Here is a 51,672-nt window from a genome sequence, read left to right on the forward strand (position 1 = left end):
GCTGATAGAAACAGAAGCCACTGGAGCACCTCAAAAACACCATCATACACTAAATCAGTAAGTTGGCAGCATCACCATGCCTAAGCCAATAAATCCCAGTTTCATAATTAACCTCTTTTAAATTTCGCTTTTCCTGAATTCAGACAACACGATCCCCTGCCAACTTAGCGGCCTAAAAAAGCATTGTCTGAATAGCGTTACGTTTTAACGGTACGGATCCATCCAGCGTAAACCGGCTTCCGTGGTGGTTTGGGGTTTATATTCACACCCAACCCAACCGTTGTAGTCAGAATTTTCGATTACCTTAAAGAGATAATCATAATTAATTTCTCCGGTTCCCGGTTCGCCGCGATGCGGATTATCGGCAATTTGCAGGTGACCAATTTTATCAGCCCACTGAGTCATGGTGTTGGTTAATTCACCTTCCATCCGCTGCATGTGATAAATGTCATACTGAATTTTCAAATTGCAGCAACCAACATCATCAATCAATTTCAGCGCCTGCCGAGTTCCGGTGAGATGGAAACCAGGAATATCAAAATGGTTAATAGGTTCAATCAGTAATAAAATATCTTCTTTCATCAGCATATTCGCGGCATAACGCAGGTTTTCTACAAGCGTTGCGTGAATCTGTTCACTGCTGAAACCAGCCGGCGTTTTACCGACCAGACAGTTAATTTTTTTATTACCCAGCGCACGGGCATAACGAATCGCTGCTGCTACGCCATCCCGAAACTCTTCTTCACGGCCAGGAATACAGGCAATACCGCGCTCCCCCGCCGCCCAGTCACCCGCCGGTAAATTGTGCAGCGTATGTTCGAGTTTATTACTCGCCAGCACATGTTTTAATTCTTCAATGTCGTAGTCATAAGGAAACATAAATTCAACGCCGCGAAAACCACACTGCGCAGCTTTCTCAAAACGGGCGAGAAAATCATATTCTCCAAATAACATCGATAAATTAGCAGAGAAACGTAACATTATTTATCTCCCTTATTCATAGTGCATGAAGCAGGTTTCAGTCGGTGCGTCCGCTGCGTTATCGGCGATATCTTCAAATTCCATGACGTTATCCAGTTCGCTGCCCATCGAAATATTGGTCACACGCTCGAGAATAACTTCCACGACTACCGGTACCCGATATTGCGCCATTAAGGCTTTCGCCTGTTCAAAGGCTGGCGCAATATCTTCCGGTTTGAAGACCCGAATAGCTTTACAACCTAAACCTTCCGCTACTTTTACGTGGTCAACACCGTAGCCATTCACTTCACTGGAGTTGATATTCTCGAAAGCGAGTTGCACGCAGTAGTCCATGTCAAAAGCGCGTTGTGACTGACGAATCAGGCCGAGATAGGCGTTATTCACCAGCACATGGATGTACGGAATGTTGAACTGCGCGCCAACGGCTAACTCTTCAATCAGGAACTGGAAGTCAAAGTCGCCAGAAATCGCCACCACATTGCGTTTCGGATCAGCGGCACAAACCCCCAGCGCCGCCGGAATCGTCCAGCCTAACGGACCAGCCTGACCACAGTTGATCCAGTGGCGGTCTTTAAAGACATGCAGCATTTGTGCCGCAGCGATTTGTGACAGACCAATGGTGGTGACATAGCAAACATCGCGACCAAAGGCTTTGTTCATCTCTTCATACACGCGCTGCGGTTTCACCGGCACGTTGTCGAAATGGGTTTTGCGCAGCAAAGTGCGTTTGCGCTGCTGGCAGTCGGCGACCCATTCTTTACGACACGGCAGACGACCCGCTTTTTGCATCTCCTGCGCCACTTCAACCAGCAGTGTCAGCGCCGCTTTAGCATCAGAGACAATGCCGAGATCCGGACACAGCACGCGACCAATTTGCGTCGGCTCAATATCGATATGAACGATTTTGCGCCCTTCGGTGTATTTCTCTACCGAACCGGTATGACGGTTAGCAAAACGGTTACCGATACCAAACACCATGTCGGACGCCAGCAACGTTGCGTTACCGTAACGATGCGCGGTTTGCAGACCCACCATCCCGGCCATCAGTTCATGATCGTCCGGGATACAGCCCCAGCCCATCAGCGTTGGGATCACCGGAACGCTGGTCAGTTCAGCAAACTGTTGTAACAGTGCAGCTGCGTCAGCATTAATTACCCCGCCCCCGGCAACAATCACCGGACGTTCGGCCTGGATTAACATTTCTACAGCTTTTTCGATCTGCATACGGCTGGCAGCAGGTTTGTAGACCGGCAGCGGTTCGTACATGTCAGGATCAAACTCGATTTCCGCAACCTGAACGTCGAACGGTAAATCCACCAGTACCGGACCCGGACGACCAGAACGCATCAGGTGAAATGCCTGTTGCAGCACGCGAGGCACCAGCGCCGCTTCACGAACTGTAACCGCCATTTTGCTGACCGGTTTAGCAATTGCTTCAATATCTACGGCCTGAAAATCTTCTTTATGCAGACGGGCGCGCGGTGCCTGGCCGGTAATGCACAGAATAGGAATGGAATCAGCAGAAGCGGAATAGAGCGCGGTGATCATGTCCGTGCCCGCAGGACCGGAAGTCCCCAGACATACGCCGATATTTCCTGCCGTTGCGCGGGTATAACCTTCCGCCATGTGCGAAGCACCTTCCACATGACGCGCCAGAATGTGACGAATACCGCCGTGCTTACGCATCGCTGAGTAGAACGGATTGATTGCAGCTCCCGGAACACCGAAGGCGGTGGTGATACCTTCTTTCTCCAGCACATACATTGCCGCGTCAACGGCTCTCATTTTTGCCATTTTATTCCTACCTCTATTTATTGGAAAATTTTTCCAACTTTCAAATTTTGTCAAAAAAACCCGCTCCGCAGAGCGGGATGCGACAGACATTATGGATGTGCTTTCAGTCCCAACGCCGTGCTGATATCGCGGGCGGTGTCTCTGACCAGCTCACCCTGACTGACAAAACGATCTTCTGTCAGTCTTGATGAAGGCCCGGAGATGGAGATAGCGGCAACAACACTACCGACATCATCGTAAATTGCTGAAGCTATGCAATTCAGACCTACAACATGCTCTTCTTTATCTACGGTATAGCCCAGTTCACGCGCTTGTTCCAGGTCCTTCAGCAAGGTGGGCATATCCACAAGCGTAGTTGGCGTAAACTGCTGCAAACCGGTTTGCAGAATGATGCTCATCAACTCCTCTTCCGCCAGCGGATAAAGCAGCGCTTTGCCCGCACCGGAAGCATGCAGTGGCAGACGACTGCCCAGTGGCGCACACATCCTGACCATCGATTTACACTCTAACTGACCAATTAATACCGCTTCATTGCCGTTACGGATCGCGACATTGACCGTTTCGCCGGAAAGTAACATCAGGCGGCGCATAAACGGCCCGGCGACGGAGAGGACATCGCGGTTATGGATGTACGCCGCACCGACGTTAAAGACACCTAATCCTATATGCCACCAGCCTAATTGACTGTCCTGATAGACAAAATCCGCTGCCTGTAAAACCTTCAGCAAGCGAAAGGTCGTGGAGAGCGGCAAATCCAGATTGAGAGAAATATCGCTAACCGACGAACTTCCCCCACTTTTTTCCAAATATTGCAGAATCGCAATTCCCCGCTCTAACGCCTGTGCGCCCTTCTGTGCCACAGGCTCCGCCTGTCCTGGCCTGCCGCGCCGTCTAACTTCCGTCATACCTACGTTAACTCCGACCTACAAGTGAGCATAAACAATGAACAATTAGTTTATCTTATGCAAGTCGGTTGCAGGCGTCACGCAAAACAGAGTTCCTGTTCAGGAATACTTTCAACATCACAGTTGTCACTGCCGCCGCGATCGATGGTCAGAAAATCGGTGACGCGCTGCCAGGCGAAAAGTGGGTGATGCCAGACGTTACGATGGTAATTCACTCCCTGTTCGCCGTTGGTGATAAACGCCCGCAGCGTTGACAGGTCTGGTTTGTCGTCACCTAACGCCACGACCACCACAAACACCTCACCTTTCATCGGGATAAAGGCCTGAGTACCCAGCGGATGACGTTCGAGTTCGTGAATGGTCAGCGGCAGATTCGCCGGTTGCGCGCGGTTAATGCTGATAAGCGTACGGTCTTGCTCAAGAATCTCAACCAGCGCCAAATCGTGGTAACGCTCCACCAGGCCATTGTTAATATGGAAAAAATCCCGTTGCTGCGTTTCGATTACGTCGCCATAAGCACTAAAGGCTTCCTGACTTAACGGTAATACCTGAAGTTTCATCTTTTTGTCCTTGTAACATAATTCCGTTCAACCACCGCCGACCGGTCAGCTTGGTTTCAATAACAGGCAATCTAAAACCTTAAGAGAACAACATCAATACAAAAGTTGGAATATTTTTCCAAAACTAGATTTAGTCCACAAATTGAACAGGGTTATCATGTAAAAATACTGATAAATCAGAGGATAAGAAAATCACGCAACTTGCGGATTTAAAAGGGGATACCTGAAGATGTTCGATCCAGAAACCTTGCGGACTTTCATTGCGGTTGCTGAAACAGGAGGTTTTTCAAAAGCGGCAGAACGATTATGTAAAACCACGGCGACGATCAGTTATCGCATTAAACTTCTGGAAGAGAATACCGGAGTAGCGCTGTTTTTCCGTACGACTCGCAGCGTGACGTTGACAGCGGCTGGCGAGCATCTACTTTCCCAGGCCAGAGACTGGCTGAGCTGGCTGGAAAGTATGCCAAGCGAGCTGCAACAGGTGAATGATGGCGTGGAACGCCAGGTGAATATTGTCATCAACAACCTGCTCTACAACCCCCAGGCCGTCGCCCAGTTGCTGGCGTGGCTGAATGAGCGTTACCCCTTTACCCAGTTTCACATCTCCCGACAAATCTATATGGGCGTCTGGGACTCGCTATTGTACGAAGGTTTTTCGCTGGCTATCGGCGTCACGGGAACTGAGGCGCTGGCAAATACCTTTAGTCTTGATCCCTTAGGATCGGTGCAATGGCGCTTTGTCATGGCGGCGGATCATCCGCTGGCGAACGTTGAAGAGCCGCTAACAGAAGCGCAGTTGCGGCGCTTTCCGGCGGTCAATATTGAAGACAGCGCCCGCACCTTAACCAAACGCGTCGCCTGGCGATTGCCAGGGCAAAAAGAGATTATTGTTCCCGATATGGAAACGAAAATCGCCGCCCATCTGGCGGGCGTTGGCATTGGTTTTTTGCCAAAATCGCTTTGCCAGTCAATGATCGATAATCAACAACTGGTCAGCCGGGTAATCCCAACGATGCGCCCTCCTTCGCCATTGAGTCTGGCATGGCGCAAATTTGGCAGCGGCAAAGCGGTAGAAGATATTGTGACCTTGTTTACCCAGCGCAGGCCGGAAATCAGCGGATTTTTAGAAATTTTCGGCAACCCACGCAGTTAAAAATCAAGTTTCCTTGCGCGTTGGCGCGTAAAATAGCGCGCAAGCTGATTTGAGGTTCACTTTTAACTATGCAAGAGAGACACACGGAACAGGACTATCGTGCCCTGCTGATTGCTGATACGCCCATTATTGATGTTCGCGCCCCTATCGAGTTTGAGCAAGGCGCAATGCCCGCCGCTATCAATCTGCCGTTAATGAATAACGATGAACGCGCCGCCGTTGGCACCTGCTATAAACAGCAAGGCTCAGACGCAGCGCTGGCGCTGGGACATAAACTGGTTGCGGGTGAAATTCGTCAGCAGCGCATGGACGCCTGGCGGGCAGCGTGCCTGCAAAATCCGCAAGGTATTCTCTGCTGCGCCCGTGGCGGTCAGCGCTCACATATTGTGCAAAGCTGGTTGCATGCAGCGGGGATTGATTATCCGCTGGTGGAAGGCGGTTATAAGGCACTGCGCCAGACCGCGATTCAGGCGACTATTGAACTGGCACAAAAACCGATAGTGCTGATTGGCGGTTGTACCGGCAGCGGTAAAACGCTGTTAGTGCAGCAACAGCCGAACGGTGTTGATCTGGAAGGGTTGGCGCGTCATCGCGGTTCGGCGTTTGGTCGCACGTTACAACCACAACTTAGCCAGGCGAGTTTTGAAAACCTGCTGGCTGCCGAAATGCTAAAAACCGACGCCCGTCAGAATTTGCGCCTGTGGGTGCTGGAAGACGAAAGCCGGATGATCGGTTCGAATCACCTGCCGGAATGTCTGCGCGAGCGAATGACTCAGGCGGCGATTGCGGTGGTAGAAGATCCGTTTGAGATCCGTCTTGAACGCCTGAACGAAGAGTATTTCTTGCGTATGCATCATGATTTTACCCACGCTTATGGCGACGAACAGGGCTGGCAGGAATATTGCGAATACCTGCATCACGGACTTTCGGCGATTAAGCGTCGGCTGGGGTTACAGCGCTATAACGAACTCGCTGCCCAGCTGGATACGGCGCTGACAACGCAACTCACCACCGGCAGCACCGACGGTCATCTGGCCTGGCTGGTGCCGTTACTTAAAGAATATTACGACCCAATGTATCGCTATCAGCTTGAGAAAAAAGCGGAAAAAGTTGTCTTTCGCGGTGAGTGGGCGGAAGTGGCGGAATGGGTTAAGGCGCAGTGATGGGCGGTATTCTGAAACGGCGATTGTCGTGAGAACAGAATGGTTGCACCAGAATACAGATATAAAAAAACCGACATGACAGTCGGTTTTTTTATTTTTTCCGCCCAAGACTTGGTGGTTCCGGGCAGAAATGAAACAGTCCTCATCTAGCAAGTGAATTATAAGTCAGGATGCCTACATATTCAAACAGCTATGTTGGCGATACAATCCCGACGCTAGTAGTGATACTGCCTCAAGGGATTACCGCAGTGCGGAAAAGTACTTTTAAGTCCTGGTCAGGATACAGGTGGTGCTGATTCTGGTGCTCTAATTTGGAGAGAGGCAGTCCTCATCTAGCACATGAAGAAAATCATAGTTACAGGCAACGTAAGGGTAAGCTGTGATTGTCTTTCTCCCTTAAGGGAGCAACGGATGAAAACTTTTCTCGATAAAGTTCTCATCGTTCTTAAGGCGCTAATCGCGCTGCTGGAACTGATCCGTCAGTTTATTGAATAACTGAGGAAACGTAGCTAAGGCCGAAGGTTTACCACCTTCGGTCTTTAAAAAAACCGACATGACAGTTGGTTTCATATTTATTGCCAAAATGCACACTGTTCATGCCGGATGCGGCGTAAACGCCTTATCCGGCCTACACAATCTTGCAAAATCAATATATTGCACGCTCTTCGTAGGCCTGATAAGCGTAGCGCATCAGGCAATCTAACACCTGTCATCACCCCGCAAACTGCCTGAACAGCGCCTTACCCTTAACCAGTCTCGCGCCCAGCCAGCCGCCGAAAAGCGACAGCAGCAGCGCACCGCTGCACGGCAGAACAATCCACAATCGCCAGTCTGGCTCCCACGGGAAATCAAACACTTTCGCCTGCAACACTGCCAGTGCCGTTTCCGCACCAATTGCGGCCACCAGGCCGGAAACAAACCCAAGCATGGCGAACTCACACCACAATGTCGTGCGCAGCAGTTTTTTCCCCGCACCGAGTGTGCGCCATACCACCAGCTCCTGATGACGCTGGCGCATTCCCACCTGCACCTGTGCCAGCAACAGCAACATACCGCAGGCGGTGACCAGCACCACCATCACCTCCAGCGCCCGACTTACCTGCTCCAGCACCTGACCGACCTGTTTTAAAATCGCGCCAATATCTAACAGGCTAATGGTCGGGAACTGGCGGTTGAGTTGCGTCAACATGCCGTTGCCATTCTCCCAGCGGAAACTGGTAAGCCAGCTCTGCGGTTGCCCGTCTAATGCCCCTTCCGGGAAAATAAAATAGAAATTAGGCCGCAGACTTTCCCAGTCCACTTTGCGCAGGCTGGTCACTTTAGCGCGGAACTCCTGGGTATCGCCCATAAAAGTCACGGTATCACCGAGGGCAACGTTTAAGCGTTTCGCCAGCCCCTCTTCCATCGACACTTCATCGGCTTTTGGCGGCCAGTTACCGGCGACAATCGGATTATGATCGGGCCGCGTATTTTGCCAGGTAAGATTGAGTTCGCGATTAAGCGCCTCATCTTCATTACCTTCTGTCGGCTTATCGTTAATCGCCGTCAGCCGCGCCCGCACTACCGGATAAAATGATTCCGGGACTATATGATGTTCCGCGAGGAACGCTTTTAGCGGTGCTACCTGTTCTGTGGCGATGTTAATTAAAAAGTAGTTCGGGCTTTCTGGCGGTAGCTGCTGCTGCCAGCGGTCGAGCAGATCGCCACGCAATACCAGCAACAGCGCCAGCAGCATAAAGGAGAGCGAAAATGCCGAAAGCTGACTTAACGTTGACCACGGCTGACGTAACAGGCGGCTAACCGCCAGGCGCAGAGGCAGCGATTTCAGCGTCATGCGGCGAAGTACATTCAGCAGCATCCAGCCCAGCACACCGCACAGCAAAGCCAGTACTACCGCGCCCGCCAGCACCGCCCAAAGCAGCATGCTGCCACCCATTAATCCGGCGAGCAGCAGCACAACCACCACACTGACAATCGGCAGATAAAACTTCAGCGGCCAGACGTTCGCTACCACATCATTACGTAATACGCGTAAAGGCTGCGTTGCCAGCAACAAGCGATATGGTCGTAGCCCCACCAGCAGCGAGATGACCGTCATGGTGCCAAGCGCCCACAGCCACGGCCAGAGGCTGGCTGGCGGTAGTGCAGCAGGCAGAACGGGCTTGAGCAGCACCATCAACACGTTTTCGAACAACAGACCTATGGCCCCACCGGTAACGGCTGAAAGCGTCAGCACCATCAACCACTGACCGACGATTAGCTTACGCAGTTGCGCTCGCCCTGCCCCCAGCGTTTTGAGGATCGCCACCAGATCGTAGCGACTGCGACAGTAATGATTCATCGCTACCGCCACCGCTGCCACTGCCAGCAGCAAGGTCAGAAGCGCCGAAAGCAGCAGGAACTGTTGCGAGCGTTCCATCGATCGCCCCAGCGCGCCTTCGTCCTGTTCCAGACCGTACCAGCGTTGTTCGGGTTTAAGCTGAGGTAACAACCATTTCTCATAGCCGTCGAGCTGGTTCTCGTTGCCGCCGAATTTATAACGCCAGGTGACCCGACTCCCCGGCTGCACGGCTCCGGTTTTATCGACATCCGCCAGATTCATCATCAGACGCGGAGCCATCTGGAAGGGGTTAAAACCGGAATCCGGTTCCTGAATCACTTCTCCGGCAATCCGCAAGGTGGCATCGCCCACGTCAATGGTGTCGCCCGTTTTCAGGTTAAGCAGTGCCATCAGGCGTGGGGCCAGCAATACGCTGCCCGCCTGCGGTTTCAGGCCAGGGGGATTAGTTTGCAGATCGCCATACATCGGGTAGATATCATCCACCGCTTTGACGTTCGCCAGCTGCGGTGTGTCGCCTGCAAAGGTCATTGTGGCGAAAGTCAGCTGCTTGCCGACTTTCAGGCCGCGCTTTTGCGCTTCCTCCAGCCACGCTTGCGGCACTTCGCGTGAACTGCGCAACGCCCGATCGCCCGCCATAAACTCACGGCTTTGCTGGCTTAAGCCCTTCTCCATGCGATCGCTGATATTGCCCAGCGCCAGCACGCAGGCCACCGCCAGGCTTAGCGCCAGCCAGACAATTAATAGCGACGGCGAACGCCATTCGCGCCAGAACCAACGTGCAATCATGCTTCCTCCTGCAACTGCCCGTTCACCAGCCGTAAGCAGCGGTCGCAGCGTGCCGCCAGTTGCAGGTCGTGGGTCACCATAATCAACGTGGTGCCATGTTCACGGTTGAGGGAAAACAGCAGGTCGGCAATTTTATCGCCCGTCTGGCGGTCAAGGTTGCCGGTGGGTTCGTCGGCAAACAGCACATCAGGTCGACCATTAAAGGCTCGTGCCAGCGCCACTCGTTGCTGTTCACCGCCGGAAAGCTGTGCCGGAAGATGATCCAGACGTTTACCCAGCCCTAACTGTTCGAGCAACGCTTTCGCCCCGTTACGACTTTCCGCGCTACTCTCACCGCGCAGCAGAGCCGGAAGCTCGACGTTTTCCAGCGCGTTAAGGGTAGGAATTAACATAAATGACTGAAAAACAAAGCCGACGTGCTTCGCGCGCAACTTTGCCCGCGCTTCTTCGTCCATATTATGTAGCGGTTGTCCCACCAGACTCACTTCGCCACTGCTGCCGTCATCAAGCCCGGCGAGGATCGCCAGCAAGGTTGACTTACCCGATCCCGACTCGCCCACCAGTGCGATGGTCTCGCCACGTTTGACAACCAGCTCAACTCCGGTGAGGATGGAGAGTTCATGCTCCCCCTGACCGACGGACTTCTTAAGATGATGAACTTCAACAATGTTTTCCGCTGGCATTTGCCCTTCCTGTTCCTGGTCCTGTTAACCTTCCGTGCCGCCGCAGCGGACACGTTATTGATTCTGGGTGATAGCCTGAGCGCCGGGTATCGAATGTCTGCCAGCGCGGCCTGGCCTGCCTTGTTGAATGATAAGTGGCAGAGTAAAACGTCGGTAGTTAATGCCAGCATCAGCGGCGACACCTCGCAACAAGGACTGGCGCGCCTTCCGGCTCTGCTGAAACAGCATCAGCCGCGTTGGGTGCTGGTTGAACTGGGCGGCAATGACGGTTTGCGTGGTTTTCAGCCACAGCAAACCGAGCAAACGCTGCGCCAGATTTTGCAGGATGTCAAAGCCGCCAACGCTGAACCATTGTTAATGCAAATACGTCTGCCTGCAAACTATGGTCGCCGTTATAATGAAGCCTTTAGCGCCATTTACCCCAAACTCGCCAAAGAGTTTGATGTTCCGCTGCTGCCCTTTTTTATGGAAGAGGTCTACCTCAAGCCACAATGGATGCAGGATGACGGTATTCATCCCAACCGCGACGCCCAGCCGTTTATTGCCGACTGGATGGCGAAGCAGTTGCAGCCTTTAGTAAATCATGACTCATAAAGCAACGGAGATCCTGACAGGTAAAGTTATGCAAAAATCGGTCTTAATTACCGGATGTTCCAGTGGAATTGGCCTGGAAAGCGCGCTCGAATTAAAACGCCAGGGTTTTCATGTGCTGGCAGGTTGCCGGAAACCGGATGATGTTGAGCGTATGAACAGCATGGGATTTACCGGCGTGTTGATCGATCTGGATTCGCCAGAAAGTGTTGATCGCGCAGCCGACGAAGTGATCGCCCTGACCGATAATTGTCTGTATGGGATCTTTAACAATGCCGGATTCGGCATGTATGGCCCCCTTTCCACCATCAGCCGTGCGCAGATGGAACAGCAGTTTTCCGCCAACTTTTTCGGCGCACACCAGCTCACCATGCGCCTGTTACCCGCGATGTTACCGCACGGTGAAGGGCGTATTGTGATGACATCATCGGTGATGGGATTAATCTCCACGCCGGGTCGTGGCGCTTACGCGGCCAGTAAATATGCGCTGGAGGCGTGGTCAGACGCACTGCGCATGGAGCTGCGCCACAGCGGAATTAAAGTCAGCCTGATCGAACCCGGTCCCATTCGTACTCGCTTCACCGACAACGTCAACCAGACGCAAAGTGATAAACCAGTCGAAAATCCCGGCATCGCCGCCCGCTTTACGTTGGGACCGGAAGCGGTGGTGGACAAAGTACGCCATGCTTTTATTAGCGAGAAGCCGAAGATGCGCTATCCGGTAACGCTGGTGACCTGGGCAGTAATGGTGCTCAAGCGCCTGCTGCCGGGGCGCGTGATGGACAAAATATTGCAGGGGTGAGTTGAAGCGCGCGCTTAAGCCCCCATGTCAAAGAAAATATCGACAACAGAGAGCGACTCCATGTCCGTAGAAAATATTGTCAACATTAACGAATCTAACCTGCAACAGGTTCTTGAACAGTCGATGACCACTCCGGTGCTGTTCTATTTTTGGTCTGAACGTAGCCAGCACTGTTTGCAGTTAACCCCGATCCTGGAAAGCCTCGCGGCGCAGTACAACGGGCAATTTATTCTGGCGAAGCTGGACTGCGACGCGGAGCAGATGATTGCCGCCCAGTTTGGTCTGCGCGCGATTCCGACCGTGTATCTGTTCCAGAACGGGCAACCGGTAGATGGCTTCCAGGGGCCGCAACCGGAAGAGGCGATCCGCGCCCTGCTGGATAAAGTGCTGCCGCGCGAAGAAGAGCTGAAAGCGCAGCAGGCGATGCAACTGATGCAGGAAGGCAATTACACCGATGCCCTGCCATTGCTGAAAGACGCCTGGCAGTTGTCGAATCAGAACGGGGAGATCGGCCTGCTGCTGGCAGAAACGCTGATTGCGCTGAACCGTTCTGAAGATGCGGAAGCGGTGCTGAAAACCATTCCGTTGCAGGATCAGGACACCCGCTACCAGGGGCTGGTGGCGCAAATCGAACTGCTGAAGCAGGCGGCTGATACGCCGGAAATTCAACAGTTGCAACAGCAGGTGGCGGAGAATCCAGAAGATGCCGCACTGGCGACGCAACTGGCGCTGCAACTGCATCAGGTTGGGCGCAATGAAGAGGCGCTGGAGTTGCTGTTCGGGCATCTGCGTAAAGATCTCACCGCCGCAGACGGTCAGACGCGTAAAACGTTCCAGGAGATCCTCGCTGCGCTGGGTACGGGTGATGCACTGGCGTCGAAGTATCGCCGCCAGCTGTATGCATTGTTGTATTGATATTCCGTTGATCGGCACATGAACCACAACGCCGGATGCGATGCTGCGCATCCGGCATCGCATCATTTCTTCTTCAATTGCGTCACCACCAACTGGTGGCGCGAATTATAAAACTTACGATAGGTTAAATAGCAGGCAATAATGGTCGACAAGCTGGCGGTTGAGAGCAGCATAAAGGTCACCATAATCTGATATTTAATCGCCTTCACCGGATCAATCCCGGCAAATATCAGCCCGGACATCATTCCTGGTAAACTCACTAAGCCAACCGTTTTTGCTGAATCGACCGTCGGAATTAAAGCCGCGCGAATACTGTCGCGAATCAATATCGCTGAAGCCTGCTTCGGCGTCGCGCCAAGACTCAGTTTCTCCTGAATCTGTTGCTGTTCGCTAATGACCCGTTGCCCTAAATTGTTGTAACACAACCCCACCGCTACCATGGCGTTACCGGCAATCATCCCGGCGATAGGGATCACCTGCATCGGGATAAATTCAATCGACCCTGAGAGAATCAGCACCGCCAGGGTAATTCCCGCCCCGACCGTAATGGCAATAAACGATGAGATAAAAGCTTTAGCAATATATTTACTGCGTTTTTGCGCGTTCCACGCCGCATTAAAGCAGATAAATAACACCATCAATAATGTCAGGCTGGCATCATCCACGCTGAAAATATACTTCAGCACATAGCCGACAATAATCAGCTGAATTATCGCTCGCCCGACGCTCCAGAGAATATCTTTCTCCAGCGCCAGTTTTTCTTTATGGCTAATTAAGATTGCCACCACCACCAGCATTAATGCCAGTGCTAATGATTCGTTAGTAATATTATGCGAGTTCATAGCGTGCTTCCTGCATTTCTCCGGCATGCGGTTGCAGTGTAATCACTTTATCCGCATGATTAATTTCGTCTTTATCGTGTGTCACCCACAGCACGGCAATATTTTGCTCGCGCACATAACGATGGATCATCTCATTGACGTTATGTTTATTACTTTCATCCAGCGCACTGGTTATTTCATCCAGCAATAAAACCTTCGGCATAAATTGCAGGTTACGAATCAATGAGATGCGTTGTTTTTCACCACCAGATAGCTCGGCGATATCCTTCGTCAAAATGCTGTCCGGCAAAGCGAAGCGTTCGAGAAAATCGAGAAAAATGGCCGGGTCAGGCTGCTGGTTACGGATCTGCCAGGGAAAGATCAGATTATCGTATACCGTATCGCCAAACAGCGTCGGTGTCTGGGCGCAGTAAGAGACTTGCTGGCGGTAGATTTCTGGCTTTAGTGTGCTGACATCCTCCCCTTCAAACAGTAACGTTCCGCTGGTTGGGCTGATCAATGAAGCAACTATTTTTAGCAGCGTACTTTTGCCACAACCAGAAGGACCGGTAATTAACTTAAATTCGCCAGCACGCAGCGAAAAATTGATGTTATTAAGAATCTTCGTATCACCCGCCAGATATCCTACGTTTTGTAGCTGAAGCAAAGGACTATTTTCCTGCATCGCTGTTCCCTTTTTCTGATTTTTACTAAAAACAGTTTATCCTTCGCAGGAATAAGGGGGAACTCTCTTTCAGTAATCAGGTATAATTTGTTTAATCAAGCAGCAATTTTGCTGATTATGGACGGTACAACAGGAGGTTTTTCCGATGCTTATCTTTATCCCGATTCTCATTTTTGTCGCGCTGGTCATTGTCGGCGCGGGCGTCAAAATCGTGCCGCAGGGCTATCAATGGACGGTAGAACGTTTTGGTCGCTATACCAAAACGTTACAGCCGGGGCTCAGTCTGGTGGTGCCGTTTATGGATCGCATTGGTCGCAAGATCAATATGATGGAACAAGTGCTCGATATCCCTTCCCAGGAAGTTATCTCGAAAGATAACGCCAACGTTACCATCGACGCAGTCTGTTTTATTCAGGTGATTGACGCGCCGCGCGCGGCTTATGAAGTCAGCAATCTGGAGCTGGCGATCATCAACCTGACCATGACTAACATCCGTACCGTGTTGGGTTCAATGGAACTTGACGAAATGCTCTCTCAGCGCGACAGCATCAACTCACGCCTGCTGCGTATTGTCGATGAAGCCACCAACCCGTGGGGGATTAAAGTCACCCGTATTGAAATTCGCGACGTGCGCCCACCGGCAGAGCTTATCTCTTCAATGAACGCGCAGATGAAAGCGGAACGTACCAAACGCGCTTACATTCTTGAAGCGGAAGGGATCCGTCAGGCGGAAATCCTTAAAGCCGAAGGTGAAAAACAGTCGCAAATCCTGAAAGCGGAAGGCGAACGTCAGTCGGCGTTTTTACAGGCTGAAGCGCGTGAACGTTCCGCCGAAGCAGAAGCCCGCGCCACCAAAATGGTGTCTGAAGCTATCGCCTCCGGTGATATTCAGGCGGTGAACTACTTCGTAGCGCAGAAATACACCGAAGCGTTACAGCAGATCGGTTCCTCCAGTAACAGCAAAGTAGTGATGATGCCATTAGAGGCCAGCAGCCTGATGGGGTCGATTGCCGGGATTGCCGAGCTGGTGAAAGACAGTGCCAACAAACGGACTCAGCCATGATGGAGTTAATGGTCGTTCATCCACATATTTTCTGGCTCAGTCTCGGCGGTTTGCTGCTGGCAGCCGAGATGCTGGGCGGAAATGGTTATTTGTTGTGGAGCGGCGTGGCAGCGGTGATTACCGGCCTGGTGGTCTGGCTGGTGCCGCTGGGTTGGGAGTGGCAAGGGGTAATGTTTGCCATCCTGACGCTGCTCGCCGCCTGGCTGTGGTGGAAATGGTTGTCGCGGCGGGTGCGCGAACAAAAGCACAGCGATAGTCATTTAAACCAGCGCGGGCAGCAGCTGATTGGCCGACGTTTTGTGCTGGAATCTCCGCTGGTCAACGGGCGCGGTCATATGCGCGTCGGTGACAGTTCATGGCCTGTCAGCGCCAGCGAGGATCCCGGTGCAGGTACGCATGTTGAAGTCATTGCGATAGAAGGGATAACCCTACATATCCGAGCCGTCTCGTCTTAATCACCCTGCCCGATGATGACAGCAGCCGGAGAGATTTTCGATAATCGGGCAGTCGGCGCTGTCATCGCCAGGGCAGGCATTCGCCAGTGCCAGCAGCTGGTCGCGCATGGATTGCAGCTCCTCAATGTGTCGTTCGATCTCCGCCACCTTCTCCAGCGTGCGCCGTTTGACGTCGGCGCTGTGCCGCTGCGGGTCGTTAAACAGATTCACCAGCTCGCCGCTCTCTTCCAGGTTAAAGCCCACCTGCCGTGCCTGGCGCAGTAAGGTCAGTTCGTTGAGATGCTGCTGCGTGTAGGTGCGATAACCGTTTTCGCTGCGCATCGGCGGCGTCACCAGCCCCTTCTCTTCATAGAAGCGAATGGCTTTGCTGGTCAGGCCGGTAATTTTTGCTACATCGCTGATGTTCATCGTTCGCGCAACGCCTCCTGTGCTTTGTTAAAGGGTTTCAACAGATATTCAAGCACGTTTTTTTGCCAGTGCGAATATCGACCGCCACCACAATAATACAGGAAGTACTGCGCACAGAGAGATGTTATACGGTTTTATTGCGCTTCATGACCATTGCCACAATAAGGCTGAGTAAGAGTGAGCCAATAATCCATATCAACGCACGGCTACCCTGGGACCACAGACTGTAGATAAAGCCAACGATCACCAACAACATCACCAACGTACCAACGATAAGAATCGGCAACGAGGCGTGAATATCATGACGCAGGCGGATCGCCACCACAAACACCGCCAGGTAGCAAATCAAAAAGGTGGCGCTGGCAACGCTGGCGAGTGAGCCTAAATTCAGTGCCGCCGTCATCAGCATAATCAACACCACGACAATAATGTTGCCCCAGGTACTCTGCCGCCACAGGGATTTATTCATTAGCTTCGGCAGTTCGCGTTCGCTGCCCATGTTGTCCATGATGTTAAACACGGCGAACAGGTTCGCGTTAATGGCTGAAGCCGTCGCCAGTAAAGCGCCGATGACGACGATCACATAACCCACATGCCCGAGCAGCGGAGAAGCAGCCTGCGCTACGGCGGTATCGGCATATTTTTCTAACTCTAATGCCGATACATCGCTAAGCAAAACCAGTGCCAGCGAGATATAAAGCAACGTGGTAACGCCAATCGCCACCAGAAACGCCCGTGGCATAATGACCTGCGGATCTTTCACTTTATCCGCCGCGTTCGCCATCATGCCAAAGCCCGCATAGGCAAGGAAAGTTATCCCAATACAGGAGAAGAACGCACCGGAGCTGGGGGGCGCAGAGACGGAAATATGCGCCGGTTGCAGCGACCAGACACCGGCAATAATCAGCAATAACAGGATCATCATTTTAATGCCGACGAGGATCACTTCCAGCCGCCCTACCGCATGGTTGCTTAAGGAGTTGAAAAGCGTCATCACCGCAATGATCCCCAACGCGTAGAGCAAAATAAGGTGCTCCTCCTGGCTGCCTTCATGCAAAAACTGCACGGCATAAGCGCCAAAAGCACGGGCGACCATGGCGATGCTCACCGCCAGCGTCAACAGGTACAGTAACGAGAGCGCCAGCGAAAAGACGCCGTTGCCTAATCCGCGACGAAAGAAGTCGATAATGCCGCCATTGCTGGGATAGCTCGCCCCCAGACGCGCATAGGCATAACCGGAAAACATCGCCACAATACCGCCAAAAGCAAAGGCGACCCAGGTCGAGGCTTCCATTAGCAATGCAGCCTGCCCCAGCAGCGCGAAGATCCCCGCCCCCACCATTGCCCCAATGCCGATGGAAACGACGTTCCATAGACCGAGAGGTTTGTTACCGTTATTACCTTCCGTGTTCATCATGATCAGCCCTTAAACACGTTATAGCCGAGTTGGTTAGCGACCGATGCCACCATTTTTTGACCGCGAACACTGTTGCCTTCTTCGTCCAGCGGTGGTGAGAACGCGGCAATTCCCATCACGCCAGGGACGACCGCCAGAATACCGCCACCTACACCGCTTTTGCCCGGTAAACCAACGCGATACGCCCAGTCACCGGAGCGACCATACAGCCCTTCCATCATCATTTCGGCCAGAATGTACGGCACGTTGTCGGCCTGAAGAACACGTTTATGCGTCAGCGGATTCACACCACCCGCCGCCAGCGTCGCGCCAAGCGTTGCCAGTTCAACAGTATTGATGAGCGTGGAGCACTGACGGGTGTACACGTCACAGGCTTCCATTGCATCACAATAGAGATATCCGGCGGAGTACAGCAGCCAGGCAATGGCCCGGTTATGGAAGTTGGTTGTTTGTTCCGACTGGTTGACTTCATCAGAGAGCGCTACCTGCTCACCAGCCAGTTGCTGTTGGATATGTAAAATTCGCTGCCAGCGTTGTTCAATATTTTCAGCGTTAATCAGGCTGGTGGTGGCAATAGCGCCAGCATTTACCAGTGGCGACAGTGGTTTGCCGCCATGCAACTCTAAGGCGATAACTGAGTTAAAGGGCAATCCGGTCGGGTCAGCGCCAATTTTGTCCTGTACCGCCTGCGGGCCGACATCTTCTAACGCAAGGGCTAACGTACAGACTTTCGAGATGGATTCCAGCGCAAAGCGGTAATCACTATCACCCGCGCGATAGATGTTGCCATCGCAGGTCACAATAGCCACTGCTGCCAGTTGACCAGGTACATTCGCCAGAAAGGGAATGTAGTCGGCATTTTGTCCGCCGTTAAGTGAGTGAAATTGGGTGTAAGCCTGATCCACTGCCTGCTGTAATTTGTTTGCATCTAACATCTTTTGTTAACTCCTTTTTATAGATGCGGGAGGTAATTCCTCACCCCGGTGCCGATTTTCAGGCATCCTGATTTAACTTAGCACCCGCAACTTAACTACAGGAAAACAAAGAGATAAATGTCTAATCCTGATGCAAATTGAGCCAATTTTTTAATTTTTACGGACTTTTACTCGCCTGGTTTATTAATTTCTTGACCTTCCCCTTGCTGGAAGGTTTAACCTTTATCACAGCCAGTCAAAACTGTCTTAAAGGAGTGTTTTATGTCACAAACTATCGACCTGACCCTGGACGGCCTGTCCTGCGGTCACTGCGTTAAACGCGTGAAAGAAAGTCTTGAACAGCACCCGGATGTTGAGCAGGCGGATGTGTCTATCACTGAAGCGCACGTTACCGGGACTGCCAGTGCAGAACAGCTGATCGAAACCATCAAACAAGCGGGTTATGACGCATCTGTAAGCCACCCAAAGGCTAAACCGCTGGCGGAGTCATCAATCCCGTCGGAAGCACTGACAGCGGTTTCTGAGGCGCTTCCGGCAGCGACCGCCGATGACGATGACAGCCAGCAGTTGCTGCTGAGCGGCATGAGCTGCGCCAGCTGTGTCACCCGCGTACAAAATGCGCTGCAAAGCGTACCGGGCGTCACTCAGGCACGGGTAAACCTGGCGGAGCGTACTGCGCTGGTGATGGGCAGTGCCTCCCCACAAGATTTAGTGCAGGCGGTGGAAAAAGCGGGCTACGGTGCGGAAGCGATTGAAGATGACGCTAAACGCCGCGAGCGCCAGCAAGAAACCGCCGTAGCTACGATGAAGCGCTTCCGCTGGCAGGCAATTGTTGCACTGGCTGTGGGTATCCCGGTAATGGTCTGGGGGATGATCGGCGATAACATGATGGTCACCGCTGACAACCGCAGCTTGTGGTTAGTTATCGGCCTGATAACCCTGGCAGTGATGGTTTTCGCCGGCGGCCATTTTTACCGCAGTGCATGGAAAAGCCTGCTGAACGGTGCAGCGACGATGGATACGCTGGTGGCGCTGGGAACGGGTGTGGCGTGGCTCTATTCGATGAGCGTCAACCTGTGGCCGCAGTGGTTCCCGATGGAAGCGCGGCATCTTTACTATGAAGCCAGTGCGATGATTATCGGTCTGATTAATCTCGGCCATATGCTGGAAGCGCGCGCACGTCAGCGTTCTTCTAAGGCGCTGGAGAAATTACTCGATTTAACCCCACCGACGGCGCGAGTGGTCACCGCAGAGGGTGAAAAAAGCGTGCCGCTGGCGGAAGTTCAGCCAGGGATGTTACTGCGCCTGACGACCGGCGATCGCGTGCCGGTAGATGGCGAGATTACCCAGGGCGAAGCATGGCTGGATGAAGCGATGCTGACGGGCGAACCAATCCCACAGCAAAAAGGCGAAGGCGAAAGCGTCCATGCCGGGACAGTGGTACAGGACGGCAGTGTGCTGTTTCGTGCCAGTGCGGTTGGCAGCCATACCACGCTGTCACGGATCATTCGCATGGTGCGCCAGGCCCAGAGCAGCAAGCCAGAAATCGGTCAGCTGGCGGATAAAATCTCAGCCGTATTTGTACCTGTGGTGGTGGTGATTGCGCTGGTCAGTGCGGCAATCTGGTACTTCTTTGGTCCGGCACCGCAAATTGTTTATACCCTGGTGATTGCCACCACGGTACTGATTATCGCCTGTCCGTGTGCGCTGGGGCTGGCGACGCCGATGTCGATTATTTCCGGCGTCGGGCGGGCGGCTGAGTTTGGCGTGCTGGTGCGGGACGCCGACGCGCTGCAACGCGCCAGTACACTCGATACCGTCGTGTTCGATAAAACCGGGACGCTGACCGAAGGGAAGCCGCAGGTTGTCGCAGTGAAAACATTTGCTGATGTTGATGAAGCGCAGGCATTGCGTCTGGCGGCGGCACTGGAACAAGGTTCCAGCCATCCGCTGGCACGAGCGATCCTCGATAAAGCAGGCGATATGCAGCTACCGCAGGTCAACGGTTTCCGCACATTGCGCGGGCTGGGCGTGAGCGGTGAAGCTGAAGGTCATGCGTTATTGCTGGGCAATCAGGCGTTGTTAAATGATCAGCAAGTCGATACTAAAGCGATTGAAGCCGATATTTCAGCTCAGGCATCGCAAGGAGCAACGCCTGTGCTGCTGGCGATTGACGGGAAAGCAGTAGCCCTGCTGGCTGTACGCGATCCATTGCGTAGTGATAGCGTGGCGGCGCTGCAACGCCTGCATAAAGCGGGATATCGTCTGGTGATGTTGACCGGGGATAACCCAACCACCGCCAATGCGATCGCCAAAGAAGCAGGGATTGATGAGGTGATCGCCGGGGTGCTGCCGGACGGTAAAGCCGAAGCGATCAAACATCTGCAAAGTGAAGGACGTCAGGTGGCAATGGTGGGCGACGGCATTAACGACGCGCCAGCGCTGGCTCAGGCGGATGTCGGCATTGCGATGGGTGGCGGCAGTGATGTTGCCATTGAAACCGCGGCGATTACCCTGATGCGCCATAGCCTGATGGGCGTTGCGGATGCGCTCGCTATTTCCCGCGCAACGCTGCACAACATGAAGCAGAACCTGCTCGGTGCGTTTATCTACAACAGTATCGGTATTCCGGTCGCCGCCGGTATTTTGTGGCCGTTCACTGGAACACTGCTTAACCCGGTAGTTGCCGGAGCGGCAATGGCGCTCTCGTCGATTACCGTAGTGAGTAACGCCAACCGGTTGCTGCGGTTTAAACCGAAGGAATAAGTACATCATTGCGGATGCGCTGCTTTAGGGTGGCGCATTTGGCATCGACGCATGACTGCCGGATGCGGCGTAAACGCCTTATCCGGCCTACGGTTCAGGCACAGGTTTGTAGGCCTGATAAGACGCGTAAGCGTCGCATCAGGCAATGGTGCTCGGATGCCGGATGCGGCGTGAACGCCTTATCCGGCATCCGAGATGAAGCGATGTTTTGGCCTTACGCGACCTTTTTTGTACGCTCTTCACGGCGTGCTAAATATTCAGCCACTGTTTCAATCCGTCCCAATTCTTCCTGGGTGCGCATGTTGTTTTCAACTTCCCAAAGATCAACCGCCGCCTGGAGGTTTAGCCAAAAATCGACTGTGGTATCAAAAACTTTCGCCAGACGAAATGCCATCTCAGTAGTGAGTTTACGATTGTTATTGATCAGTGCACTGACGCTATTACGATGAACATGCAGCAACTCTGCTAACTCATTGATTTTCAAATCGAGCGGTTCCAGATATTCATAGAGAAGAATATCTCCGGGTGTCGTCGGTTTTCTTGTTGCCTGTTTCATAGTTTTTAACTGTTGCTTCCCTGTGAATAGCGATACAAGAACATACTGAATCATACAAACACATTAAACAAGTCCCCAACTCCATTTGCGCCATCCCTCCCCGCGCGCTAGCATGATATTTCACAAAGGGAGGTCGTATGGATCTGTTGTACCGGGTAAAAACGCTTTGGGCCGCGCTGCGCGGTAATCATTACACCTGGCCTGCCATCGATATCACCCTTCCCGGCAATCGCCATTTTCATCTGATTGGCAGTATTCATATGGGTAGCCACGATATGGCTCCCCTGCCCACCCGTTTGCTCAAAAAGCTCAAAAACGCCGATGCGCTGATCGTCGAGGCGGATGTTTCCACCAGCGATACGCCTTTTGCTAATTTGCCTACTTGCGAGGCGCTGGAAGAGCGCATTAACGAGGAGCAACTCCAAAATCTGCAGCACATTAGCCAGGAGATGGGCATTTCTCCGTCGCTCTTTTCTACTCAACCGCTGTGGCAAATCGCGATGGTTCTTCAGGCGACGCAGGCACAAAAACTGGGGCTGCGGGCAGAATACGGTATCGATTACCAGTTATTGCAGGCGGCGAAGCAACAACATAAACCCGTGATTGAACTGGAAGGGGCTGAAAACCAGATTACCATGTTGCTCCAGCTCCCTGACAAAGGACTGGCGCTGCTGGACGATACGCTGACCCACTGGCATACCAACGCACGGTTGCTGCAACAAATGATGAGCTGGTGGCTGAATGCACCTCCGCAAAATAATGATATAACGCTGCCCAATACGTTCAGTCAGTCGCTGTACGATGTGCTGATGCATCAGCGAAATCTCGCCTGGCGGGATAAATTACGCGCCATGCCGCCGGGGCGATATGTGGTCGCGGTCGGTGCACTACACCTGTATGGAGAAGGGAATTTGCCGCAAATGTTGCGCTAAAAAAATGGCCAATATCGCTATTGGCCCGTCAAAGAGGAATTTCATTTTTTTATTATTATGCCGTCACTTTAAGCGACGGTGTAACTCGATTGTCGCTCAATCTCACCATCCTGCCAATACTCTTAGGCAAGATGACTCTTTTTTTTGGACCGCCATCAGGCGTATGCTTGCTTCGTTTTTTTGTTTAAGGCAGGAAAATTACCATGACACCCGCAGTTAAATTACTCGAAAAAAACAAGATTTCGTTTCAAATCCATACCTACGAGCACGATCCGGCTGAAACCAATTTTGGCGATGAAGTCGTCAAAAAATTAGGTTTGAATCCGGATCAGGTCTACAAAACGCTGCTGGTGGCAGTGAACGGTGATATGAAACACCTTGCCGTGGCCGTTACGCCGGTCGCAGGTCAACTGGATCTTAAAAAAGTAGCAAAAGCGCTGGGTGCCAAGAAAGTTGAGATGGCCGATCCGATGGTCGCGCAGCGTTCGACGGGATACCTGGTTGGGGGGATTAGCCCACTGGGGCAGAAAAAACGTCTGCCAACGATTATCGACGCCCCCGCACAAGAATTTGCCACTATTTATGTTTCCGGCGGCAAGCGCGGACTGGATATCGAACTGGCGGCAGGCGATCTGGCAAAGATCCTCGATGCCAAATTTGCTGATATCGCCCGCCGCGATTAAGCATTGTGCCGGATGCAAACATCCGGCACTTTCGGATTACTGCCAGCTCACCTCACCTTTCGGTTCATAAACACTCACATCCAGCGGCGAGCTTTTCTGGATATACGCTTTCAGCACTTCGGCATCAATAAAGCCGGTATTCACATAGCCCGGTTTGTTATCAAGGCGCGGATATCCATCACCGCCGGTGGCATTGAAGTTTAATGTCGCCATACGGTAAGTTTTCGCCGGATCGACCGGTTCGCCTTTGATTTTAAGGTCGTTCAGTTTGCCGTCTTTCGCCACAAAGCTAACGTTGGCAAATTGCGGGTAGGCACCTGAATCTGGCTTCATCTGCGCGACGGCGGTCAGGTAATCAATCACCTCTTTACCGGTCATGTCGGCATACACCACCACATTGCCGAATGGCTGCACTTTCAGCACGTTTTTATAGCTGATATCGCCTGCTTCGATAGAATCACGAATTCCGCCTCCGCTCATCACCGCAAAGTCGGCACCAGTGCGATCCATTTGGGCTGCCAGAATCAACCGCCCCATATTGGTCTGTACAAAACGCACTTTGTCACGATCGCCTTCCAGACGACCATTGGTTTCGCCTATTTTCACTTCCAGCTGCGCTTTGCCTTTGTTCTGGAACGGTGATAACAGCGAGATCATTTGCTGGTTTTCAGCGATTTCAGGAGTGTAAAGCACGCGCTCGCTTTTCCCGTCTTCCCAGGTCACTTTCTTCTTCAGGTTCACCGGAATCAGCTGGTAGTTAACCATTTTCATTTCGCCATTACGAAACTCAAAATCAGCCCGTCCCACGTATTTGCCCCACTCATGCGCCTGCACAATCCAGATGCCGTTTTGTTGATCTGGTTTGCATGGCGTACCCGGCACGTAATCGACCTGTTTTTTGTTTTCTGCCGCCATGCAGACCGGATCTTGCGAGTGACCACCGACGATCATCGCCAGCGATCCGGCAGGCAGCGCGCGTGCCATCTCCACATCGCCCGGTGCGTTAGAGCCGTGCTCACCATTATCGTAATGCCCCATATGGGTCGCCGCGATAATAATGTCTGGCTTTTCTGTCTGTTGCAGCTCCTGAATCACCAGCTTCGCTTCATCGGCGGGCTTACGAAATTCGATATCAGTGAAGTATTCCGGGTTACCAATTTTTGCTGTGTCATCGGTTGTCAGCCCAATAACGGCAATTTTCAGATCCTGACGCTTAAACAGCGCCCACGGTTTAAACAGGCGCTCGCCAGTACTTTTCTGGTAGATATTCGCGGAAAGCAACGGGAACTTGGCCCACTTTTCCTGCTGGCGTAATACGGTGAGCGGATTATCAAATTCATGATTACCGATCGCCATCGCGTCATAGCCCACCAGATTCATACCGCGAAAATCAGGTTCGGCATCCTGTAAGTCAGACTCGGGCACGCCAGTGTTAATGTCGCCACCGGAAAGTAGCAGCACGCTACCGCCTTCAGCCGCAACCTCTTTGCGGATACCATCCACCAGCGTTTTTTGCGCCGCCAGACCATATTCGCCATATTCATTGCGCCAAAAATGCCCATGATGATCATTGGTATGCAGAACTGTAATTTTGTAGGTTTTATCCTGCTCATACGCCAGAGCAGTTTCACTCGCCAGTGTAAATGTGGTTAACAGCGCTAACGCCACGCCCCGCTGCAATAATTTCATACTTCTCTCCCTGACCTGATTTCAACGTGTTGAAAAATAGTATGACGCGACATCATAGACAAGTCTGCGTCCGGTGAAGATAAATCTGCATCCAGATTAGAAATTCTGTATTCGGCGTTGAGACTTCCTTCAGACGACGCATACAGGTATGTTAGTCGGGTAATAATCACAAATAAGATCATTCTTTACATCGCAACCCTGAAAAAGTGACTTTCCTATGGCAATGAGTGAACAACCCCAGCCTGTGGCGGGCGCGGCTGCGTCAACGACCAAGGCCCGAACATCGTTTGGTATTTTAGGTGCTATCAGCCTCTCACATCTGCTGAACGACATGATCCAATCGCTGATTCTGGCGATTTATCCGCTGCTTCAGTCAGAATTTTCTCTGACATTTATGCAGATTGGCATGATAACCCTCACCTTCCAGCTCGCCTCTTCGCTACTGCAACCAGTGGTCGGCTACTGGACCGATAAATATCCGATGCCGTGGTCGTTGCCAATTGGCATGTGCTTTACCTTAAGTGGTCTGGTGCTGCTTGCGCTGGCGGGCAGTTTTGGCGCAGTTCTGCTGGCGGCGGCGCTGGTCGGTACCGGTTCATCGGTCTTTCATCCGGAATCTTCTCGCGTGGCCCGTATGGCTTCCGGCGGGCGGCATGGCCTGGCACAATCTATCTTTCAGGTCGGCGGCAACTTTGGCAGTTCCCTGGGACCCTTGCTGGCGGCGGTGATTATCGCGCCTTATGGCAAAGGCAACGTTGCCTGGTTTGTGCTTGCGGCACTGCTGGCGATCGTGGTGTTGGCACAAATCAGCCGTTGGTACTCGGCACAGCACCGAATGAATAAAGGAAAACCCAAAGCGACGATAATCAATCCACTGCCGCGCAACAAAGTGGTACTGGCAGTCAGCATTCTGTTAATCCTCATTTTCTCGAAATATTTCTATATGGCGAGCATCAGCAGCTATTACACCTTTTATCTGATGCAAAAATTCGGATTATCTATCCAGAATGCCCAGCTTCATCTGTTTGCCTTCCTGTTTGCCGTTGCGGCAGGTACGGTGATCGGCGGGCCTGTAGGGGATAAAATTGGACGGAAATATGTGATTTGGGGCTCTATCCTCGGCGTTGCGCCGTTTACGCTGATTTTACCCTACGCCAGCCTGCACTGGACGGGGGTTTTAACGGTGATTATTGGATTTATCCTCGCTTCGGCATTCTCTGCCATTCTGGTCTACGCTCAGGAGCTACTTCCGGGACGTATCGGTATGGTTTCTGGACTCTTTTTCGGTTTTGCTTTTGGCATGGGAGGTCTGGGAGCGGCAGTTCTGGGGCTTATCGCCGATCACACCAGCATCGAGTTAGTCTATAAAATCTGTGCTTTCCTGCCACTATTGGGGATGTTGACCATATTCCTGCCTGATAACCGGCATAAAGACTGATTTCATTGCAGCCAAAGGCAAACTTTGGCTGCATCGTTTTACAGTCGCCATAAGCCTTTCCTCTGTTAAACCGCCTTCTGTTTTCCGATCCGTGCTTTTTTTGCAGCTAATTCCATTTTTCTGCAAAATTCAATAATTATTCATGAACATCATCAATGAAATTGTCATAAACTATTACCTGTAATTTTGGTTTTCCCGGCCAAAAATGGACAATAACCACCAGGAAAAGGAGACGGAATGCATCACGCCACCCCGCTTATCACCACCATTGTTGGCGGCCTTGTGCTCGCCTTTATCCTCGGCATGCTGGCCAATAAACTACGTATTTCTCCTCTGGTGGGATATCTGTTAGCGGGTGTGCTGGCAGGACCATTCACTCCGGGCTTTGTTGCCGATACCAAGCTTGCGCCGGAACTGGCTGAACTGGGCGTCATTCTGTTGATGTTTGGCGTCGGTTTGCACTTTTCGCTGAAGGATTTGATGGCGGTAAAGGCCATCGCCATTCCCGGTGCGATCGCCCAGATAGCCGTGGCGACGCTGCTGGGTATGGCGCTCTCTGCCGTGCTGGGCTGGTCGTTAATGACCGGTATCGTGTTCGGTTTATGTCTTTCCACCGCCAGTACCGTGGTGTTACTGCGCGCACTTGAAGAACGGCAATTAATTGACAGTCAGCGTGGGCAAATCGCCATCGGTTGGTTGATTGTGGAAGACCTGGTAATGGTTCTGACGCTGGTGTTGCTGCCCGCAGTGGCAGGAATGATGGAACAGGGCGATGTGGGCTTTGCCACTCTTGCAGTCGATATGGGGATCACCATCGGCAAAGTGATCGCATTTATCGCCATTATGATGCTGGTAGGTCGCCGTCTGGTGCCGTGGATTATGGCACGCAGCGCGGCAACCGGTTCTCGCGAGCTGTTTACCCTGTCGGTGCTGGCGCTGGCGTTAGGGGTTGCCTTTGGTGCGGTAGAGCTGTTTGATGTCTCCTTTGCACTCGGTGCGTTCTTTGCCGGGATGGTACTGAACGAGTCTGAACTGAGTCACCGTGCCGCCCACGATACGCTGCCATTGCGCGACGCGTTTGCGGTGCTGTTTTTTGTCTCCGTCGGGATGTTGTTTGATCCGTTAATTCTGATTCAGCAACCGCTGGCAGTGCTGGCGACGCTGGCGATTATTCTGTTTGGTAAGTCGTTAGCCGCATTTTTCCTGGTGCGACTGTTTGGTCACTCCCAACGTACGGCATTAACCATCGCCGCCAGCCTGGCGCAGATTGGTGAGTTCGCGTTTATCCTGGCGGGACTGGGAATGGCATTGAATTTACTGCCGCAGGCCGGACAAAACCTGGTACTGGCAGGGGCGATCCTGTCGATTATGCTCAACCCGGTACTGTTCGCACTACTGGAGAAATATCTGGCGAAGACCGAAACGCTGGAAGAGCAGACGCTGGAAGAGGCAATCGAAGAAGAGAAGCAGATCCCAGTGGATATTTGCAACCATGCGCTACTGGTGGGTTACGGTCGTGTAGGCAGCCTGCTGGGGGAGAAATTGCTCGCCTCTGATATTCCGCTGGTGGTGATTGAGACGTCACGAACCCGTGTTGATGAGCTGCGAGAGCGCGGGGTCCGCGCAGTATTGGGCAATGCGGCGAACGAAGAAATTATGCAACTGGCGCATCTGGAATGTGCAAAATGGCTGATCCTGACGATTCCCAACGGTTATGAAGCGGGTGAGATTGTGGCATCTGCCCGCGCGAAAAATCCGGATATTGAGATTATTGCCCGCGCCCATTATGACGATGAAGTGGCGTATATCACCGAACGTGGTGCGAATCAGGTAGTGATGGGCGAGCGTGAAATCGCCCGTACCATGCTGGAACTGCTGGAAACGCCACCGGCGGGTGAGGTGGTGACGGGGTAAACGGTGGTTGCCGGATGTAAAATATGAAAAATATGTAGGCATGATAAGACGCGCCAGCGTCGCATCAGGCATCGAGAGCCAAATGCCAGATGCGGCGTGAACGCCTTATCTGGCCTACGAACCGACGATAACTTAACGATCCCAGTAAGACTCTTCCAGGCTGTCTTCACGCTCCGGCAAGCCGCGCGTTAAACGAGGTGAATGCTGGTTCAGTACCTGATAGCTCACACGGTTAGCATATTTACACACCTGCGCTAACGATGAATAAGTTAACCAGGTGAATTTATGTTTGCTGGAGTTTGGTACGTTGCTACGATGGTAGCTGTTGGCGGTAATGTCATGCAGCAACGCTGCCAATGCGCCATCCCCCGCTCCATTAGTGTTCATGATTTTTTCCGGCCCGCCCATGTACGGCGCAATGTGCGAATATACACGCAGCGGATTCTGGCAATCCTTGTGGCGCATGGCGCGGCTAAACTCATACTGGTTGAATTCCGCTATAGCGCCCGGCAGCAGCGGATGCTGGGTTTTACGTTTCGCTTCGTCTTCGGTAAAGCCCGCCATATACAAGCCGATTGGCCCGGCGGTGCACAGCACCAGATCTACCCAGTCCAGCGCCTTGTCAGATGCCAACAACGGATCGCTTTCTCCGGTCAACGCTTCGGCTTCATCTTCGTTCATCGCAAGGATAGAGACGTGGTCTTTGAGGAATTGCTGCCACCACTGCGGATTCTCGGCAATGACAAACTTAGTTCCCAGCGTCAGCACCACCGGTACGTTATATTTCTTCGCGTACTCAATGGCTTTCATGGTTGCTTCCGGCATGGGTTCACCCGGCTTGCAACGCACCAGATAAGAGGTGAGAACCAGTGCCGAGGCTCCGGCAATCACATCTTCCGGAATACTTTCAGCCCGCAGCTGGTTCATGTGGCCAGGGCTGATAGCAAAGGTACGTTCCCCGGACTCGCCAATCAGCGTAAAGCAACGACCAATCGGACCATCCACGCCTTGTAGATAGTTAAGATCGGTACGGCTGGAGGTGTTACACAGGTAACGATAGGCATAGCTGCCAATTTCAATATTGCTGCACATGACGCCCAGCAGCACCGAACGGTCGTCCGCGAGCACCGAGTAGTTGTGCATGGTGTTACCAATAGTGCCACCCGCAAACTGATGGGTAATCAGGTTTTTCTGTTTTAGTTCCTGATAAAGCGCTTCGGCTACGTCATCCTCAATCACCAGTGAATGCCCGGCGCTTAATCCATAACGCTCAATGAATTCGTCATCCACTTTCGCTTCAATATCGACCAGCGTTTGATCGATACCCACTACCCAGGCGGCGCTGGTTTCGTTTTCTGGCTGGAACTGCTGAAGCAGCGGATCGCGTGCATTTACAGGGAAGTAATGTTTGGATTTACGTTTACCGGGAAATTTCATGGTTGTTTTTACGGGTGGTTAACTGAGCGGCGAATGTTAACACAATCTGACGGGAGCGCGCGAGACGCAGCCAGTTTCAATATCAGCAGGCGGGATCGCATTTTCATGGCAGTGGTTCCTTACAATGACGTAATTTGAAAGGAGTTTTTGTATGAAGCCGGAAAACAAATCACCTGTTCTGGACCTTATTTCTGCTGGAATGAAGACCGTTGTGAATACTCTTCAGCCGGATTTACCGCCCTGGCCCGCAACGGGAACGATTGCTGAGCAACGACAGTATTACACGCTTGAGCGCCGATTCTGGAATGCGGGCGCTCCAGAAATGGCAACCAGAGCTTACATGGTTCCAACAAAATATGGGCAGGTGGAAACACGTCTCTTTTGTCCGCAGCCAGATAGCCCGGCGACGCTATTTTATTTGCATGGAGGCGGTTTTATTCTCGGCAATCTCGATACCCACGATCGCATCATGCGCCTGCTGGCAAGCTACAGCCAATGTACGGTGATTGGTATTGATTACACCCTTTCACCTGAAGCGCGTTTTCCGCAAGCGATAGAGGAAATTGTGGCTGCTTGTTGTTATTTCCACCAGCAGGCGGAGGATTATCAAATCAATATGTCCCGCATTGGCTTTGCCGGTGATTCCGCAGGTGCCATGCTGGCGCTCGCCAGTGCGTTGTGGTTGCGTGATAAACAGATCGATTGCGGTAAAATTGCGGGTGTTTTGCTGTGGTATGGGCTTTACGGATTACGGGATTCCGTGACTCGTCGTCTGTTGGGCGGTGTCTGGGATGGCTTAACGCAACAGGATTTGCAGATGTATGAAGAGGCGTATTTAAGCAACGACGCGGACCGCGAGTCGCCGTATTACTGTCTGTTTAATAATGATCTCACTCGCGAAGTTCCGCCCTGTTTTATTGCCGGGGCGGAGTTCGATCCGCTGCTGGATGACAGCCGTCTGCTTTACCAGACGTTAGCGGCGCATCAGCAGCCCTGTGAGTTCAAACTCTACCCAGGCACGCTGCACGCCTTTTTGCATTATTCACGGATGATGAAAACCGCCGACGAGGCTCTTCGCGACGGCGCTCAGTTCTTTACCGCTCAGCTTTAGCGATACGCGGCAACAAGATTAGCCATCATTTCAATATGTTCCGGCGTGGCATTAAGCGCTGGAATATATTCATATTTTTTCCCGCCGGCACCGAGGAAGACCTCACGGTTTTGCTCGGCAATCTCTTCCAGCGTCTCCAGACAATCCGCAGCAAAGCCCGGGCACATCACCTGTATATGACCTACGCCTTTTTCTCCGAGCATTTTCAGCGTTTCGTCGGTATAAGGCATCAGCCAGGGTTCCCGACCAAAGCGCGACTGAAAGGTCATCATCACTTTTTCCGGTGCCATCCCCAGTGCGGAAGCCAGTTCGCGAGTCGTTGTGCGGCAACGTTGCGGGTAATCATCGCCTTCATCTGCATAACGCTGGGGAATGCCATGATAAGAGAGCAGCAGCAGATCCGGTTCGCCATGTTTGGCAAAAGAAGCGCGTACGCTGTTCGCCAGTGCATTAATGTAATCGTGGTTATCAGCGTAATCACGAATAAACGATATCCCCGGAATGCTACGTTTGCGCGCCAGAATGCGTGCCAGTTCATCCCATACCGCACCGACCGTTGAACAGGAGTATTGCGGATAAAGCGGCAGCACCACAATATGATCTACATGCTCTGCCAGGAGTTCATCTACGGCGCTTTCCAGTGATGGCGAGCCGTAGCTCATTCCCAGCGCTACGGGCGTCTCCGGTAAACGTTGTGCCAGCGCCTGCTGTTGCTGACGGCTGTAAACCATCAGCGGCGAGCCACCTTCCATCCAGACAGAGGCATACAGCTTCGCCACACGCGGCGAGCGCAGCGGCAAAATCACGCCGCGCAGCAATGGCCACCATAACAACCGTGAGGTATCAACCACGCGTCTGTCGCTTAAAAATTGTTTCAGATAGCGTTTTACCGCTTCAGGTGTGGGGGCATCGGGCGTACCCAGGTTTGCCAGCAGGATACCGGTTTTAGTCTGACGCATTACCGCCTCTTATCGATTCAACTTGTTGATAATTGTAGCGGAAAAGTGAGGAAGAAGAACTAATTGCTGTGAGAGGTCAAATCAGAAAAAGGAATAGCGCAGATTGAGGTTTTTGTAAAAGGCCGAATGAATATCCGGCCTGAGATTGCTGATAAGTTTGCTTGTGCGGGCCTGTTCCCCTCACCCTAACCCTCTCCCCGAGGGGGCGAGGGGACTGTCCGTGCGCGCTTTCGAATTAGCCGAGGATTTTTTCCAGATCAGCGCGAACTTCAGCAACCGGCTTGGTGCCGTCAACTTTCGCGTATTTGGTATTACCCGCTTCAGCTTCTTTTGAATAGTAGCCAATCAGCGGCGCAGTCATCTGATGATATTCAACCAGACGTTTACGTACGGTTTCTTCCTGATCATCTTTACGGGTGGTCAGCTCTTCACCGGTAACGTCGTCTTTACCTTCTACTTTCGGCGGATTGAATTTAACGTGATAAACACGGCCAGACGGCGCGTGAACACGGCGACCCACGATACGGTCAACGATCAGTTCGTCCGGTACATCAAATTCCAGAACGTAATCAACATTGATGCCCGCTTCTTTCATCGCGTCTGCCTGCGGAATGGTACGCGGGAAGCCGTCCAACAGGAAACCATTACGGCAGTCTTCCTGAGCAATGCGCTCTTTAACCAGCGCGATCACCAGTTCGTCGGTGACCAGTTTGCCAGCATCCATAATGTCTTTTGCTTGTTTACCCAGCTCGGAGCCAGATTTGACCGCAGCACGCAGCATATCGCCAGTGGAGATTTGCGGAATACCATATTTCTCCATGATGAACTGAGCCTGAGTCCCTTTCCCCGCGCCCGGAGCGCCAAGCAGAATGATACGCATTGCGAAAATCCCCTTAAAATGTGTCGAATTTTTTGAAAAAGCGATAAACGATACCACCAACAGGCGATTGCCTCAAGAAAGGCACCTGAGGCTGAAACGGTTAATGGCGAGATAATTTGCGGAAAGTGCAGATGATGAAAAGAAAAATGCCGGATGACACAAAGGTCATCCGGCATGACATCAGGAAACCAGCAGCTGGTTCATACGACGAATAAACAGGTTCGGATCTTCCAGCGTGCCGCGTTCTGCCAGCAGCGCCTGATCCAGCAGCAGTTCTACCCACTCGCTGAACTTCGCTTCATCTTCAGTATCTGCCGCACGTTTCACCAGTACGTGATCCGGGTTCAGTTCGAAGATGTATTTCACTTCTGGCACTTTCTGGCCCGCCGCAGCGAACAGTTTCGCCATCTGAGTGCTCATTTCGTCCGCGTCGGTCGAAACGATCGCTGGCGTATCGGTCAGACGGTGAGTCAGACGGACATCTTTCACGCGCTCGCCGAGCAGGGCTTTCACACGGTCGATGAACGGAGTCAGTGCTTTCTCCGCTTCTTTCGCGCTCTCATCAACTTCGTCAGCCAGTTTTTCAAGCGACTCGTCAACTTTAGACACCGACTGGAACGGTTTACCGTCGAACTCAGTCAGATAGTTCATCATCCACTCATCGATGCGGTCGGAAAGCAGCAGAACTTCGATGCCTTTCTTACGCAGCAGTTCCAGGTGCGGGCTGCTCTTCGCTGCCGCATAGCTGTCTGCGGTGATGTAGTAGATTTTCTCCTGCCCTTCTTTCATGCGGGAAACGTAGTCTTCCAGAGATACGGTCTGCGCAGAAGAATCGGTATGGGTAGAAGCAAAACGCAGCAGTTTGGCGATCGCTTCCTGGTTAGCGAAATCTTCCGCCGGACCTTCTTTCAGTACCAGGCCAAACTGTTGCCAGAAGGTCTGGTATTTTTCCGCGTCGTCTTTCGCCAGTTTTTCCAGCATTTGCAGCACACGCTTGGTCAGCGCATTGCGCAGGTTACGCGTTACCGTGCTGTCCTGGAGGATTTCACGGGAAACGTTCAGCGGCAGATCGCTGGAGTCAATCAGACCACGCACGAAGCGCAGATAGTTCGGCATGAACTGTTCTGCGTCGTCCATGATGAACACACGCTGAACATACAGTTTCAGGCCGTGTTTATGATCGCGGTTCCACATATCCCACGGAGCCTGGGACGGGATGTACAGCAGGCTGGTGTACTCCTGCTTACCTTCAACACGGTTGTGGCTCCAGGTCAGCGGATCATTAAAGTCGTGGGCGATGTGTTTGTAGAACTCTTTGTACTCTTCATCGGTGATTTCCGACTTGTTACGAGTCCACAGCGCCTGCGCTTTGTTGATTTTCTCCCAGGAGATAACGGTTTCGCCGTCTTTCTCTTCGCGTTTTTCGATCTCTACCGGCAGCGCGATATGGTCGGAGTATTTGCTGATGATGGAACGCACGCGCCAGTCATCGAGGAACTCGTCTTCGCCTTCACGCAGATGCAGGGTGATTTCAGTACCACGATCTTCTTTGGTGATGTCGGCAACGGTATATTCACCTTCGCCAGCCGATTCCCAGAAGACGCCGTTTTCTGGTTTTTCGCCTGCCGCGCGAGTACGCACGGTCACTTTGTCGGCCACGATAAACGCAGAGTAGAAACCAACACCAAACTGACCGATCAGCTGGCTGTCTTTCGCCTGGTCAGAACCCAGGGATTCGAGGAATGATTTGGTACCGGATTTAGCGATAGTCCCCAGATGGTCAATCACTTCGTCGCGGGTCATCCCCACGCCGTTATCGGAGATGGTCAGCGTACGCTTGTCTTTATCGAAAGAGACACGAACGCGTAGTTCGCCATCACCTTCGTACAGGTCCGGGTTAGAGAGCGCACGGAAACGCAGCTTGTCCGCCGCATCGGAGGCGTTAGAGATAAGCTCACGCAGGAAGATTTCTTTATTGGAATAGAGAGAATGGATCATCAGGTGCAGAAGCTGTTTCACTTCTGACTGAAAACCACGAGTTTCTTGTCCTTTCATGTAGGTCTACCTCAATAATGCCATTTTAAGGTTAAAAACAGGATGTGGGAGAGATGGGGACAAGGGAGAATAATTTCAAGCGAGAGCAGGTGATCCTGCTCTCGTTTGCTTAAAAACGAATCTTATGACGCCCGGCAAGGGAGTGTGACAACGTGGTGCCGTCGACCATTTCCAGCTCGCCGCCAACCGGAACGCCATGAGCGATTCGGCTGGCTTCCACGTCATATTGCGCGCAAAGCTCGGCAATGTAGTTAGCGGTAGCTTCACCTTCAACCGTGGGGTTGGTGGCGAGGATCACTTCAGTGATTTTTTCCTCTGCCAGACGCTGTTCCAGACGATCAAGCCCGATATCATCCGGACCGATGCCGTCCAGCGGTGACAGATGCCCCATCAACACAAAATAACGACCTGAAAACTGCCCCGTCTGCTCAATGGCGTAGATGTCCGCCGGACTCTCCACCACGCAGATTTGACCGTTTTCCTGACGACGCGGATTCGAACAGATGTTACAGACTTCCTGTTCGGTGAAAGTGCGGCAATCGGCGCAGTGGCCGATTTCCGACATCGCCCGGGTGAGCGCCTGCGCCAGACGCATCCCGCCGCTACGATCGCGCTGAAGCAGCGTGAACGCCATACGCTGCGCCGACTTCGGGCCAACGCCCGGCAGACAGCGCAGTGCTTCCATAAGCTGTGTTAACAGCGGGCTGGTTTGCATCAGAACGGCATCTTAAAGCCAGGCGGCAGCTGCATTCCGGAGGATACAGAGGCCATTTTTTCTTTCTGCGTTTCTTCAATACGACGTGCTGCGTCGTTGAATGCTGCAGCCACCAGGTCTTCCAGCATCTCTTTGTCGTCTTCCAGCAGGCTCGGGTCGATCTCTACGCGACGGCAGTTGTGTGCACCGTTGATGGTCACTTTTACCAGACCTGCGCCAGATTCGCCGGTAACTTCCAGCTGCGCGATCTCTTCCTGCATTTTCTGCATTTTTTCTTGCATCTGCTGGGCTTGCTTCATCAGGTTACCCAGACCGCCTTTACCAAACATAGGTTTCTCTCTCAATCACGTTAAGGATGACGAACGTAAGCTGTGCTTACGATCAAATGGGGCGGATACTGTCTTCATCCAGCTCCGCATCGAAGAATCGACGCAGGGTCTGAATATTATTATCCGCAATAATGGACTCGCGCGCCTGCGCAAGTTTTTCTTCGTATATCGCCTGACGCCATTCCAGCGGCGTACGCACCGCGGGATTATCATCTTCAACGATAGTCAGTTCAACCGTTGAACCTTTTAACGTGCTCAACGCTTCAGCCAGTTTTTGCTGTGCACCGCGGTTGTTCAAATGCCGCTGAGAGGTGCGCAAATGCAGACATACTGCGTTGTCGCTCTCCTCTTTCCAGGCATTTAAGGCCACCTGTTCGACCAGTTTTGGTAGCGAAAGTTGGCTAACCTGTGCCGCCCACGCGTCGCGCTCAATGGCTTCTGCCGCCAGCTTCGCCGCCAGTTCCGGCGTTTTTTCATGTTCCAGCGCTTTTTTCAGCGCCTTCGGCGTGGCGACCACTTCTTTTTGCTGCATCACCGGAGTGGTCGCCTTCCAGCGATACGCTTCTTTTTTAGCTGGCGCTTTTTCCAGCGCCGATGGCACCGGACGCGCCTGAACGCGATCGGTGACCGAAGCCAGTCTTTCCAGCGCAGCGTTATTCACCGGCCGCGCGCGGGTAGCGGCTGCCGGTTCACTCTTTTTTGCTTTGGTTGCTCCCTGCACGCGCTGCAACTGCTGGCGCGCCGCCAGCACCTGGCTGGTGGTTTCCGGGAGCGGTACAGTCGGAGCCTGCTGCGGCGCTGATTGCGGTTGCGGCGGCACCTGGGTTGGCGTCATTACTGCCGTTGGTGCGACAGGTGCAAAGGACTGGCGTGGCACTTCTGGCTCAGGCAGCGGCATACGCGGATGGAATGCCAGCGCGCGCAGCAGCGTCATCTCAACGCCCATGCGGCGGTCCGGCGCATACGGTAATTCTTTGCGACCAATCAACAGCGTCTGATAGTAAAGCTGAATATCCGTCGGCGGTATGGTGCGCGCCAGTTCACGCATCCGCAGCTCGATGGCGGCCATGTCGTTGCCAAGTGCAGCAGGCGAAAGTTGTACCATCGCAATACGATGCAACAGACCGAGCATTTCCACCAGCAACGCTTCCCACTCGATACCACGGGCAGCGGCTTCATTAATCAGCGCCATTACGCGCTCGCCGTTGGCCTCGACCATCGCTTCAACCAGCGACAGCGCCTGATCGTCGTCAAGCGTACCCAGCATCGCACTGACCGCCTGGGTTGAAACCTGGCCGTCACCGCTGGCAATCGCCTGGTCGGTCAGACTTAAGGCATCTCGCAGGCTGCCTTCAGCGGCGCGCGCCAGCAATTGCAACGCCCGCGGCTCGTGAGCGATATATTCTTCGTTGAGGATGTGCTCAAGCTGATGGCGAATTTGCTCGACATCCAGCGCCTTGAGATGAAATTGCAGACAGCGTGACAAAATCGTCACCGGCAATTTCTGTGGATCGGTCGTCGCCAGCAGAAACTTAACGTGCTCCGGCGGCTCTTCAAGGGTTTTTAACAGTGCGTTAAAGCTGTGGCGCGACAGCATATGCACTTCGTCGATCAGATAAACTTTGAAACGACCACGCGCCGGAGCGTACTGGACGTTATCCAGCAGGTCGCGGGTATCTTCAACTTTGGTGCGCGAGGCGGCGTCGATTTCAATCAGATCGACAAAGCGCCCCTGCTCGATTTCACGACAGTTATCGCACACGCCGCACGGCGTCGCGGTAATGCCGGTTTCGCAGTTTAGCCCCTTCGCCAGCAGTCGGGCGATAGAGGTTTTTCCGACGCCACGGGTGCCGGAAAAAAGATAAGCATGATGAATACGCCCTAACGACAAGCCGTTCGCCAGTGCGGTCAGCACATGTTCCTGGCCGACAACGTCAGCAAAGGTTTGTGGGCGCCATTTTCGGGCTAAGACCTGATAACTCATTGGCAGGCTCTGAAACGCTGGAAGGTGGATTCACGAAGGGGTAATGCTAACACAGCCCCGTCAGAACGGCGAGGCTGAATGCACATCTTGTGCTGTCCGTAGCGTGGGCAGCACAAGACTGGCGATAATTAATGGCCCGGGAACGGGACAAGGCTGTAGCTGGTAATGCCCTGTTTTTCGAGACGCTGTTCGCCGCCGAGATCGAACAGGTTGATAATGAACGCAGCGTCAGCCACTTCACCACCCAGACGACGGATCAGTTTAACGGTCGCTTCGATAGTGCCGCCGGTTGCCAGCAGATCGTCCACCACCAGAACTTTGTCGCCCGGTTTGATGGCATCAACGTGGATCTCCAGCTGATCGGTGCCGTATTCCAGATCGTAAGTTTCACTGATAGTTTCACGCGGCAGTTTGCCCGGTTTACGGACCGGCACAAAGCCAACGCCCAGACCCAGAGCTACCGGAGCGCCAAACAAGAAGCCACGCGCTTCGGTGCCGACAACTTTGGTAATGCCCGCATTTTTGTAACGCTCAACCAGCAAGTCGATGCTGAGAGCGTAAGCTTTCGGGTCTTCCAGTAAGCTGGTGACATCGCGGAAAAGAATGCCGGGTTTTGGGTAGTCCTGAATGCTTTTGATGCTATTTTTGAGATACTCAAGCTGCTGTGCAGTCGCGGTCATAAGTGTATGCCTGCTTGTTACGGTGGTACTCACGGCGCGTTTTAAACGTATCAAAAGTAACAGTTGTTTAACCTTTGACCGCCTGCGCCTGTGCTCGAAAACGCCAGAATGTACTGGCTGTACGCAATAATTGCAACTGCGATTGTTGTGCTTCAGTGCTTTTCTTGCTTTTCATCAATCACCGGAATTCGCCACATATAGAAAAGCAAACAGGCGAGAATTACCAGCAACATGATGCGCACCCATGGCATCTGGACGAACCACAGAGAAATGGCAAACGTGAGCAAAATAAGCAAAATCGCCCGCGGTTTGACGCCGCGCGGCATCGCATGATGTTTCTGCCAGAAACGTAGATAGCTGCCAAACCATGAGCGGTACAGCAACCAGGCGTGAAAGCGCGGGGAAGAACGGGCAAAGCACCAGGCCGCCAGCAGGATAAACGGCGTCGTCGGTAATACCGGTAATACCACGCCCAGCGTACCCAGCACTACCGCCAGCCAGCCAATGATGATTAAAATGATTCGTTGCATATTGAGTGTTGTCAGCTTACAGAGTGGCTACTTTAGCATAACAATTATCATTTTCATTGAGGTCTTATCGTGAAAACCGCCCTGCTGCTGGAAAAACTGGAAGGACAGCTCGCTACGCTGCGTCAGCGTTGTGCCCCGGTGTCACAGTTCGCCACGCTAAGTGCTCGTTTCGACAGGCATCTTTTTCAGACTCGTGCGACAACACTACAGGCTTGTCTCGACGAGGCGGGCGATAATCTGGCTGCGCTTCGTCATGCAGTTGAGCAGCAACAGCTGCCGCAAGTGGCCTGGCTGGCGGAACATCTGGCGGCACAACTGGAAGCCATCGCGCGTGAAGCCTCCGCCTGGTCATTGCGCGAGTGGGACAGTGCGCCACCGAAAATTGCCCGCTGGCAGCGTAAACGTATTCAGCATCAGGATTTTGAGCGGCGGCTACGTGAGATGGTTGCCGAACGCAGAGCCCGCCTGGTGCGGGTGACCGATCTCGTGGAACAGCAAACGCTGCATCGTGAAGTGGAAGCCTATGAAGCGCGCCTGGCACGCTGCCGCCATGCGCTGGAAAAAATCGAAAACAGGCTAGCGCGCTTAACCCGCTAGCAATGGAGAGAGTATGTCACTTGAAAATGCCCCTGACGATGTCAAACTGGCTGTCGATTTGATTGTGCTGCTGGAAGAAAATCAGATCCCAGCCCGCACCGTGCTGCGCGCGCTGGATATTGTAAAACGCGATTATGAAAAGAAATTAACGCGCGATGATGAGGCGGAAAAGTGAGAAATAAATGGGGCCGCTAAATGTCCTCTAAGATTGTGGGCAAACGCAAAACTGCCTGATGCGCTACGCTTATCAGGCCTACACCGCTCCTGCAATATATTGAATTCTTGCGGTTTCGTAGGCCGGATAAGGCGGTCACGCCGCATCCGGCATGAACAACGCGCACTTTGTCAGTAATCTCGGGGCAACTAAATGTCGCCCCCTTTGGTTATTACCCAACCGCTGGTGTCGGATCGTCGCCTTTGTAGTCGCGTTTTACTTCCGTCACCTCATCGCCCTTCTCGTTGTGCAGATGCACTTCAAGCTGGTTAAAGGCAATGTTGATGTCGTTTTCACGGCACAGCTGATCGATAGTACGGTTCAGCTCATCGACAGTACGACTACGGTCACGCAGTTCACGCACATACAGACGCAGCTCATGATCCAACGTGCTGGCACCAAACGCCGTAAAGAAGACTTCCGGCATTGGTTCGTGCATCACTCTTGGGTGCTCAGTCGCCGCCTTCAGTAACACTTTACGCACTTTTTCCAGATCGGAGCCATAGGCCACGCCGAGACGGATCACCAGACGCGTAGTAGTGTCAGTCAACGACCAGTTGATCAGACGCTCGGTAACAAACGCTTTGTTCGGGATGATCACTTCTTTGCGATCGAAATCGGTAATCGTTGTTGCACGAATACGGATCTTACTTACCGTCCCCGAGAAGCTACCAATGGTTACCGTATCGCCAATACGCACCGGACGTTCGAATAGAATGATCAAACCGGAGACGAAGTTACCGAAAATTTCTTGTAAACCAAAACCAAGACCTACGGATAATGCTGCGGCCAGCCACTGGAGTTTATCCCAAGAGACGCCCAGCGATCCGAACACCGTCATCGCACCAACAGCAATAATGATGTAGTTAAGGATGGTAGTAATGGCATACGACGCGCCCTGGCGCATATTCAGTCGCGAGAGCACCAGCACTTCCAGTAAACCAGGCAGGTTGCGAATCAACGCCCAGGCCACCATTGAGGCGATAATCGCAAACAACAGACTGCCCATGGTGACGTTTTTCACCACCGCAGCGCCAGCTTCAGTGCCGTTGTAATGCCAGAGCGTGATGCTGTCGAGATAGCTGAACACGGTGATCAAATCGGACCAAATTGCCCAGAACATGACACCGAACAGCGCAAACATCAGCAACATGGTAATACGCAGCGTCTGCTGGTTAACTTGCTCCAGTGCAATGGTGGGTTCTTCCGGCGGTTCAGCACCTTCTGCGCCCTCTTTCACCAGATTCTGCCGACGCGCCAGCGCACGACGCCAGGCGATACGCCGCGCCGCTACGCTTAAGCCACGCAGTACCGTCTGGTACAGCAGGTTCCAGATGATCACCAGATAAACGGTTTCAATCCAGCGTCCTGCCAGACGCAGCGTAGTGTAGAAGTAGCCTGTAGCAGTCAGCACCATCAGCGCAATCGGGATTATCGACAGCACGGTAATGGTGACCAGTCGCATGGTGTGCGACTCTTTATCACGCCAGCTTTCGCGGCACATCGGCCATACCAGGAAGGCAATCAGCAGCAGGTTGAAGAAAATCATCGCTTGCCCCAGCACATCATCCATCAGATGCAGCGGGGAAAGTTCTGCCACCACAGACCAGAAATGGATAGGCAGCAATGCGAGACTGATGCGGACAATTTGCCGACGCCAGTGGCTGGTCTGCTGTTCCGGCATGCCGAAGTGACGTACGGCAACGCCGTTTTTCTCCAGTACCTTCCAGCACAGGCCAAACACCAGCCAGAATATCGCCAGTTTTTTGCTGAACGACCATAGCAGTTCGCTGATGTTGAGCTGCATGGTCAACAGAATCAGGCCAACCGCGAGAATAATCAGGCACACCGGCAGCGCACGGATCAGGTCGATAAGGATCGCTTTTGGTGTGTTGAGCTGGCTGTCGTTACGCAGGGAACCCACAGCGGAAGCCAGTTTTTGTTGATACGCTTTCAGCCAGCCCAGACGCCAGTGGATCAGCCCGGCAATCAACAGCAGCGGCAAACCAGCAAGGAAAGCGATAAAAACGGCGGGCCAGGCTTTTTGCCAGTTCACCGTGATTTTCATCGACTTAAATTCATCTTTCAGGCTTTGCGGGAACGCTTTGATCCAGTCCCAGTCCATTGGACGGTTACTGTTCACCCAAAAGATTTGCTGAGTCAGGATGGATTTCAGGTTTTTCGACACACTCATTAACTGCTGCTGGTTGATTTGCAGGTTAATGGCCATCATCAGCTGGTTACCCAACTGTTTGTTGAGTTGATCCAGCAATTCGCGACGCATATCAACCACTTGCAATAACGCATCGTGAACTTCGCTGTTGACTTCGTTGGTGTGACCTTCTTCCAGTTTGTTGACGAACGCATCGCTCTGGAAGAGTGCATCACGCTGCTGGTTAACTTCAAACTGTTCGAGACGCAAATCCGCGATGCGGTTGGTCATGTTTTCCAGTTCATCCGCCGAGGGCAGCGTTTGTTGTTGCTGGTAAAGGATACGAGACAACAGCAGGCTGCCCTTCAGGACGGCAATCTGCTCTTTAATATTGCGTTCCGATTGCAGCGCCCGCTCCAGCCAGTTTTTGACTTTAATGTTTTGCTGCATCAACTGATTACCGTTTTCAGTCGCGGTAATCAGACGCTGACTTAACTGCTGGTTAATTTCCAGTTCCTGCTTCACCAGCGGATTAGCCTGAATACGCGCGGCTTCATCCGGGGAGACGGCTTCCTGCGCCGTTTTTTCGGTTAAAGTCAGGCGCTTGCTGTTTACCGCTTCTTGCAACAGTTGTAACTGGTGCTCCAGACGAGCGCTGTTCGCCGTCACGTAATCACGTTGCTTTTGCAAGGTATCCTGCAAGACGGTGTTCCCTTCCAGGCTTTTACGCTGCTGGTCAATCTCCGCATTCAGCAACGCCTGCTGGGCCTGCATTAACACTTTCTGGCTGGGACGTAAGGCTGTCTCGCCGACATCAGTCCCATCCAGACGACTGCGAATTTGTTGCAGCTGCTGCGAAGCGTTATACATCGCATTTTGCACGCGTTCGGGCTGCGTCTGTAACGAAACCAGCTGGCTGTTATAAGACGCCAGATCGTTTTGTGCGTTTTGCAAATCGTCCAGCGCCTGGGCAACGCGAGTTTCCAGCTGGCGCAACGAAAGCGTGCTCAGAATTTTGCGCGTTTCTTCGTCGTTATCGACATCGCTAAGTGCTGTTAACGCCGCGGTCGCCTGGCGCATTTTTTCCGGCGCTTCAGCGACTTTTTGCCGTAGCTGAACTGTCTCTTCTTTTATGCGATCGATTTTATCGAGGGTGGCTAATGTATCTGTCAGATCCTGCTGCACCAGTTTGTCCTGAGCAGAAAGATCTTTTTGTTTATTTAGTGAGTCAAGTTGCGCCTGCAGGTCCGCTTTTGTCGGCAGATCACCATTCGATGACGCCCGCGCAAACGCCGTGTTCTGGCATAACAAGACAAAAACAAAAGCAATAAATGCTGAAAAAACAAAATGCCGTGATCGTTTGTAATACTGGAACATAGTCATGATGAATGAAGGTTTCTGAACCTGAAGAACGACCTGAAAAAGTCAAACCGCAAGAATATCACGACGCAGTGAACCAGAATAGCAACGACGAAAATGTCCAGGAAAAATCCTGGAGTCAGATTCAGGATTATTCGTTAGTGGCAGGATTACGAAGCGTGGGGCACAGGAGATACATCTCCAGTAAGATGGCAACGTAATCGCGGGCTTCTTTTTTAAGATCAAAAGATTGCGGGGCAAAGAGCCAGTTTTCCATCAGGCCGGAAATATAGCCGCGCATAATAATTGCTGCGCGACGCGTCATTAAATCCGCAGGCAACATTTTCGCTTCAATACAATGTTTTAACGTTTGTTCTATACGGTCATAACTTTCCAGACAGAGATTACGTTGTGCCTGTTGCACAACAGCCATTTCTCCGACAAATTCGCATTTGTGGAATATAATCTCCATCAATAATCGACGCCGTTCTTCTGTCACCGTGGATTCAAGAACATGAATTAATATCTCTCTTAATACTGAGAGTGGATCGCCAGGGAATTTTGCCTGATACTCAAGCTCTAGTTCACCAATATTGGATTCTGACAGTTCCCAGATCTCACTGAACAAATCCGACTTGTCTTTAAAATGCCAGTAGATTGCACCGCGCGTAACGCCAGCTGCTTTTGCAATCTCGCCCAGCGAGGTGGATGATACCCCCTGCTGTGAGAAAAGACGTAGAGCCACATCGAGGATGTGTTGGCGCGTTTCTTGCGCTTCTTGTTTGGTTTTTCGTGCCATATGTTCGTGAATTTACAGGCGTTAGATTTACATACATTTGTGAATGTATGTACCATAGCACGACGATAATATAAACGCAGCAATGGGTTTATTAACTTTTGACCATTGACCAATTTGAAATCGGACACTCGAGGTTTACATATGAACAAAAACAGAGGGTTTACGCCTCTGGCGGTCGTTCTGATGCTCTCAGGCAGCTTAGCCCTAACAGGATGTGACGACAAACAGGCCCAACAAGGTGGCCAGCAGATGCCCGCCGTTGGCGTAGTAACAGTCAAAACTGAACCTCTGCAGATCACAACCGAGCTTCCGGGTCGCACCAGTGCCTACCGGATCGCAGAAGTTCGTCCTCAAGTTAGCGGGATTATCCTGAAGCGTAATTTCAAAGAAGGTAGCGACATCGAAGCAGGTGTCTCTCTCTATCAGATTGATCCTGCGACCTATCAGGCGACATACGACAGTGCGAAAGGTGATCTGGCGAAAGCCCAGGCTGCAGCCAATATCGCGCAATTGACGGTGAATCGTTATCAGAAACTGCTCGGTACTCAGTACATCAGTAAGCAAGAGTACGATCAGGCTCTGGCTGATGCGCAACAGGCGAATGCTGCGGTAACTGCGGCGAAAGCTGCCGTTGAAACTGCGCGGATCAATCTGGCTTACACCAAAGTCACCTCTCCGATTAGCGGTCGCATTGGTAAGTCGAACGTGACGGAAGGCGCATTGGTACAGAACGGTCAGGCGACTGCGCTGGCAACCGTGCAGCAACTTGATCCGATCTACGTTGATGTGACCCAGTCCAGCAACGACTTCCTGCGCCTGAAACAGGAACTGGCGAATGGCACGCTGAAACAAGAGAACGGCAAAGCCAAAGTGTCACTGATCACCAGTGACGGCATTAAGTTCCCGCAGGACGGTACGCTGGAATTCTCTGACGTTACCGTTGATCAGACCACTGGGTCTATCACCCTACGCGCTATCTTCCCGAACCCGGATCACACTCTGCTGCCGGGTATGTTCGTGCGCGCACGTCTGGAAGAAGGGCTTAATCCAAACGCTATTTTAGTCCCGCAACAGGGCGTAACCCGTACGCCGCGTGGCGATGCCACCGTACTGGTAGTTGGCGCGGATGACAAAGTGGAAACCCGTCCGATCGTTGCAAGCCAGGCTATTGGCGATAAGTGGCTGGTGACAGAAGGTCTGAAAGCAGGCGATCGCGTAGTAATAAGTGGGCTGCAGAAAGTGCGTCCTGGTGTCCAGGTAAAAGCACAAGAAGTTACCGCTGATAATAACCAGCAAGCCGCAAGCGGTGCTCAGCCTGAACAGTCCAAGTCTTAACTTAAACAGGAGCCGTTAAGACATGCCTAATTTCTTTATCGATCGCCCGATTTTTGCGTGGGTGATCGCCATTATCATCATGTTGGCAGGGGGGCTGGCGATCCTCAAACTGCCGGTGGCGCAATATCCTACGATTGCACCGCCGGCAGTAACGATCTCCGCCTCCTACCCCGGCGCTGATGCGAAAACAGTGCAGGACACGGTGACACAGGTTATCGAACAGAATATGAACGGTATCGATAACCTGATGTACATGTCCTCTAACAGTGACTCCACGGGTACCGTGCAGATCACCCTGACCTTTGAGTCTGGTACTGATGCGGATATCGCGCAGGTTCAGGTGCAGAACAAACTGCAGCTGGCGATGCCGTTGCTGCCGCAAGAAGTTCAGCAGCAAGGGGTGAGCGTTGAGAAATCATCCAGCAGCTTCCTGATGGTTGTCGGCGTTATCAACACCGATGGCACCATGACGCAGGAGGATATCTCTGACTACGTAGCGGCGAATATGAAAGATGCCATCAGCCGTACGTCGGGCGTGGGTGATGTTCAGTTGTTCGGTTCACAGTACGCGATGCGTATCTGGATGAACCCGAATGAGCTGAACAAATTCCAGCTAACGCCGGTTGATGTCATTACCGCCATCAAAGCGCAGAACGCCCAGGTTGCTGCGGGTCAGCTCGGTGGTACGCCGCCGGTGAAAGGCCAACAGCTTAACGCCTCTATTATTGCTCAGACGCGTCTGACCTCTACTGAAGAGTTCGGCAAAATCCTGCTGAAAGTGAATCAGGATGGTTCCCGCGTACTGCTGCGTGATGTGGCGAAGATTGAGCTGGGTGGTGAGAACTACGACATCATCGCAGAGTTTAACGGCCAACCGGCTTCCGGTCTGGGGATCAAGCTGGCGACCGGTGCAAACGCGCTGGATACCGCTGCGGCAATCCGTGCTGAACTGGCGAAGATGGAACCGTTCTTCCCGTCGGGTCTGAAAATTGTTTACCCGTACGACACCACGCCGTTCGTGAAAATCTCTATTCACGAAGTGGTTAAAACGCTGGTCGAAGCGATCATCCTCGTGTTCCTGGTTATGTATCTGTTCCTGCAGAACTTCCGCGCGACGTTGATTCCGACCATTGCCGTACCGGTGGTATTGCTCGGGACCTTTGCCGTCCTTGCCGCCTTTGGCTTCTCGATAAACACGCTAACAATGTTCGGGATGGTGCTCGCCATCGGCCTGTTGGTGGATGACGCCATCGTTGTGGTAGAAAACGTTGAGCGTGTTATGGCGGAAGAAGGTTTGCCGCCAAAAGAAGCTACCCGTAAGTCGATGGGGCAGATTCAGGGCGCTCTGGTCGGTATCGCGATGGTACTGTCGGCGGTATTCGTACCGATGGCCTTCTTTGGCGGTTCTACTGGTGCTATCTATCGTCAGTTCTCTATTACCATTGTTTCAGCAATGGCGCTGTCGGTACTGGTAGCGTTGATCCTGACTCCGGCTCTTTGTGCCACCATGCTGAAACCGATTGCCAAAGGCGATCACGGGGAAGGTAAAAAAGGCTTCTTCGGCTGGTTTAACCGCATGTTCGAGAAGAGCACGCACCACTACACCGACAGCGTAGGCGGTATTCTGCGCAGTACAGGGCGTTACCTGGTGCTGTATCTGATCATCGTGGTCGGCATGGCCTATCTGTTCGTGCGTCTGCCAAGCTCCTTCTTGCCAGATGAGGACCAGGGCGTATTTATGACCATGGTTCAGCTGCCAGCAGGTGCAACGCAGGAACGTACGCAGAAAGTGCTCAATGAGGTAACGCATTACTATCTGACCAAAGAAAAGAACAACGTTGAGTCGGTGTTCGCCGTTAACGGCTTCGGCTTTGCGGGACGTGGTCAGAATACCGGTATTGCGTTCGTTTCCTTGAAGGACTGGGCCGATCGTCCGGGCGAAGAAAACAAAGTTGAAGCGATTACCATGCGTGCAACACGCGCTTTCTCGCAAATCAAAGATGCGATGGTTTTCGCCTTTAACCTGCCCGCAATCGTGGAACTGGGTACTGCAACCGGCTTTGACTTTGAGCTGATTGACCAGGCTGGCCTTGGTCACGAAAAACTGACTCAGGCGCGTAACCAGCTGCTTGCAGAAGCAGCGAAGCACCCTGATATGCTGACCAGCGTACGTCCAAACGGTCTGGAAGATACCCCGCAGTTTAAGATTGATATCGACCAGGAAAAAGCGCAGGCGCTGGGTGTTTCTATCAACGACATTAACACCACTCTGGGCGCTGCATGGGGCGGTAGCTATGTGAACGACTTTATCGACCGCGGTCGTGTGAAGAAAGTTTACGTCATGTCAGAAGCGAAATACCGTATGCTGCCGGATGATATCGGCGACTGGTATGTTCGTGCTGCTGATGGTCAGATGGTGCCGTTCTCGGCGTTCTCCTCTTCTCGTTGGGAGTACGGTTCGCCGCGTCTGGAACGTTACAACGGCCTGCCATCCATGGAAATCTTAGGCCAGGCGGCACCGGGTAAAAGTACCGGTGAAGCAATGGAGCTGATGGAACAACTGGCGAGCAAACTGCCTACCGGTGTTGGCTATGACTGGACGGGGATGTCCTATCAGGAACGTCTCTCCGGCAACCAGGCACCTTCACTGTACGCGATTTCGTTGATTGTCGTGTTCCTGTGTCTGGCGGCGCTGTACGAGAGCTGGTCGATTCCGTTCTCCGTTATGCTGGTCGTTCCGCTGGGGGTTATCGGTGCGTTGCTGGCTGCCACCTTCCGTGGCCTGACCAATGACGTTTACTTCCAGGTAGGCCTGCTCACAACCATTGGGTTGTCGGCGAAGAACGCGATACTTATCGTCGAATTCGCCAAAGACTTGATGGATAAAGAAGGTAAAGGTCTGATTGAAGCGACGCTTGATGCGGTGCGGATGCGTTTACGTCCGATCCTGATGACCTCGCTGGCGTTTATCCTCGGCGTTATGCCGCTGGTTATCAGTACTGGTGCTGGTTCCGGCGCGCAGAACGCAGTAGGTACCGGTGTAATGGGCGGGATGGTGACCGCAACGGTACTGGCAATCTTCTTCGTTCCGGTATTCTTTGTGGTGGTTCGCCGCCGCTTTAGCCGCAAGAATGAAGATATCGAGCACAGCCATACTGTCGATCATCATTGATACAACGTGTAATCACTAAGGCCGCGCAAGCGGCCTTTTTTATGCATAACCTACGAACATTAAGGAGTAATTGAACCACCAACTCAGGATCTCATACGAAAACCAGTATTAACCACGGATAAAATTCATAAAAAATACTGATTGTTAGTTAATTTATATTAAGTAGCGCTAATAGATTTAATAATCCATAATCATTTAGAGGCTATTCTTAATTATTTGCGGTAATTCTTTATTCATTCCTCGGTTATTACGTCATATTCAGAGCAATCCTGGTATTAGTGTCACCAATGTCATCTGGCGATAATCCTGAAATGTTATAAACTGTTCGAGCAAACTGCTTTTACCTGCTGCGGGTTGGTGCTAGTATGAAAAAGTGAGTCCTGTCCCGCTTCCTTCCTAATTGTAATTTTTCGTAATAATGCGATGAAAACCTGCAAAGAGTGGCTTATAGTTAAGCTAACAAACGAGAGGGCAAGTCCAGGTCAGTAAGTTTTTTCCATCCCGAAAGGTGTCCGTTAGTTCAACCGCTAAGAAGGGGACGCGTTATGGATGAATACTCACCCAAAAGACATGATATCGCACAGCTTAAGTTTCTCTGTGAAACCCTGTATCATGACTGCCTTGCAAACCTTGAAGAAAGCAATCATGGCTGGGTTAACGACCCAACCTCGGCGATCAACCTCCAGTTGAATGAACTGATTGAGCATATTGCGACCTTCGCACTTAATTACAAAATTAAGTATAATGAAGACAATAAGCTCATTGAGCAGATCGACGAATATCTGGATGACACCTTTATGTTGTTCAGTAGTTATGGTATTAATATGCAGGATCTTCAGAAATGGCGGAAGTCAGGTAATCGACTATTCCGTTGTTTTGTCAATGCGACGAAAGAGAATCCTGCGAGTTTATCTTGTTAGAATTATTACAACCATGGGTAGAAGTATGTCCGAAAAACCTTTAACGAAAACCGATTATTTAATGCGTTTACGTCGTTGCCAGACAATTGACACGCTGGAGCGTGTTATCGAGAAAAATAAATACGAATTATCAGATAATGAACTGGCGGTATTTTACTCAGCCGCAGATCACCGCCTCGCCGAATTGACCATGAATAAACTGTACGACAAGATCCCTTCCTCAGTTTGGAAATTTATTCGCTAATAAATAATTCGCTTTCGGAGCTATAACCGGCTGTTTATTAAGAATTTTATACTTTTTCGCCATGAAAACATACCCTATGTGATCTTTATCACACAGATGTAATGGGAACGTTCTCTTCACTGACTTTTCGTCTTACTGTGTTGCCGCATTTTCAGCAACCGGAGGTCAGTAATGAGCACAGAAAAAGAAAAGATGATTGCTGGTGAGTTGTATCGCTCGGCAGATGAGACGTTATCTCGCGATCGCCTGCGCGCTCGTCAGCTTATTCACCGATACAATCATTCCCTGGCGGAAGAGCACACATTACGCCAGCAAATTCTCGCTGATCTATTCGGTCAGGTGACAGAGGCTTATATTGAGCCAACGTTTCGCTGTGACTATGGCTATAACATTTTTCTCGGTAATAATTTTTTCGCCAACTTCGATTGCGTGATGCTTGATGTCTGCCCTATTCGCATCGGTGATAACTGTATGTTGGCACCAGGCGTTCATATCTACACGGCAACACATCCCATCGACCCTGTAGCACGTAATAGCGGTGCTGAACTGGGGAAACCCGTCACCATCGGTAATAACGTCTGGATTGGCGGACGCGCGGTCATTAACCCTGGTGTGACCATTGGTGATAACGTCGTGGTAGCCTCAGGTGCAGTTGTCACAAAAGATGTCCCGGACAACGTTGTCGTGGGCGGTAATCCAGCCAGAATAATTAAAAAATTGTAATCGGTTTTTCGCAACTGTTATGCAAAATTGTGGTAGATCTGTTACTTCCCCTCTACTATTCCCACGTTAAAATAGGGTGTTCCCTGGAAAGTTGCAGATACCACGAAGGCAAACGATGACCGAAATACAACGCCTGCTGACCGAAACGATTGAGTCTCTGAATACCCGCGAAAAACGCGACAACAAACCCCGCTTTAGTATCAGTTTTATCCGTAAACATCCGGGGCTGTTTATCGGTATGTACGTTGCTTTTTTTGCCACCCTGGCGGTGATGTTGCAGTCCGAAACGCTGTCAGGCTCTGTCTGGCTACTGGTTGTATTATTTATCCTGCTTAATGGTTTCTTCTTTTTCGATGTCTACCCACGCTACCGCTATGAAGATATCGACGTGCTGGATTTCCGCGTTTGCTATAACGGCGAATGGTACAACACGCGCTTTGTACCTGCCGCGCTGGTTGAAGCCATCTTGAACTCTCCGCGTGTCGCGGATGTTCATAAGGAACAACTGCAAAAAATGATCGTCCGTAAAGGTGAACTGTCTTTTTACGATATTTTTACCCTCGCTCGCGCCGAATCAACATCTTAAGTTAGGGTTACATACCAGGCGTAAAGCTCTGCGCCTGGTCAAATGACAATGATCGTTTCCACCCATCACTTCATGAAATACCAGCTCTACCTCCTTATCTCCAGCCAGCCTTTTTCCACAATCAGATATACTTTCCCTACACTGTGTTAATAAGGATATGCTGGTGAGAACACGACATCTGGTCGGCCTTATTTCGGGAGTACTGATTCTTTCAGTATTGCTGCCTGTCGGCTTAAGCATCTGGCTGGCCCATCAGCAGGTAGAAACATCGTTTATTGAAGAGCTGGATACCTATTCCTCCCGCGTCGCTATTCGAGCCAATAAGGTGGCGACACAAGGGAAAGATGCGCTGCAGGAGCTGGAAAGATGGCAAGGCGGGTAATGACTCCAACTTATTGATAGTGTTTTATGTTCAGATAATGCCCGATGACTTTGTCATGCAGCTCCACCGA

General features: G+C 52.1%; 47 protein-coding genes, 2 pseudogenes and 1 other annotated feature. Of the genes and pseudogenes, 23 read left to right on the forward strand and 26 right to left on the reverse strand.

What is annotated here, in order from left to right; all coding sequences use genetic code 11:
- Positions 1-204: 204 nt before the first annotated feature.
- From hyi to allA, 4 genes are all read right to left on the reverse strand, one after another.
- Positions 205-981: a hydroxypyruvate isomerase gene (gene hyi, locus RTW80_RS11330; RefSeq protein WP_000943544.1), complete on the reverse strand. Its 777-nt coding sequence runs from the start codon at positions 979-981 to the stop codon at positions 205-207.
- Between the two features lie 12 nt (positions 982-993).
- Entirely contained in the window at positions 994-2,775 is a 1,782-nt protein-coding gene (gene gcl, locus RTW80_RS11335) for a glyoxylate carboligase (protein WP_001096881.1), read from the reverse strand.
- An 89-nt stretch (positions 2,776-2,864) separates the two neighbouring features.
- Complete coding sequence (gene allR, locus RTW80_RS11340; RefSeq protein WP_000141275.1) at positions 2,865-3,680, reverse strand: HTH-type transcriptional repressor AllR; 816 nt, start codon at positions 3,678-3,680, stop codon at positions 2,865-2,867.
- Between the two features lie 77 nt (positions 3,681-3,757).
- Positions 3,758-4,240 (reverse strand): ureidoglycolate lyase, encoded by a 483-nt coding sequence (gene allA / locus RTW80_RS11345; protein WP_000776388.1) that lies wholly within the window; start codon positions 4,238-4,240, stop codon positions 3,758-3,760.
- Between the two features lie 229 nt (positions 4,241-4,469).
- Here allA and allS point away from each other — a divergent pair, with 229 nt between their 5' ends.
- From allS to dinQ, 3 genes are all read left to right on the forward strand, one after another.
- The gene (gene allS, locus RTW80_RS11350; RefSeq protein ID WP_000460110.1) at positions 4,470-5,396 is read left to right on the forward strand and encodes an HTH-type transcriptional activator AllS; all 927 of its coding nucleotides are present in this window, start codon (positions 4,470-4,472) and stop codon (positions 5,394-5,396) included.
- Between the two features lie 68 nt (positions 5,397-5,464).
- Positions 5,465-6,559, forward strand: coding sequence for a tRNA 2-selenouridine(34) synthase MnmH (gene mnmH / locus RTW80_RS11355; protein ID WP_001157986.1), 1,095 nt, complete (start codon positions 5,465-5,467; stop codon positions 6,557-6,559).
- A gap of 411 nt (positions 6,560-6,970) precedes the next feature.
- On the forward strand, positions 6,971-7,054 hold the full coding sequence (gene dinQ, locus RTW80_RS31335) for a damage-inducible type I toxin DinQ (protein ID WP_349808740.1): 84 nt from the start codon (positions 6,971-6,973) through the stop codon (positions 7,052-7,054).
- 217 nt (positions 7,055-7,271) lie between these two features.
- Here dinQ and ybbP read toward each other — a convergent pair whose 3' ends face one another.
- On the reverse strand, positions 7,272-9,686 hold the full coding sequence (gene ybbP / locus RTW80_RS11365) for a putative ABC transporter permease subunit YbbP (RefSeq protein WP_000561866.1): 2,415 nt from the start codon (positions 9,684-9,686) through the stop codon (positions 7,272-7,274).
- Entirely contained in the window at positions 9,683-10,369 is a 687-nt protein-coding gene (ybbA, locus tag RTW80_RS11370; protein WP_001110573.1) for a putative ABC transporter ATP-binding protein YbbA, read from the reverse strand. The genes ybbP and ybbA overlap by 4 nt, the downstream gene beginning before the upstream one ends.
- On the opposite strand from ybbA, the gene tesA reads away from it, so the two are divergent.
- The 3 genes from tesA to cnoX are packed head-to-tail and all read left to right on the forward strand — an operon-like array spanning position 10,340 to position 12,677.
- A complete protein-coding gene (gene tesA, locus RTW80_RS11375; RefSeq protein ID WP_001295836.1) occupies positions 10,340-10,963 on the forward strand; it encodes a multifunctional acyl-CoA thioesterase I/protease I/lysophospholipase L1 in 624 nt (207 codons plus the stop codon). The genes ybbA and tesA overlap by 30 nt on opposite strands.
- Positions 10,953-11,762 carry an NADP(+)-dependent aldehyde reductase gene (ybbO, locus tag RTW80_RS11380; protein ID WP_000148959.1) on the forward strand — a complete coding sequence of 270 codons (810 nt, stop codon included), beginning with the start codon at positions 10,953-10,955 and terminating at the stop codon, positions 11,760-11,762. Before tesA ends, ybbO begins: the two co-directional genes overlap by 11 nt.
- Before the next feature lie 60 nt (positions 11,763-11,822).
- Entirely contained in the window at positions 11,823-12,677 is an 855-nt protein-coding gene (gene cnoX, locus RTW80_RS11385) for a chaperedoxin (protein ID WP_001295322.1), read from the forward strand.
- A gap of 62 nt (positions 12,678-12,739) precedes the next feature.
- Here cnoX and fetB read toward each other — a convergent pair whose 3' ends face one another.
- Both fetB and fetA read right to left on the reverse strand, forming a co-directional pair.
- Complete coding sequence (fetB, locus tag RTW80_RS11390) at positions 12,740-13,519, reverse strand: iron efflux ABC transporter permease subunit FetB (RefSeq protein ID WP_001295323.1); 780 nt, start codon at positions 13,517-13,519, stop codon at positions 12,740-12,742.
- On the reverse strand, positions 13,506-14,183 hold the full coding sequence (gene fetA / locus RTW80_RS11395) for an iron efflux ABC transporter ATP-binding subunit FetA (protein ID WP_001157550.1): 678 nt from the start codon (positions 14,181-14,183) through the stop codon (positions 13,506-13,508). Before fetA ends, fetB begins: the two co-directional genes overlap by 14 nt.
- 145 nt (positions 14,184-14,328) lie before the next feature.
- Between fetA and RTW80_RS11400 the strand changes: the two genes are divergently transcribed.
- Positions 14,329-15,246: an SPFH domain-containing protein gene (locus RTW80_RS11400; protein ID WP_000904502.1), complete on the forward strand. Its 918-nt coding sequence runs from the start codon at positions 14,329-14,331 to the stop codon at positions 15,244-15,246.
- A complete protein-coding gene (locus RTW80_RS11405) occupies positions 15,243-15,701 on the forward strand; it encodes an NfeD family protein (RefSeq protein WP_312719125.1) in 459 nt (152 codons plus the stop codon). The genes RTW80_RS11400 and RTW80_RS11405 overlap by 4 nt, the downstream gene beginning before the upstream one ends.
- Here RTW80_RS11405 and cueR read toward each other — a convergent pair whose 3' ends face one another.
- The 4 genes and pseudogenes from cueR to glsA form a co-directional block, all read right to left on the reverse strand.
- Complete coding sequence (cueR, locus tag RTW80_RS11410; protein ID WP_001026747.1) at positions 15,702-16,109, reverse strand: Cu(I)-responsive transcriptional regulator; 408 nt, start codon at positions 16,107-16,109, stop codon at positions 15,702-15,704. It lies immediately after the preceding gene.
- A pseudogene (locus RTW80_RS11415) lies at positions 16,106-16,203 on the reverse strand (hypothetical protein); the annotation flags it as partial. The pseudogene RTW80_RS11415 and the gene cueR, both read right to left, overlap by 4 nt.
- Before the next feature lie 30 nt (positions 16,204-16,233).
- On the reverse strand, positions 16,234-17,526 hold the full coding sequence (locus tag RTW80_RS11420; RefSeq protein WP_000982172.1) for an APC family permease: 1,293 nt from the start codon (positions 17,524-17,526) through the stop codon (positions 16,234-16,236).
- A gap of 2 nt (positions 17,527-17,528) precedes the next feature.
- Positions 17,529-18,461 carry a glutaminase A gene (gene glsA / locus RTW80_RS11425; protein WP_000883020.1) on the reverse strand — a complete coding sequence of 311 codons (933 nt, stop codon included), beginning with the start codon at positions 18,459-18,461 and terminating at the stop codon, positions 17,529-17,531.
- Positions 18,462-18,722: 261 nt separating this feature from the next.
- Here glsA and copA point away from each other — a divergent pair, with 261 nt between their 5' ends.
- Complete coding sequence (gene copA / locus RTW80_RS11430; RefSeq protein ID WP_063119224.1) at positions 18,723-21,227, forward strand: copper-exporting P-type ATPase CopA; 2,505 nt, start codon at positions 18,723-18,725, stop codon at positions 21,225-21,227.
- 214 nt (positions 21,228-21,441) lie between these two features.
- Here copA and RTW80_RS11435 read toward each other — a convergent pair whose 3' ends face one another.
- Positions 21,442-21,783 (reverse strand): HigA family addiction module antitoxin, encoded by a 342-nt coding sequence (locus RTW80_RS11435; RefSeq protein ID WP_001338329.1) that lies wholly within the window; start codon positions 21,781-21,783, stop codon positions 21,442-21,444.
- Positions 21,784-21,920: 137 nt separating this feature from the next.
- On the opposite strand from RTW80_RS11435, the gene RTW80_RS11440 reads away from it, so the two are divergent.
- Both RTW80_RS11440 and ybaK read left to right on the forward strand, forming a co-directional pair.
- A complete protein-coding gene (locus tag RTW80_RS11440; protein ID WP_000365182.1) occupies positions 21,921-22,715 on the forward strand; it encodes a TraB/GumN family protein in 795 nt (264 codons plus the stop codon).
- 203 nt (positions 22,716-22,918) lie between these two features.
- Positions 22,919-23,398 carry a Cys-tRNA(Pro)/Cys-tRNA(Cys) deacylase YbaK gene (gene ybaK / locus RTW80_RS11445; RefSeq protein ID WP_000186631.1) on the forward strand — a complete coding sequence of 160 codons (480 nt, stop codon included), beginning with the start codon at positions 22,919-22,921 and terminating at the stop codon, positions 23,396-23,398.
- A 36-nt stretch (positions 23,399-23,434) separates the two neighbouring features.
- Here ybaK and ushA read toward each other — a convergent pair whose 3' ends face one another.
- Entirely contained in the window at positions 23,435-25,087 is a 1,653-nt protein-coding gene (gene ushA / locus RTW80_RS11450) for a bifunctional UDP-sugar hydrolase/5'-nucleotidase (RefSeq protein WP_000771748.1), read from the reverse strand.
- 217 nt (positions 25,088-25,304) lie between these two features.
- On the opposite strand from ushA, the gene fsr reads away from it, so the two are divergent.
- Complete coding sequence (fsr, locus tag RTW80_RS11455; protein ID WP_001251608.1) at positions 25,305-26,525, forward strand: fosmidomycin MFS transporter; 1,221 nt, start codon at positions 25,305-25,307, stop codon at positions 26,523-26,525.
- 237 nt (positions 26,526-26,762) lie between these two features.
- Positions 26,763-28,439 carry a YbaL family putative K(+) efflux transporter gene (gene ybaL / locus RTW80_RS11460; protein ID WP_000546237.1) on the forward strand — a complete coding sequence of 559 codons (1,677 nt, stop codon included), beginning with the start codon at positions 26,763-26,765 and terminating at the stop codon, positions 28,437-28,439.
- 132 nt (positions 28,440-28,571) lie between these two features.
- On the opposite strand, the gene gsk is transcribed toward ybaL, so the two are convergent.
- Complete coding sequence (gene gsk / locus RTW80_RS11465; protein ID WP_000671574.1) at positions 28,572-29,876, reverse strand: inosine/guanosine kinase; 1,305 nt, start codon at positions 29,874-29,876, stop codon at positions 28,572-28,574.
- A 151-nt stretch (positions 29,877-30,027) separates the two neighbouring features.
- Between gsk and aes the strand changes: the two genes are divergently transcribed.
- Positions 30,028-30,987 carry an acetyl esterase gene (gene aes, locus RTW80_RS11470; RefSeq protein ID WP_000801865.1) on the forward strand — a complete coding sequence of 320 codons (960 nt, stop codon included), beginning with the start codon at positions 30,028-30,030 and terminating at the stop codon, positions 30,985-30,987.
- Here the strand turns inward: aes and hemH are convergent.
- The 8 genes from hemH to RTW80_RS11510 form a co-directional block, all read right to left on the reverse strand.
- Positions 30,984-31,946, reverse strand: coding sequence for a ferrochelatase (hemH, locus tag RTW80_RS11475; protein ID WP_001250117.1), 963 nt, complete (start codon positions 31,944-31,946; stop codon positions 30,984-30,986). The genes aes and hemH overlap by 4 nt on opposite strands.
- A 235-nt stretch (positions 31,947-32,181) precedes the next feature.
- Complete coding sequence (gene adk, locus RTW80_RS11480; protein ID WP_001220233.1) at positions 32,182-32,826, reverse strand: adenylate kinase; 645 nt, start codon at positions 32,824-32,826, stop codon at positions 32,182-32,184.
- 180 nt (positions 32,827-33,006) lie between these two features.
- Positions 33,007-34,881, reverse strand: coding sequence for a molecular chaperone HtpG (htpG, locus tag RTW80_RS11485; protein ID WP_000678201.1), 1,875 nt, complete (start codon positions 34,879-34,881; stop codon positions 33,007-33,009).
- A gap of 109 nt (positions 34,882-34,990) precedes the next feature.
- A complete protein-coding gene (gene recR / locus RTW80_RS11490) occupies positions 34,991-35,596 on the reverse strand; it encodes a recombination mediator RecR (RefSeq protein WP_001195025.1) in 606 nt (201 codons plus the stop codon).
- A complete protein-coding gene (locus RTW80_RS11495) occupies positions 35,596-35,925 on the reverse strand; it encodes a YbaB/EbfC family nucleoid-associated protein (protein WP_000467098.1) in 330 nt (109 codons plus the stop codon). The genes recR and RTW80_RS11495 overlap by 1 nt, the downstream gene beginning before the upstream one ends.
- Before the next feature lie 52 nt (positions 35,926-35,977).
- Positions 35,978-37,909 carry a DNA polymerase III subunit gamma/tau gene (dnaX, locus tag RTW80_RS11500; RefSeq protein WP_063119223.1) on the reverse strand — a complete coding sequence of 644 codons (1,932 nt, stop codon included), beginning with the start codon at positions 37,907-37,909 and terminating at the stop codon, positions 35,978-35,980.
- Positions 36,581-36,645: a sequence feature (DnaX frameshifting element), on the reverse strand. (Overlaps the previous gene by 65 nt.)
- A 128-nt stretch (positions 37,910-38,037) precedes the next feature.
- Complete coding sequence (apt, locus tag RTW80_RS11505) at positions 38,038-38,589, reverse strand: adenine phosphoribosyltransferase (RefSeq protein ID WP_000127356.1); 552 nt, start codon at positions 38,587-38,589, stop codon at positions 38,038-38,040.
- Positions 38,590-38,741: 152 nt separating this feature from the next.
- The gene (locus tag RTW80_RS11510) at positions 38,742-39,119 is read right to left on the reverse strand and encodes a DUF454 family protein (protein WP_001188905.1); all 378 of its coding nucleotides are present in this window, start codon (positions 39,117-39,119) and stop codon (positions 38,742-38,744) included.
- Between the two features lie 69 nt (positions 39,120-39,188).
- Here RTW80_RS11510 and priC point away from each other — a divergent pair, with 69 nt between their 5' ends.
- Both priC and rsmS read left to right on the forward strand, forming a co-directional pair.
- Complete coding sequence (gene priC / locus RTW80_RS11515; protein WP_000844876.1) at positions 39,189-39,716, forward strand: primosomal replication protein N''; 528 nt, start codon at positions 39,189-39,191, stop codon at positions 39,714-39,716.
- A gap of 13 nt (positions 39,717-39,729) precedes the next feature.
- Complete coding sequence (gene rsmS / locus RTW80_RS11520) at positions 39,730-39,891, forward strand: pleiotropic regulatory protein RsmS (RefSeq protein ID WP_000051146.1); 162 nt, start codon at positions 39,730-39,732, stop codon at positions 39,889-39,891.
- Between the two features lie 211 nt (positions 39,892-40,102).
- Here the strand turns inward: rsmS and mscK are convergent, their stop codons facing one another.
- Positions 40,103-43,465 (reverse strand): mechanosensitive channel MscK, encoded by a 3,363-nt coding sequence (gene mscK, locus RTW80_RS11525; protein WP_000177732.1) that lies wholly within the window; start codon positions 43,463-43,465, stop codon positions 40,103-40,105.
- Between the two features lie 127 nt (positions 43,466-43,592).
- Positions 43,593-44,240, reverse strand: a complete 648-nt coding sequence (gene acrR, locus RTW80_RS11530) for a multidrug efflux transporter transcriptional repressor AcrR (protein WP_000101737.1) — start codon at positions 44,238-44,240, stop codon at positions 43,593-43,595.
- Between the two features lie 141 nt (positions 44,241-44,381).
- Between acrR and acrA the strand changes: the two genes are divergently transcribed.
- The 7 genes and pseudogenes from acrA to RTW80_RS11565 all read left to right on the forward strand — a co-directional run.
- On the forward strand, positions 44,382-45,575 hold the full coding sequence (gene acrA / locus RTW80_RS11535) for a multidrug efflux RND transporter periplasmic adaptor subunit AcrA (protein ID WP_001295324.1): 1,194 nt from the start codon (positions 44,382-44,384) through the stop codon (positions 45,573-45,575).
- A gap of 22 nt (positions 45,576-45,597) precedes the next feature.
- The gene (gene acrB / locus RTW80_RS11540) at positions 45,598-48,747 is read left to right on the forward strand and encodes an efflux RND transporter permease AcrB (RefSeq protein ID WP_001132469.1); all 3,150 of its coding nucleotides are present in this window, start codon (positions 45,598-45,600) and stop codon (positions 48,745-48,747) included.
- Between the two features lie 545 nt (positions 48,748-49,292).
- Positions 49,293-49,667, forward strand: a complete 375-nt coding sequence (gene tomB / locus RTW80_RS11545) for an Hha toxicity modulator TomB (RefSeq protein ID WP_000344800.1) — start codon at positions 49,293-49,295, stop codon at positions 49,665-49,667.
- Positions 49,668-49,692: 25 nt separating this feature from the next.
- Entirely contained in the window at positions 49,693-49,911 is a 219-nt protein-coding gene (locus tag RTW80_RS11550; RefSeq protein ID WP_001291435.1) for an HHA domain-containing protein, read from the forward strand.
- A gap of 171 nt (positions 49,912-50,082) precedes the next feature.
- Positions 50,083-50,634, forward strand: coding sequence for a maltose O-acetyltransferase (maa, locus tag RTW80_RS11555; RefSeq protein ID WP_000102564.1), 552 nt, complete (start codon positions 50,083-50,085; stop codon positions 50,632-50,634).
- Between the two features lie 115 nt (positions 50,635-50,749).
- On the forward strand, positions 50,750-51,220 hold the full coding sequence (locus tag RTW80_RS11560; RefSeq protein ID WP_000136192.1) for a YlaC family protein: 471 nt from the start codon (positions 50,750-50,752) through the stop codon (positions 51,218-51,220).
- Between the two features lie 163 nt (positions 51,221-51,383).
- Positions 51,384-51,596: pseudogene (locus RTW80_RS11565) on the forward strand (EAL domain-containing protein); the annotation flags it as partial.
- Positions 51,597-51,612: 16 nt separating this feature from the next.
- Here the strand turns inward: RTW80_RS11565 and RTW80_RS31340 are convergent.
- Positions 51,613-51,672, reverse strand: a 60-nt coding sequence (locus RTW80_RS31340) for an IS1 family transposase (RefSeq protein WP_071528444.1), incomplete at its 5' end; no start/stop codon positions are given.

The sequence above is a fragment of the Escherichia sp. AM3 genome (assembly GCF_032029835.1).
Taxonomy (GTDB): domain Bacteria; phylum Pseudomonadota; class Gammaproteobacteria; order Enterobacterales; family Enterobacteriaceae; genus Escherichia; species Escherichia coli.

Bases quoted from the DNA above. Each gene is read 5' to 3' on its own strand.
- hyi (WP_000943544.1), bottom strand. From the start codon at position 981: ATGTTACGTTTCTCTGCTAATTTATCGATGTTATTTGGAGAATATGAT.
- gcl (WP_001096881.1), bottom strand. From the start codon at position 2,775: ATGGCAAAAATGAGAGCCGTTGACGCGGCAATGTATGTGCTGGAGAAA.
- allR (WP_000141275.1), bottom strand. From the start codon at position 3,680: ATGACGGAAGTTAGACGGCGCGGCAGGCCAGGACAGGCGGAGCCTGTG.
- allA (WP_000776388.1), bottom strand. From the start codon at position 4,240: ATGAAACTTCAGGTATTACCGTTAAGTCAGGAAGCCTTTAGTGCTTAT.
- allS (WP_000460110.1), top strand. From the start codon at position 4,470: ATGTTCGATCCAGAAACCTTGCGGACTTTCATTGCGGTTGCTGAAACA.
- mnmH (WP_001157986.1), top strand. From the start codon at position 5,465: ATGCAAGAGAGACACACGGAACAGGACTATCGTGCCCTGCTGATTGCT.
- dinQ (WP_349808740.1), top strand. From the start codon at position 6,971: ATGAAAACTTTTCTCGATAAAGTTCTCATCGTTCTTAAGGCGCTAATC.
- ybbP (WP_000561866.1), bottom strand. From the start codon at position 9,686: ATGATTGCACGTTGGTTCTGGCGCGAATGGCGTTCGCCGTCGCTATTA.
- tesA (WP_001295836.1), top strand. From the start codon at position 10,340: ATGAACTTCAACAATGTTTTCCGCTGGCATTTGCCCTTCCTGTTCCTG.
- ybbA (WP_001110573.1), bottom strand. From the start codon at position 10,369: ATGCCAGCGGAAAACATTGTTGAAGTTCATCATCTTAAGAAGTCCGTC.
- ybbO (WP_000148959.1), top strand. From the start codon at position 10,953: ATGACTCATAAAGCAACGGAGATCCTGACAGGTAAAGTTATGCAAAAA.
- cnoX (WP_001295322.1), top strand. From the start codon at position 11,823: ATGTCCGTAGAAAATATTGTCAACATTAACGAATCTAACCTGCAACAG.
- fetB (WP_001295323.1), bottom strand. From the start codon at position 13,519: ATGAACTCGCATAATATTACTAACGAATCATTAGCACTGGCATTAATG.
- fetA (WP_001157550.1), bottom strand. From the start codon at position 14,183: ATGCAGGAAAATAGTCCTTTGCTTCAGCTACAAAACGTAGGATATCTG.
- RTW80_RS11400 (WP_000904502.1), top strand. From the start codon at position 14,329: ATGCTTATCTTTATCCCGATTCTCATTTTTGTCGCGCTGGTCATTGTC.
- RTW80_RS11405 (WP_312719125.1), top strand. From the start codon at position 15,243: ATGATGGAGTTAATGGTCGTTCATCCACATATTTTCTGGCTCAGTCTC.
- cueR (WP_001026747.1), bottom strand. From the start codon at position 16,109: ATGAACATCAGCGATGTAGCAAAAATTACCGGCCTGACCAGCAAAGCC.
- RTW80_RS11420 (WP_000982172.1), bottom strand. From the start codon at position 17,526: ATGATGAACACGGAAGGTAATAACGGTAACAAACCTCTCGGTCTATGG.
- glsA (WP_000883020.1), bottom strand. From the start codon at position 18,461: ATGTTAGATGCAAACAAATTACAGCAGGCAGTGGATCAGGCTTACACC.
- copA (WP_063119224.1), top strand. From the start codon at position 18,723: ATGTCACAAACTATCGACCTGACCCTGGACGGCCTGTCCTGCGGTCAC.
- RTW80_RS11435 (WP_001338329.1), bottom strand. From the start codon at position 21,783: ATGAAACAGGCAACAAGAAAACCGACGACACCCGGAGATATTCTTCTC.
- RTW80_RS11440 (WP_000365182.1), top strand. From the start codon at position 21,921: ATGGATCTGTTGTACCGGGTAAAAACGCTTTGGGCCGCGCTGCGCGGT.
- ybaK (WP_000186631.1), top strand. From the start codon at position 22,919: ATGACACCCGCAGTTAAATTACTCGAAAAAAACAAGATTTCGTTTCAA.
- ushA (WP_000771748.1), bottom strand. From the start codon at position 25,087: ATGAAATTATTGCAGCGGGGCGTGGCGTTAGCGCTGTTAACCACATTT.
- fsr (WP_001251608.1), top strand. From the start codon at position 25,305: ATGGCAATGAGTGAACAACCCCAGCCTGTGGCGGGCGCGGCTGCGTCA.
- ybaL (WP_000546237.1), top strand. From the start codon at position 26,763: ATGCATCACGCCACCCCGCTTATCACCACCATTGTTGGCGGCCTTGTG.
- gsk (WP_000671574.1), bottom strand. From the start codon at position 29,876: ATGAAATTTCCCGGTAAACGTAAATCCAAACATTACTTCCCTGTAAAT.
- aes (WP_000801865.1), top strand. From the start codon at position 30,028: ATGAAGCCGGAAAACAAATCACCTGTTCTGGACCTTATTTCTGCTGGA.
- hemH (WP_001250117.1), bottom strand. From the start codon at position 31,946: ATGCGTCAGACTAAAACCGGTATCCTGCTGGCAAACCTGGGTACGCCC.
- adk (WP_001220233.1), bottom strand. From the start codon at position 32,826: ATGCGTATCATTCTGCTTGGCGCTCCGGGCGCGGGGAAAGGGACTCAG.
- htpG (WP_000678201.1), bottom strand. From the start codon at position 34,881: ATGAAAGGACAAGAAACTCGTGGTTTTCAGTCAGAAGTGAAACAGCTT.
- recR (WP_001195025.1), bottom strand. From the start codon at position 35,596: ATGCAAACCAGCCCGCTGTTAACACAGCTTATGGAAGCACTGCGCTGT.
- RTW80_RS11495 (WP_000467098.1), bottom strand. From the start codon at position 35,925: ATGTTTGGTAAAGGCGGTCTGGGTAACCTGATGAAGCAAGCCCAGCAG.
- dnaX (WP_063119223.1), bottom strand. From the start codon at position 37,909: ATGAGTTATCAGGTCTTAGCCCGAAAATGGCGCCCACAAACCTTTGCT.
- apt (WP_000127356.1), bottom strand. From the start codon at position 38,589: ATGACCGCGACTGCACAGCAGCTTGAGTATCTCAAAAATAGCATCAAA.
- RTW80_RS11510 (WP_001188905.1), bottom strand. From the start codon at position 39,119: ATGCAACGAATCATTTTAATCATCATTGGCTGGCTGGCGGTAGTGCTG.
- rsmS (WP_000051146.1), top strand. From the start codon at position 39,730: ATGTCACTTGAAAATGCCCCTGACGATGTCAAACTGGCTGTCGATTTG.
- mscK (WP_000177732.1), bottom strand. From the start codon at position 43,465: ATGACTATGTTCCAGTATTACAAACGATCACGGCATTTTGTTTTTTCA.
- acrR (WP_000101737.1), bottom strand. From the start codon at position 44,240: ATGGCACGAAAAACCAAACAAGAAGCGCAAGAAACGCGCCAACACATC.
- acrA (WP_001295324.1), top strand. From the start codon at position 44,382: ATGAACAAAAACAGAGGGTTTACGCCTCTGGCGGTCGTTCTGATGCTC.
- acrB (WP_001132469.1), top strand. From the start codon at position 45,598: ATGCCTAATTTCTTTATCGATCGCCCGATTTTTGCGTGGGTGATCGCC.
- tomB (WP_000344800.1), top strand. From the start codon at position 49,293: ATGGATGAATACTCACCCAAAAGACATGATATCGCACAGCTTAAGTTT.
- RTW80_RS11550 (WP_001291435.1), top strand. From the start codon at position 49,693: ATGTCCGAAAAACCTTTAACGAAAACCGATTATTTAATGCGTTTACGT.
- maa (WP_000102564.1), top strand. From the start codon at position 50,083: ATGAGCACAGAAAAAGAAAAGATGATTGCTGGTGAGTTGTATCGCTCG.
- RTW80_RS11560 (WP_000136192.1), top strand. From the start codon at position 50,750: ATGACCGAAATACAACGCCTGCTGACCGAAACGATTGAGTCTCTGAAT.